Here is a 57,158-nt window from a genome sequence, read left to right as displayed (position 1 = left end):
CGCCGCCGGGTTGCCGGATAATTTTTTTCGGTGCGCCGAATTCTGTTTTCCGGCTGCGGTACGGTGCGGGTCATGTCTGCTGACCACGTCGTCGTGACCACCACCGTCGACTCCGAGGCCGCCGCGCGCACCCTCGCCGCGAGCGCCATCGAGGCCCGGCTCGCCGCGTGCGCCCAGATCGTGGGGCCGATCACCAGCGTCTTCCGGTGGGAAGGCGAGGTGCAGACGGCGGCCGAATGGCGGGTCGAGTGCAAGACGGCCGCGGACCGCTCCGGCGCGCTGGAGGAGTTCCTGAACGTGCGGCATCCGTACGACCTGCCCGAGGTCATCGTCACGCCGATCGTCGGCGGCAGCCCGCGCTATCTGTCGTGGCTGGTCGAGGAAACCCGCTGAACGCCACCTGATCGGGGGTAGCCGCGAGGTTCTCGCCGCGCGGGGGTTTCAGCAGGTCGGTGGGACGTTGGTCCCGGTGAGTTCAGGACGTGTTGAACTGGCTGGGGCGGGTGCGCGCGCGGAGGATCGGACACGTGGATGTCCTTGAGCTCGCGCGGTGGCAGTTCGGCATCACCACCGTCTACCACTTCCTGATGGTCCCGCTGACCATCGGACTTTCGGTGCTGGTCGCGGCCATGCAGACCGCCTGGGTGCGCACCGGCGAACTGCGGCACCTGAAGATGACGAAGTTCTGGGGCAAGCTGCTGCTCGTCAACTTCGCCATGGGCGTGGTGACCGGGATCGTGCAGGAGTTCCAGTTCGGGATGAGCTGGAGCGCCTACTCCCGGTTCGTCGGCGACGTGTTCGGTGCGCCGCTGGCGATGGAAGGCCTCCTCGCGTTCTTCGTCGAGTCGGTGTTCCTCGGCCTGTGGATCTTCGGCTGGGACCGGCTGCCTAAACGCGTGCACCTGGCCTGCGCCTGGGCGTTCTCGCTGGCCACGATGGCCTCGGCGTACTTCATTCTCGCCGCGAACTCGTGGATGCAGCACCCGGTCGGCGTCGAATTCGTGAACGGCAAGCCGACGATGAACTCGATCGGCGCGGTGCTCACGAACAACACGGCGCTCGCCGCGATCCCGCACACGCTCGCCGGCGCGTTCTCGGTGGCGGCGGCGTTCCTGGTCGGCGTGGCCGGCTGGCACCTGTGGCGGCGACGGTCGGCTTCGGACGAACACCGCGAGGTCTGGCGCTCGTCGTTGCGGCTTGGCGGCTGGGTCGGCGTGGTGGCGTTCGCGGTGCTGGCGATCACCGGCGACATGCAGGGCAAGCTGATGTTCGAGCAGCAGCCGATGAAGATGGCATCGGCGGAAGCGTTGTGCCATACGGAAAAGCCGGCGAGCTTCTCGATCATCGCGATCGGCGACGTGGCCAACGCGAACTGCGAGGACGTCAAGACTTTCAACGTGCCCGCGCTGCTGTCTTTCCTGGCGCACAACGACTTCTCGACCGAGGTCAAGGGCGTGGAGAACCTGGTTTCGGAATACCAGGCGAAATACGGCACGAACTACCCCGACGACCCGGCGCTCGGTTCGCTGGCCGGGAAGCCGATCGACTACGTGCCCAGCCTCCCGGTGACGTACTGGGGCTTCCGGATCATGATCGGCTTCGGCGCGATCTCCGCGGGCATCGGCCTGCTGGCCCTGTGGCTCACCCGGCGAGGCCGGATCCCCGGCGGACGCTGGTTCCCGCTGATGGTGCTCGGCGGCATCGCGACGCCGTTCATCGGCAACAGCGCGGGCTGGATCTTCACCGAGATGGGCCGGCAGCCGTTCGTGGTCGCGCCCAATCCGACCGGGGTCGAGGGCATGTGGATGTTCACCGCACAGGCGGTGTCGAAGCTGACGGTCGGCGAGGTCCTGACGTCGCTGATCTCGCTGACGGTGCTGTACGCGGTGCTGGGTGTGGTGGAGCTGTACCTGATGCGCAAGTACATCCGGGGCGGGGTGGACGCGGTGATGCCGCCTGCTGCCTCCTCCTCCGGGTCTGGCTCCGACTCCGATGATTCCGAGGATTCCGATGACCAGGCGCTTTCGTTCGCCTACTGACCCGGTGGAGCGGGCCGGGGTGCCGCCAGAAGACCCGGAGGGCCGGGTCTGGGCGCGGCCCGCTCCACTGGCCTGGACGGGGTTCGAACTGCGTGCCGGGATGGAGATGAGGGGGGTGGAGATGGACATGCTGTGGGGTGGGGTCTCGGGAGCGGTTGTGGTGGGTGGACCGGCTGTTGGTTCGGGTCGGTTCGGTGCCGGTTTGGGTCGCGCGTTGGCTGCCGCTCTTGGTCGGAGGTTCGCTGCCGGGCTGGGTCGGAGGTTCGCTGCCGGTTTGGGCCGAAGGTTCGCTGTCGAGCCGGACCGGCCGGTCGCTGCTCCGGGTCGATGCGGGACCGCTGCTGGCCGCTTCGTCGCTGCTCCGGGTCGTTCCGCCGCTTTGGGCCGGTCCGTCGCGCTTGTGGCCCGACCGGCGGTGGCTTCGGGTCGTTTTGCTGTCGCTTCGGGCCGCTGTGCCGCTGTTCCAGGCCGTTCCGCCGCGCTTGCGGCCCGACCGCCCGCCGCTCCGGCCCGATCCGCTATCGCCGCGCGCCGCTCCGCCGCTGCTCCGAGCCGCCCCATCGCCACCGCGGACCGACCCGCCGCCGCAGCGCACAGATCCGTCGCCCCGCTGGCCCGCTCCGCCGCCGCGCCGCACCCCTTCGCGCCCCCGGCCGCGGCACCGAACGCCCTCACCCCAGCTCACGGCACCCCGCAGCACCAACCGACGCGAACTTGTGCCCCAACCCCCTCCCGCGCGTACGCAGCCCCCACCCTCACCGGGGGGACGCCCCGTACCCAGCGTAATCGCGTCGTGGCTCTCGCGGGTTACCCACAGCAAATCTGTGGACAACTCGGCGGGTTGTGGATAACTCAGGGCCATCGTGGGGACAACCCGGTGGCCGACCGGATGATCCCGGCAAGCGCCGGACGAGGTGCGTGGACATGACACTCGAAACGCTGTGGTTCGCGATCGTCGCGTTGTTCTGGCTGGGGTATCTCTTCCTCGAAGGATTCGACTTCGGGGTCGGGATGCTGCTGCCGGTCCTCGGGAAGACGAACACCGAGCGGCGCGTCCTCGTCAACACGATCGGGCCGGTCTGGGACGGCAACGAGGTCTGGCTGATCGTCGCGGCCGGCGCGACTTTCGCCGCATTTCCCGGCTGGTACGCCTCGCTTTTCTCCGGCGCGTACCTCCCGCTGCTGCTCGTCCTCCTCGCGCTCATCGGCCGCGGCGTCGCGTTCGAGTACCGCGGCAAGGTCGACTCCGAACGGTGGCGGCGCGTCTGGGACCGTGTGCTCATCATCGGTTCGTGGATTCCGCCGCTGGGCGTCGGGCTCCTGCTCGCGACCACCGTGCTCGGCCTTCCGCTCGACGCGCAGGGCAACCGCATCGGCTCGCCGTTCGAGTCGGTCCGGTGGGACACGTTGCTGGGCGCGGTCGCCATCGTCGGGTTCTCGCTCGTGCACGGCGCGGCGTTCCTGGCCCTGAAAACCACTGGTGACCTGCGGGAACGTGCGCGCACCATCGCGCTGCGAGTCCTTCCGGTCGGACTGCTGCCGTTGGTTGCGTTCCTCGTGGTCGTCCAGGCCCGCGAAGGCAAACTGTGGACGCTCTTCTCGCTGGTGATCGTCATCCTCGCCGCGGTGGTGGCGTGGCTGCGGCTCTATGTCGACCGCGACGGGCAGGCATTCGCCGCGCTCGCGGTCGTCATCACGGCCGCCGCGGTGACCTTCTTCGGCGCGCTCTACCCGAACGTGCTTCCGTCCACATTGGACCCGGCGCACTCGCTGACCATCACGAACAGCGCGGTCAGCCACTACACGCTGACGGTGATGACCTGGGTCGGCGCGTTCGGCGCACCGGCGGTACTGATCTACCAAGGCTGGACCTACTGGGTTTTCCGCAAGCGCATCGGCGTCCAGCACATCCCGGCGGTGCACGCACCATGACGAAGCTTCCCGGCCGCGCACCCCTTTCCGCCACGAGGTCCACCCTGGACCCAGCGCGGCCGGGCAAGGGTCCGCTCGGCGCGCTCTCGGCCCTGGGGCCGGCCGCGCGCCGAGCGTTGATCCTGGTCGCGGTGCTGTCGTTCGGGAACGCGGTTTTCCTTGTCGGACAGGTATTTCTGCTAGCGGACCTCCTCGCGGACATCGTCTCCCGGGGGCTGGGGGAAGGGGGCCGCACCGTCCAGTTGACTGCTCTGTTCGCGCTCGTCGTGGGCCGCGCGGGCACCAGCTGGGCGGTGCGGGTTGTCTCCGCCCGCGCCGCCGCGACCGCGCAACGCGACCTGCGCGCCCGCGTCGTCGACCACGCGTTGCGCCTCGGCCCGGAATGGCTCGCCCGGCGCGGCTACGGCGAACTCACGACGCTCGTCACCCGCGGCCTCGACGCACTCGACTCCTACTTCCGCGAGTACCTGCCCGCTCTCGTCACCGCAGCCGTCGTCCCGCTCGCGGCAGGCGCGGCGATCCTGTGGACAGATTGGCCGTCGGCGGTGATCATCGCCGCGACGGTTCCGCTGCTGCCGATGTTCGCCGTCCTGGTCGGAAAATTCACCGCCGACCGCGTATCCGGCGCGACGGACGCGGTGCACCGGATGTCCGGCCTGCTGCTCGAACTGGTGCGGGCGTTGCCGGTGCTCACCGCGTTCCGCCGGGCTGACGCGCAGGCCGAAACCGTGCGGAAACTGTCGGAACGGCACCGACGCGCGACGCTCAAGACATTGCGGGTCGCGTTCTCTTCGGCATTTGTGCTCGAACTCGCGGCGACGCTGTCGGTCGCGTTGGTGGCTGTCGTGATCGGCGTGCGGCTGGTGTCGGGATCGCTCCCGCTGGCGATCGGACTCGGCGTGTTGATTCTCGCTCCCGAGTGCTACCAGCCGATCCGCGCGGTCGGCGCGGCGTTCCACGCAAGCGAGGACGGTGTGGAAGCGGTCCGCCGGGTGACCGCGGTGCTCGCGGAACCGGTCCCGGCCGAAGGGACGCGGACCGCCCCCTGTGGATCGTTGGTTGTGTCCGACCTAAAAGTCGCCCGGCGCGGCGGATTCGCTCCCGACGGCGAGAGTTTCTCCGTCCGGCGCGGCCAGCTCGTATGGCTGCGCGCCCCGAGCGGTGGCGGTAAATCGACAACGCTCGCGACACTGCTGGGTTTCGTACCGTCCTACGACGGGTCGGTAAAGGCCGGAGACGTACCGCTGGCGGAAGCCGACCTCGAACGGTGGCGCGCCGGGATCGCGTGGGTCCCGCAGTCGCCGGTTTTCAGCGGCGGCACAGTGCGGGAAGAACTCGCGATCGCGGGCTCGGACGTCGACGCCATGCTCGGCGAACTGGGCCTGCATGGTCTCGCCGACCGTCCCGTCGACCGGCTTTCGTTGGGACAACGCCAGCGCGTCGCCGTGGCTAGGGCGCTGCTGCGGGTTCAGTCGGGTGCCTGGTTGCTGCTCCTGGACGAGCCGACCGCGCACCTCGACGACGTCAACGCGCGGCGGGTGCTGGACGCCGTCGAGCGAGCCGTCGAAAACGGTGCGGCGGCGGTCATCGCTGCGCACGAGCGTTCTGCCGCAGTGGCCGTTTCGGACTCCTCTCCCATGGCAGCAGTAGAGTCCACTTCGGACAGTGCCGACGCGTCGCCGCTTCCCTGGCGGATGTTGCTCGACCGGCGGCTGTTCTCCGGTGCCTTGTTAGGTGCCTTGGCGCTCCTGGCCGGGATCGCCCTTACCGCGACTTCTGGGTGGTTGATCGCCAAAGCGTCGTTGCAGCCACCGATTTTGACCTTGACGGTCGCGGTCGTCGGGGTACGTGCCTTCGGGCTGGGCCGAGCCGGACTCCGGTACGTCGAACGGCTCGTGACGCACGACGCCGCCTTCCGGATCGCCGGACGGTTGCGCGTCCGGTTGTGGAACGCGTTGGTGCGCTTGGGTCCGGCGCGCAGCCTCGAAGCAGGGGAGAGCCAACGGCGATTGGTGACGGACGTCGACACGGTGCGGGATTTGCTGCCACGAGTCGTGTCGCCGCCGATCGTGGTCGGGTTGGTCGCAGCCGGGGCCATCGCGGTGCAGACGATGGTGCTGCCGTCGGCCGGTTTGGTGCTGGCCTTGACGGTTTTGGTGGGTTTGGCGGCTCCGGCGGTCGCGTTGCGCCTGGAACGACGAGCCACTTCGGCGCTCGCAGCCGGACGACGTGACGTCGCGGCGCGGGTGCTGGTGCTGTTCTCGTCGGCGGCAGAGCTGCTCGCTTACGGCCGGGCGGCTGCGCGTCGCCGCGAACTCGCTTCGACGGACACCCAACTGGCGGCCGACACCCGACGGCAGGCCTTCGGCGCGGGCGCGGCGGACGCACTGATCACGCTGGCGACCGGGGCGGCCGCGGTGATCAGCACGATGCTGGCCGCGGGAGCGGTCGGACGGGGCGAGTTGGCGGGGGTGATGGCCCCGCTGCTGGCGTTGGTGCCGTTGGCGCTGGCGGAGGTGCTGGCGCTGCTGCCCCAAGCGGCAGTGCACTGGGACACACTGCGGGCGGCTCGGGTCCGGCTGGATGCGGTGGTGGGCGCGTCGGCGCAGGGTGCGGCTGGTTCTGGCGGGCTCGAGGACGGGAGGCATCCGGAGGCTGCGGAAGACGGCGGGGCTCGGCTCGCGGCTGCTGCGGGTGGGATGGGCGAGACGGCACGGGGCGGTCGGCGCGGGTCGGACGCTGCGGCGGTCGGCGGCGGGCAGTTCGCGGCGGGGCTTGCCGGGGTAGAGGGCGTGCGCGGGGAGGCGGTTCGCGCGGTTGTGGGTGCGCGGGGCGGGTCTGCGGGTGAGCGGGGGCTGGGTCGTGCAGCTGTGGTCCGGCGGGGTGGGGACGAGGCCGCGTCCGGCGTCGGTCAGTCTGCTGGCGCGTTGGGCCTAGACGGCCAGGCCGGGGTCCGGTGCGGTGCTCGACCGGCGGGAGCGGGGGATGAGGCCGCGTCTGGCGTTGGGCAGGCTGCGGGTGAGCCGGGGCTGGACGGCCCAGCTGCGATCCGGTTGCGGGGTGCTGAGCTGGGGTGGCCCGGCGGGGAAGCGGTGTTGAAGGACGTCGACTTGAGCGTGCCGGCTGGGGCTTACGTGGCGGTCGTCGGGCCGAGTGGGGCTGGGAAGTCTACGTTGGTGGCGGCTTTGCTCGGGTTTCTTCAGCCTCGGCGGGGTGAGGTTGTCGTGCCCGCGAAGGTGGCTTGGGCGCCTCAGGAGCCGATGCTTGTTTCGACCACTGTGGCGGAGAATTTGCGGCTCGCGGATCCTCTCGCGGAGACCTCCGAGTTGCGGCGGGTGCTGGATCTCGCGCAGTTGCCGGAGTTGGATTTGGCGACGGTGCTCGACAGCGCCGGGGCCGGGTTGTCCGGTGGGCAGGCTCAGCGGGTCGCCTTGGCGCGGGCGTTGCTGGCGGCTTCGTCGGCGGAGTTGGTGTTGCTTGACGAGCCGACGTCGCATCTTGATGAGCCGACGGCTCGGGCGTTGCGGGCGACGTTGCGTACGGAGCTCGCTGGACGGACGGTCGTGCACGTAACGCACAATGCGGACGAAGAGCTGCAAGCGGACATCGTTTTCGAGGTGCGGGACGGGCGCGTCGTGCGGCGGGCGTTGCCTCGGGTGGCGGCGTGACGGAGGGTTGTTGGTGACGGTCACGATTTCGGGTCTGGGGCAGGGCGCCGCGCTAAGGTCGGAGTTGCTCATGGACCCGACACTTGCCGCGCGTGCCCTTTCCGCGGCCACGGAGATCACCAGCACCGCGCTGTCCGGGGACGACCCGGAGGGGGTGCTGGAAACTGTCGTGGCCAGGGCCGTCGAGCTGGCGGACGCCGATCTTGGCCTGGCGATGGTCAGTGCTGACGACGGGCGGGTCGTGGTCGAGGCGGCTTACGGGGTCGACGGCTTGCTCGCCGAGGGGCCGGCGGGCGACGCGGAAGGCGGGCCGGTCGGAGGGCTGCGCGGGCTGACGCTCGAGATGGAGTCCGCGGCGGGCCAGGTCGCGCGTGGCAGCGAGCCGATCGCGGCGGAGGACTTCATCGTCGATCCGCGCACGGCCCCGTATGTGCCGGACGAACTGCGCGGGTACGGGCCGTTCGCGGCCGCGCCGTTCGGGTCCGGCGGGCGGGTGCTTGGTGCGCTCACGGTGTATCGGCGGCAGGGGCGCGAGCCGTTTTCCGCGGGCACGGTCGAGATGCTCGCGGCGTTCGCGGCGCAGGCCGGAGTGGTGCTCGCGCTGGCCGAGGGCGCGAACGCGCGGCATCGCGTGACCCTCTACCAAGAGCGCGAACGCATCGCTCGCGAACTGCACGACGTGATCGTGCAACGGCTCTACGGCACCGGCATGCAGCTGGACCGCGTCCGCCGCAACATGCGGAAACGCTTCGCGCAGGCCGACGGGGCCCGGCTGTCCGACGCGATCGACCAGCTGGACCAGACCATCGAGGAAATCCGCGGCACCGTGCGCGCGCTGCGCTCCCCAGAACCGCGCCACGACCCCGGCAGCCCGACAGACCTCGCCGAATCCGCGCGCGGCGAAGTGCGCATCGCCGGCGAACTGCTCGGATATCCGCCGACCCTGGAGCTGTCCGGCGAGTTCGCCGACATCCCCGCCGAGCGAGCCGACCACATCCGCGCCGCATTGCGTGAGGCACTGTCCAATGTGGTCCGGCACTCCGGCGCGAGCGAAACCCGCGTGACGCTGACCCGCGACGCGGAGGGCGTGAAGCTTCGCGTGCGCGACAACGGATCCGGGGTACCGCAAGGGGTGGCGACCCGGGGGCTGCGGCATCTCGCCGAACGTGCGGACGCTGCTGGTGGCCGGTTTTTCCTCAATTCCTCGCCGAGCTTGGGTACGTTGGTCGCGTTTGATCTGCCGCTGGAGTGAGCGTTCCGGCGATCGCGTTGCTGCACAGGGGTTTCGCAGGTGAACCGCAGCGCAGCGATCGGTGGTAGTCGGCAGCGCAGCGATCGGCAGCGTCGATCAGTAACCGGCAGCGTCGACACGGCAGCGTCGACACCGCAGCGCTAAGGCTCTCGTCGCAGGCTGCGACGGTACGCCCGCCAGGACGCCGCACCAGCTCGCGGCTCGGTGCTCGCGGCTCGAGGCTTGCGGCTCGCGCGGCACAGACCGCGGTGGCCGTATTGTCTTGGCCTGCAAGGCAATACTCCGCGATTCGCCGAGTCCGAAGCGGCAGTTACCGCGCCGCGCGCGCACGTCGCGGTAACCACATCGCACCGAACTGCCGACTGCCTCGGACCCGTCACGCCAGCTGCACAGCTATGCCATTCGCGCAGCTCTGCACTGTGTCGTCGACCCCGCGTCGCGGCGACCTAGTGCAGTACCGAAATACCACCTCGGCCTAGCGCGGTTTCAGGCGTGCCACCTCGAAACTCGCTGCCTGAAACCCGCACTGAAATCAGCTGCCTCGCAACCGTCGTCTCGAATCCGCTGCCTCGGACCGCAGTGCACGCACTGCGTCTGCGTTTGTCCTGAATCGCTCGCAGCAAACACGCTGTCTCACCCTCGCGCCGCTGTGAACCCACCGCTGTGAACACACCGCGCACCAAGAGATTCAGCCTTCACGAGTCATCGAACACGCTCCTTCCTCGATTTCGTCCGCCTGCCACCGAGCCGTTCCCCATGGTAGCGAAGAATCGAACATCCATTCGGCACTCAATTGGGTGAACCGCTCTCCGGAAGTCGGCTACCCACAGCTCCGTCTCGAACGCCGAGAACCCCGTCCGCAGCAACGCGGGCGGGGTTCGGACGCGGATTCAGCAAAGGTCAGTCGCGGTTAGCGAAGAAAGCGCGAAGGTCGCCGGCGAGCAGGTCGGGGCGCTCCATCGCCGCGAAGTGCCCGCCTTCCTCGAAGCGGCTCCAGTGCACGATGTTCGTATTGTCGCGTTCGGCGAAGGCCTTGATGGTCTGGAAGTCGTCTTTGAACACCGCGACCCCGGTGCGCGCGTCGCTCACCCGCGGCTCGGCCTGTGCGCGGGCGTTCTCCAGGTAGCTGCGGCTCATCCCGGAGGCGGCGTTGGCGAACCAGTTCACGCTCACCTCCAGCAGGATGGTTTCCAGTGGTACGAGCGAGGTTCCGTTGCCGAAGGAGTTGAACAGCTCGCTGTAGGCGAGTAATCCGATCGGGGAGTCACTGAGGCCGACGGAAACCGTTTGCGGCCGTGAGGCGTTCATCGTGTTGTAGCCACCGACTGATTGAAACCATTGCATGTGCGCGAGACCGGCGTGCTCGGCCGGCTCGAGGCGTTCGAATTCGGCCGGATCGCCGGACGGGAACGAGAACAGCTGCAGGACGTGCAGGCCCAGGAAACCGTCCGGGTTCAGCAGGCCGAGTTCCCTGGCGACCATCGCGCCGTTGTCCGAGCCGTGGATTCCGTAGCTCTCGTACCCGAGGCCGCGCATCAGGCGGTCGTACGCGGCGGCGACGCGGGCGACTGTCCAGCCGGATTCGGCGACGGGCTGGGAGAAGCCGTAGCCGGGCGCGTCCGGGATGACGACGTCGAACGCGTCCTCGGCGCGGCCGCCGTGGGCGACCGGGTCGACGAGGCGGTCGATCAGGTCGAGGTAGTCGACCGACGAGCCGGGGTAGGTGTGCGCGAGCAGCAGCGGCGTCGCGCCGGGATGGGCGGAGCGGACGTGGATGAAGTGGAACGTCTGGCCGTCGATCTCGGTGGTGAAGTGCGGGACGGAGTTGATCCGCGCTTCGGCGGCGCGCCAGTCGAAGGCTCGCCACGCTTCGAGCGCCGTCCGCAGGTAGGCGTTCGGGGTGCCGGCGTCCCAGTCGTCGGTCGGCGACGGCTGCGGCAGGCGGGTGCGGGCGAGGCGGTCGTGCAGGTCGGCGAGTTCGGCGTCGGTGATCTCGACGGTGAAGGGGCGGAGGGCGAGGGCGGCGGTTGCGTTCGTCATGAGAAGGACACTAGGAGGCTATTAGGCTAAATTACTTCCTAATTGAATAAGGAGTTTCGATGGCTGATCCGACGGCGCGGTTGCTGGCGCTCCTCGCTCTCCTTCAGACCGCCGCCGGGCGGAGTGGCAGGGAGCTGTCCGAGCGACTGGGCGTCTCGGCCCGGACGATCCGGAACGACGTCGAACGGCTGCGTGACCTGGGCTATCCCGTCGAGGCGACGCGCGGGAACGTCGGCGGTTACCGGCTCGGCTCCGGTGGAAAGCTGCCGCCGCTTCTGCTGGACGACGAGGAGGCGGTGGCGGTCACCGTCGGGCTGCGGGCCGCGGCGGGCATCTCCGGGATCGAGGAGGCGGGCACGCGGGCGCTCGCGAAGCTCGAACAGGTCCTGCCGTCGAGGCTGCGGCCGACGGTCGACGCGCTGCGGTCGACGATCGACCGCGGGCCGGAGAACACCGGCACCGACGCGCCCGATCCGGAGGTCGACGGCAACGTGCTGCAGGAGGTCGCGCGGGCGATCCGGCACGTCGAATGGCTCCGGTTCGACTACGCGGACGAGGTGCGGCTGGTCGAGCCGTACCGGCTGCTCAGCTGGCAACGGCGGTGGTACCTGGTCGCCCGCGATCCGCAGGACGGCAGCTGGGCGACCTACCGCGTCGACCTGATGCGGCCGCGGATGCCGACGCGCCGCCGGTTCGAGCCGAATCCCTTGCTCGGCGGGGATTACACCGCCTTCGCGATGCGCACGATCGCGGCGAGCGGCTGGCTCGTGCACGCGCGCCTGCGCATCGACGCCCCGGCGGAGAAGGTGCTGGCAAGGATCAACCCGGCGGTCGGCGTCGTCGAACCCATTGACGACAACCACTGCGTGCTCGTCACCGGCGCGGACAGCCTGGACACCGTGGCTGTCTACAGTGGAATGCTGCGGATGGACTTCACCGTCGAATCGCCGCCGGAGCTGATCCCGCTGCTGCGGTTGCTGTCCGAACGCTACGGTCGCGCCGTCGCGGGAAGCTGATTCACTTGCCGCGCCGGGCAATCCACGCCGCGGCCTGGGTGCGGCGCTGCATGCCGAGCTTCGCGAGCACGGACGTCACGTAGTTCTTCACCGTTTTCTCGGCGAGGAAAAGACGTTCGGCGATCTCGCGGTTCGACAGCCCCTGCCCGATCAGCTCCAGTACGTCGCGTTCGCGATCGGTGAGGGCGGCCAGCTCGTCGGTCGGCGGATGGCGCAGCTTGTCGAGCACGCGAGCGGTGCTGACCGGGTCGAGCAGCGACCGGCCGGCGGCGACCTCGCGGACCGCGTTCACCACGTCCTGGCCGCGAACCTGCTTGAGCAGATAACCCGAGGCGCCCGCCATGATCGCGCCGACCATGGCCTCCTCGTCGTCGAACGCGGTGAGCATGAGGCAGGCCGGCGGATTCGGCTTGGACCGCAGCTCGCGGCAGAGCGTGATGCCGTCGCCGTCCCCGAGGCGAACATCCACGACCGCGACGTCCGGCTCGACGTGCATGGCCACCGCGAGCGCCTCCTCGACGCTCCCGGCCTCGGCGACCACCTCCAGGTCGGCCTCGTCGCTGAGCAGGTCGCGCAGGCCCCGCCGGACGAGTTCGTGGTCGTCTACAAGCAGCACCTGGATCGGCATATCTCCAGGTTACGGGGCGTGGGGTGGTTCGTCTTCCGGTCGTGCCGCAGGACACCAGGCGTTACCGCTCGCAGGCGACTCCGTCGCCGTCGCGGTCCAGGCCGGGACGGTAGCCGGGGTCGCCGCGGTGCAGAGGCGCGGCCCCAGCGGCTTTCGCGGCCGCGCAGTTTTTGTAGTATGCGCTGCTCGGCTGTTCGGGTTCCGGCGCGTCCTCGACCGGCGGCGGGGCGGCTTGTTCGGACGTACGCGGGGGAGGCGGCGGAGCGGGTGTTTCCTTCGGAGGGGCGGGCACCAGCACCGGCGTCGGCGCGGTGATCATTCCCTTACACGGCTCCGCCCACAATCCAGCCGCCGCTTGCTGGGCCGAATTCGCCGCGTTGCGCAGCGAATCCGAGACGACATTGCCAGCCAGCCGGGCGTATCCGGCGGAGAGCGCCGCAGTCGCGTAATCGCTACCGTCGCTCAAGGACAATGCGACACCGTCAGTGGTGTCCGTGGTGATCTTCACTGCCGCGCCAGCGAGCTTGTTGTTGGCCCAAACCACGGTTTCGCTCGCATAGCAGTTGTTTCCAGTCGCCACTTCGAGACCGAGGATGTGCACCGTGCGATGGCTGCCGTCGGAACCGGTCAGTTCGACGTTGGCGGCGTCGGTGATTTTGCCGACGGTGTAGGTCACCGGTGCCGGAGTGGCTGAGGTGGTTACCGGAGTCGTCGACGGCGGAGCGGCTGGTGCGGCAACCGGCTGCGGACTCGGTGCGGATTTGCCGAACACCGCGCCCAGAATGAAAAGAACCGCGAAGGTGCTGAGGACGACCGTCAGCCAGACCGGGAATTTCAGCTGGGGGCGCGCGGGCGTGGGGTCCATTCGGTATTCCTCTTCCTGAGGCGGCTGCCGAATGGTGTTCGCAAAAGCGGCGTTCAGTGTTACGCGTCAAGGGAACCCGGATTGCCGGGAGCGAAGAAGAAGTCACGGATGCGTCACAAAGGCAGCATTTCCCGTCCCGCCTGTGACGATTCGCCAGCTTCTCGCGATGGTCAAGGGAACCGTCCAGGAGAAAGCGCATCCACGATGGCCGACCTGATCGAACGACTGTCCCTGTCCTCGAGCGGACGGGTGTCCGCGCAAGGTACGGAGTTCACCGCGCTCGACGTGAAGACGACCGGACTGCACCGCGGGCGCGTCCTGGAGGTCGCCGCGATCCGGTTTCGCGGAGACGGGACTTTTCTCGGCGAGTTCGCGACAGTCGTCGCAGCGGATGCGAACCGGCGCAATCCGCACCGCATCACCGCGGCGGAGCTGGCTGACGCGCCGGCCCTGGGAGACATCCTCAGCCCGTTGTTCGAGCTGTGCCGGGGCGCGATCGTCGTGGCGCACGACCTGTCCTCGGTGGAAGGGCTCCTCGCTGAGATCAGCCAGTTGGGCGTCCGGCTGCCCCCGCTGCCGGCGATCTCGCTCAAGGACACCGCGCAGGCCGCATTGCCGCTGCCCAACTACCGGCTCGCCACCATCGCCCGCGCCTTCGGTCTCGAAGACTTCCCCGGTTATCTCGCCGAACCGGCCGCCCGGGCGTGCGCGCACGCGATGCTCGCTCTCGTCCGTACGCACGGGCTGCGCCAACCGCAGCCAGTGCGTTTTCCGGACTTGCCGCGGTATGCGAGCGGGGCGGCACCCGTGCGCCGGGCGGTGACCGGTGCGGAGAAGGGCTGGATGGCCGAGGCCGTGGACCGGGTTTCCGCGGGCGACGGCGGACCGGTCGCGCAGGCGTACCTCGATCTGCTTGCCGAAGCCGTTGGCGACCACTTCTTGACCGACGAGGAGGTCTGGGCGCTCGCCGACCTCGCGGCCGAGGCCGGGATGACCGAGTCGGAGGTACAGCGGGTGCACGCTGGCCTCGTCGCTGAGCTGCGCCGCGTCGCGGAGGCCGACGGGGTGGTGACCTCCGCCGAGTACCGCGAACTGCGGCAGGTCGCGGATGCGCTCGGGGCGATGGACGCTGTGGTGGATCTCAAGGTCACCACTAACGGAAACAAGCCGACGAGGGTCCTGGTGCTCGGGACGACGGCGGACGCGGACCAGTTGCGCGCCCGCGTGCTCTCGGAAGGCTTCCAACTCGCGAAGAACCTGACCGGTTCGGTCACGCACCTGGTGTACGACTCGGGGGTGCGCGAGTCCGAACCGCGGCTCGCCCGGGCGCTCGAACTCGGCGCGCAGGTCGCGCGGCTGGACGAGGCCGCGGTGCTGCTGGGATTCGCCCCGGCCCCGCGGCCGAGGCACCAGAAAGCACCGTCGAGCCGGGACCGGCTGCTCGGGCAGGTGCTGATGGGGATCGGAGTGATCCTGATGGTCATCACGGTGACCGCGATGTTCGACGGCGCCGGGCTGGGGCTGGGAATCGTGCTGGCCGGTTTCGCCGTCGGTGCGCTGGTCGGCGGCTGGTACCTCGACGAGACGAAGCGGGCGACGGCCGGGTCAGCGGGCTAGCGGAGGGAACCGCTTCTCGTTGCGGTCCACCTTTGCGTTCGCTGCTTCCAGCAGGTCGATTCCCAGTACATCCGCCAGCCGGACCAGGTACAGCATCACGTCGGCGATTTCGTCCTGGACGTTGAACTCCCGGTCCGGGTCCGAGCGCCAGTTCGCGGCTTCCTCCGGGGTCAGCCACTGGAACAGGGCGATCAGCTCGCCTACTTCGCCGGACAGGGCCATCGTCAGGTTTTTCGGGGTGTGGAACGGTTCCCAGTCCCGGGCGGCGGCGAAGTCGCGGAGGCGCTGGGTGAGGTCGTCTAGGGTCACTGGACCTGACTATCACGCGCAGTGCTCACCTGGGGTGTCCGGGTTGGGCCGAAAAGAGTACGCCGTTGGCCCACACGCCGGTTGCGAGCCATACGGCAGACTGTTCGCGTGAGCGTCCCCGACCCGGTCGAGTACACCGCCAAAATCGGTGCGGTTCTCGATACTGTGCGGCGGTTGCTCGACTCCGGCAGCCGGGCCGATCTCGCGCCGCTCGCCCGGCGGGCGGTGGACGACATCGTGGGCATGCTCGAGCAGCACGGTGATCTCGCCGGGGACCTTCAAGTGCGGCTTGACCAGGCGGTCGCGTTGTACGCGCGGGCCTGTGCGGCTCGGCCGCCGGATCCCGAGCAGCTCGCGGACTGGGTGCTGGAGGCGGCGTTCAGCGGGCGGGCGGTCGCGGTGGCCGATTTCGCGGGGGCGCTCGGGGACGCCGGGCTCGCGCGGATGAAGTCCATTGTGGACGAAATATTGCGCGGGAAGTCCGCCGAGAAGCGCGAGATCGCGGAACGGCTGCAGGAGGAGATCGCGGAGGCTAGCGGGGACGTCGACGGGCTGGTCGCCATTCTCGCGGCCAAACCGCCTCGGGTGGACGTCAGTCTCAAGATCGTGCGGGTGTTGCGGGCGGCTGGGCGGCACAGTGAGGCGATCGCGTACGCGGCTCGGGTGCTGACTCCGCAGCGGGCACGGCCGCGGCGGGCAGAGCAATCGCAGGCGAAGCAACTGCGGGCGGATCAATCGCGAGCGGAGAAACTGCAGGCAGAGAAACTGCAGGCGGAGCAACCGCAGGCAGAGAAACCGGAGTCGCCGAAAGAAGAACCCTCCATTCCGGAATACCGCGAACGGATCGAGCAGCTGATCGCGCAGAAAGAAGCCGCCGCGTACCGGGAAGCGGCGCAGTGCCTCAAAAAACTGCGCACCCTCCACAGACAAGCGGGCACGGCGGCGGAGTTCACCGGCTATGTCGCCGAGCTGGTGAACGTCCACCGCCGCAAAACCCGGTTGCTCGCGGAGATCCGGTCGGCCCGGATCGCGCTTCCGAAGGGCTAGATCTCGGCCAGTGCGGCGCGGTAGGCGTCCAGGTCGTAGTCCAGCTGGTCTTCTTCCTCGGTTTCGGTCAGCTGTCCTTCGAGGACGGACACCAACCGGTCGAGGACCTCGGTGCGGGAAAGGTCCTGCCGCAGCAGGTTCTGCGCGGCGGTCCACACTTCGGCGGGCTCGTCGTCCCACAGCTGGTCCACAATGGACGTCTCAAGGGCGAGCCGGAGACCGTCCGCGCCGTCGAATTCTTCCGCGGCGAGCGATTCGTGGTACTCCGGGTGTGCGCCGATCACCAGCAGGCGGCGCTGTTCCGGGTCGCCCGGGTCGAGGTCGGTCAGTTCCTCGTCACCGATCACTGTGGACAGTTCGGGCACCGCGAAACGACGGCGGGCCACCACTTCCAGTGCTTCGTCGGCGGATTCGGTGCCGTCGAGGTAGTCGCTGAAGTCCTCTTCCTCGTCGTCGTCCGAGAGGTATTCGCCGAGGTATTCGGTGACCTCTTCCAGCAAAGCGGCAGTGGCTGCTTCGGACAGTCCGGCACGAGCCGCGGCCCATCCGGCCCACGCCAGCACGACCGGTGCGACCGCGTCCTCGTCTTCCAGCTCGGATTCGCCGTCCAGCAAGGATTCGAGGAACCGCGCCAGCTTCTCCGGACCGACGCGCAGCGGGTTCGCCGGTTCTGCCCGGCAGCCGTGGTCCACCAGGAGGTTGGCGATTTCGCGGGCGGCGTCGGCGTCCGGCAAATTCGTGTCGGCGAGGAACTGGGCGACCGCTTCCTCGCGCTGCGCGGCAGTCCACTCGGCCACCGCCGGACCCTCGGAAGGCTCCGGCAGCGAACGCGCCCAGGTCAGCGCGATGGCGTGGAACCGCGCGTAGTCCTCGCCGATGTCCGGCTCGTCCAGTGCGTCCGTGGCCGCGATTCCGGATACCAGCAGCCGGTGCGCGTCGGCGGGCTCGACCTTTTCCAGCACGACCAGCTCGCCGTCTTCCTCGACCTGCGAGCGCATTTCGGCGAGCACCTCGTGCGGCTCCTCGATGACCACCAGGTCGCGCACCCGGCCGCCCTCGGTGAAGTCCAGCAGCGCGAGCAGGCCGAGCGAGTGGTCGCCGCGCGAAAAGACGCACAGCAACGACGACTCGTCGCCGTAGACATCCCCGGTGCGCCAGCATTCGCCGACGCTGACCTTCCCGACCTCGGCGGCCCACTCCGGCTCCGGAATGCCCCGGCCGAGCACGACGCCGAGCGCCTCGGCCGCCGCCGCACGCTCCTCTTCGGACTCGGCCAGCACCTTCAGCGCGGCCAGCAGCGCCGCCGCGCCGGGCGTGATCTTGCGCTGGGCGAACGCGATCAGCTCAAGGCCGAGCTGGTTTTCCGGTTCGTCCTCCACCACGACGTCCCGCCACTGCCCGACGACCTCGGAACCCAGCAGCTCGATGTCGAACGGGCCGGGCTCGGCCGCGACCGCGGAGAAGTCCCGCAGCACGTCCTTGAACAGACCGTTGACGCTGGGGGCGGTGGGTAGGGAACTCTTCTTGCGCGCGCGGCTCACCGGACTCATGCCGCACATCTTGCCTGGACCCGAAGGCGCGGCCTCAGCTGGTCGGCCCCGTCGTGCTCCGTGCCTTCACGCGCCGTTCGCGCAGCGCGTCGTCGAAGTCGACGACGAACGCCCCCGCGGCCATCGCGACCAGCAGCGTCAATCCCAATACCGCGCCGACCCAGGTCAGGACGATAGTCAACATCGTGGCCTCCTTCGCAGGTCAAGTGCGACATCCTGCTGTGTTTCAGGGTCGCTTGCGGACCGGCCCGCTGGTATCGGCCAAGTGGTTACGAAGACTCTGGCCGATCGGTCAGCAACTCCGGGGCCAGGTGCGGAACGAGACTGCTGAGGTGCGTGTGGGTGAATTCAGAGTTTCCGCAGCCGAACGCGGTTGATCGCGTGGTCGGCGTCCTTGCGGAGCACGAGAGTCGCGCGTGGACGGGTCGGCTTGATGTTCTCCATCAGGTTCGGCTCGTTGATGGTGTGCCAGAGATGCCGGGCCTCTTCGCGGGCCTCGTCGTCGGGCAGGCCGGCGAAGTGGTGGAAGTGCGAGGCCGGGTCGGCGAAGGCGGTGTGCCGCAGCTTCAGGAATCGTTCGACGTACCAGTGTTCGATGTCGTCGATGTGCGCGTCGACGTAAATCGAGAAGTCGAACAGATCCGAGACGGTCAGGCTCGGGCCGGGCTGCAGGACGTTCAATCCCTCGATGATGAGGATGTCCGGCCGTTCCACGACCTGTTCCTGGTCCGGGAGGATGTCGTAGGCCAGGTGCGAGTACACCGGCGCGGCCACCCGCTCGGCCCCGGACTTCACCTCGGTGACGAACCGCAGCAGCGCGCGCCGGTCGTAGCTTTCCGGAAAACCCTTGCGGTGCATGATTCCGCGCCGCGTCAGCTCCGCGCGGGAGTAGAGGAACCCGTCGGTCGTCACGAGGTCGACCCGCGGGTGGTCGGGCCAGCGGGCCAGCAGAGTGCGCAGGATTCGGGCGGTGGTCGATTTTCCGACCGCGACACTGCCCGCGATGCCGATCACGAACGGAGCCTTGGTGTTGCGACAGTCCTCGCCGAGAAATGTCGTGGTGGCCTCGTACAGTTGCTGCCGGGCCTTCACCTGGAGATTGATCAACCGCGAAAGCGGCAGGTACACGTCGGCGACCTCGGCGAGATCGATTTGCTCCCCGAGCCCGCGGAGCCGGACCAGCTCGTCCGCGGTCAGCGGCAGCGGAGTGGAGCTGCGCAGCTCCCGCCACTGTTCCCGATGCAGCTCTACATAAGGGCTGAGTTCACGGACCCGTGTGGGCATCGCACACTCCTCGGCCGTCGCCTGCGCTGGCTCCGTCTGCGCTACTTCCGTAACGCCGTATCAACGGTAGGGCTTACCGCGCGTGAACGCGCTGTGATGTGATGCACGCACCCCTGACCGGGGCAGGTATTCGATCACCGAAGGTGACCGTTGGCTCCGAAAACTTCCTGCCACGCGGCGGCGACCTGCCGCGCGCACGTGGCCGGTGCCACGCCGCCGACGCCGGTGCCGAGACCGGGCATCGCGATCGTCCGCACGGCCGAGGCGACCGAGCCGGAATCCAGCTGTCCGCGCTGCCATTGCAGGAACACCGCGCGCGCCGCGAGATACGGGTGGACGGTGTCGGCGGGCAGCCGCTCGCCGGGTTCGCGCATGGTCGGCGCGCTGATCAGCCACGCCGGTTCGGATTCGCCGGTCGGGACGATCACCGACTCGCCGATCGGCAGCTCACCGCCGTACGAAGCCAGTACCGCGCTGCGCACGCTCTGCTCGATGCCGGGAAACGCCCGCGCGTAAACCGCGTCGATCCCGCCGCGCATCCAGCCGTAGGAGTTGGTCGGGCTGACCACCGCCTGCGCGGCGATGTCGAGCACCGAACCGCGGTGCACCCGGACGGAGCCGCCGAAGTCCGCCACGGCGGAGGTCCACGCCGCGGCGAGCGGTTCATCGACGGCGCACAGCACCAATTCCGGCGTTCGGGGAGAACCCGGCGTACCGGCTTCCCCGTGCCCGGCGTGTGTGCCTGAGTCGGCGGTCACCGGTCCAGCATGGCAAAAAACGCCACCCGGCGTAACCGGTTTAGCCACCGGCTGTCCGAGTGAAAAGCGCCACGCACGCGGTCGCTAGCCTGAGGCTCGTGTTGCGGATCGCGTATTTCGGCCCTCAGGGCACGTTCACCGAGCAGGCCGCCCGCGCGCTCGCGCCGGGCGAGGACCTGACCCCCTACGAGACCGTCCGGCTGGCGCTGCAAGCCGTCCGCGACGGAGCCGCGGACGCCGCGTGCGTGCCCATCGAAAACTCCGTCGAGGGCGTCGTGCCCGCGACGCTCGACGGGCTCAGCGACGGGGATCCGCTCGTCGCCACGGCCGAGACGATCCTGCCGATCCACTTCAGCGTGCTCAACCGGCCCGGCAGCGGCGAAATCCGCACCGTCGCGAGCCATCCGCACGCGCTCGCCCAGGTGCGCGAGTGGCTGGAGGCGAACCTGCCGGACGCCACCCCGGTCGCCTCGTCGTCCACCGCGGCGGCGGCGGTCGGCGTGGTCGAGGGTGATTTCGACGCCGCGGTCTGCGCGCCGGTCGCGATCGAGCACTACCCGCTGGAAGAGCTGGCGACCGGCGTCGCCGACGTCCGCGACGCGCAGACCCGGTTCCTGATGGTGCGCCGTCCCGGCGAACTGCCCGCGCCCACCGGAGCCGACCGCACGTCCATCGTCGCGGCCGCGGTCAACCGCACCGGAACGCTGTCCGACCTGCTGGTGGAGCTGGCCGGCCGCGGGATCAACCTGACCCGGATCGACGCCCGGCCGACCCGCAACAACTTCGGCGAGTACCGGTTCTTCATCGACTTCGAGGGGCACATCGCCGAACCCCGGATCATCGACGCGATGACCGCCCTGCGCCGCCGCTCGCACCTGCGTTTCCTCGGTTCGCATCCGCGGGCGGACGAGGTCGCGGCCACCATCGAGGAGGGCGCGGGGAACCAGGATTTCCTCGACGCGCAGGCGTGGGTCGACGCCGTTTTGAAGGGAGAAGGCGCGTGAGGCTGCTGCTGGTCCGGCACGGGCAAACCGAAGGCAACGTCCGCCGCGCGCTGGACACCGCGCTGCCCGGCCCGCCGCTCACCGAACTCGGCCGCGAGCAGGCCGCGGCGCTCGCCGAGGAGCTGAAGGCCGAGCCGATCGTGGCGGTCTACGCGTCGGAAGCGGTGCGTGCGCAGCAGACCGCGGCTCCGCTGGCCGAGGCGTTCGGGTTCGACGTGCAGGTGATCGAGGGCGTCAAGGAGGTCGACGCAGGCGATCTCGAGGGCAACACCGACCTGGACTCGATCGGCACCTACCTGCGCGTGGTGAAGGCGTGGACGGAAGGAGACCTGGACGTCCCGATCCCCGGCGGCGAGACCGGCAGGCAGGTGCGCGACCGGATGCTCGGCGCGGCCGCCGAGCTGCGGGCCAAGCACGAGGAGACCTCGCCGGACGGGGCGGTCGTGCTGGTCAGCCACGGCGGCGCGATCCGGCTCGCCGGGGAATGGCTGGCCTCGAACGTGCCCGCCGAACTGGCGAACGAGGCGTTGATCCCGAACACGAAGTTCGTCGAGCTGGAAGCGACGGAGAGCGGCTGGGAGTGCCTGCGCTGGGTCGACACGCGCCTTTCGTGAGCGGTTGATCACTCGTGCGGGGAAACGCCGCGTGAACCCGGGTCCGGTGGGGAACTCACCGGATGCGGAGCAACCCCGTCCGGACCTGGCACGTCCTCCGGATGAAGGTTTCACCCAGTTAGGCGTTCACCAGCACAGCGAGGCGAGTGAGATGGCAAACACGAAGAAACCGTGGATTTCCCTGGTCTTCCTGTCCGCAGTGGGCGCGTCGGGGGCGCTGCTGCTTTCCGCCTGCGGTCAGGGCGCACCCGCCGCGAGCGGCCCGGCGAGTTCGGACACCCCGTCGAGCAGCCCGATGTCGTCGGCGTCGTCCGCGGCATCGTCCGCTCCTTCTTCCGCGTCGTCCGCGCCGAGCGGCGGCGCGGCGCCGGCCGAGAAACCGCCCGCCGACAACGGTCTCTGCAAGGCCGGCGACGTGTCCCTGTCGCTGGGCGGCGGCGACGCCGGCGCGGGTTCGCAGTACCGGTCGCTGCTGATCAAGAACACGAGCGGCAAACCGTGCACCATCCAGGGCTTCCCCGGCGTGTCGTACGTCGGCGGCGAGAACGGGGCGCAGATCGGCCCGGCCGCCGAGCGCGACGGTGCCAAGGGCGCTCCGGTGAAGCTGGCTCCCGGCCAGACCGCCGCCGCCGACCTGCAGTTCGCGCAGGTGCGCAACTTCGACCCGAGCGTCTGCAAGCCGACGCCAGTCAAGGGCCTGCGCGTGTACCTGCCGCAGGAGACCGCGTCGAAGTTCGTGCCGCTCGACGGCACCGGCTGCGCGGGCACGAACATCCCGGGCAAGCAGCTCGGCGTGAAGACCGTGCACAAGGCCTGACCGGACGCTCCGCGCGTGGGGTCAGCCCCGCGCGCAGAGCTGCTCCGCCTGTACGACGGCGGCCTGCCCGTCGCGGTTGTCGAAGCGGCTGCTGAGCACCATCTTGTTCACCGCGTCGAGGGCTTTGGCCAGCGGCTGGTAGTTGCCGTCGAAGGTCGCCGCCGCCTTGGCCAGCTCCATCGCGCCGGTGACGCGGTGCACCGCGTCGTCGGACATGCGGGTGAACTGGGCCGCGTCGGTGCCGCCGGTGGTGTCCGGGATGCGCCCGGCGCGGGCGAACGCGGTGCAGGCGGCCGCGGCGTCGACATTCGCTCCGGCTCGCTGGCCGGACAGGCCCCAGAGCAGCCCGAGCACGCAGCCGCCGAGCACGAACCCGGCGACGGCGGCCAGGACGAGCGGACGGCGAGCGGCGGGCGGAGGTGACTCAAGCTCGGTGTCGCGGTCGTCGTCGGGCAGCGGCGGAGTGTGGAGCGCGGTCATCACGTACCTCCGGGCGGCCGGGGTGAGGTGCCATTCCAGCACCAAAACCGCGCCGGATCACTGCTGCGAGCGGACTCCGTCCCCGGTCGAGGCCGTTTTGTCATCGAGCGGGTGCCCGCGCAGCGCGAACAGTGCATAGCCGGTCACGAACAGCAGCAGCAGGCCGGACGCGGCGAAGGTGTCGCCCGCCGAACCGAGCAGCTTCGTGAGCCATCCGCCGAGCAGCGCGCCGAGCGGGATCGCACCCCAGACGACAGTGCGCCAGACCCCGAGCACGCGGCCGAGCAGTTCGCCCGGCACGAGCGTGTGGCGCGCGGTCGCGAGCACGACGTTCACCGCCACCACCGCCGCCGCGAACACGCCGAACAGCACCGCGGACACCACCGGCTGGCGGATCAGGCCCATGCCGCCGAACCCGAGCGCGCAGAACAACACCCCGCCGACCAGGACCGCCCGGCGTCCGATGCGCCGGACCAGCCGCGGCGTCAACCCGGCCCCGAGCAGGCCGCCAGCCCCGCCGACAAACGCGAACGCGCCGAAGGTGGCATCGGACAAACGCAGGTCTTCCAGCGCGTACAGCACCAGCTGCGCCTGGGCCAGCTCGCTGATCAGGCTGAGCAGACCGGCGATCGCGAGCAGCCGCAGCAGCAGCGAATGCTTCCGCAGCCAGCGGAAGCCGTCCGCGAAATCCGCCCGGACGTGCGAGGTGGTTTCCTGCCGCGGCCGATAGCTGCCCGCCATGCCCAGCAGCACCGCGGCGCCGACCGCGAATCCGACCGACGAGAGCAGGAACGGGAAAACCGCGAACATCGCGAAGGTGGCGCTGCCGACCGGGCCGCCCAGGAACGTCTGGCCGACGATCTCGCACGCCTGCAGCTTGCTGTTGGCGTTCTCCAGCCGGTCCGCCTCGACCAGCGCGGGCGGCAGCACGTTCGCCGCGCTCTCCGCGACCGTTTCCGCGATCCCCACCAGCAGCGACGCGACGTAGATCGTCCAGATCTGCACCGAACCGAACGCGAGCAGCGCGGTGACCGCGGCGACCACCAGCGCGCGCATCGCGTTCGCAGCGACCATCGCCTTCTTGCGGTCGATCCGGTCGACCAGCGTGCCGGCCGGGATGGCGAACAGCAGCCACGGCAGGAACTGCACCGCCGACAGCGCGGCGATCTCCACCGGATCGCGCGTCAGCGTGGCGGCCAGCAGCGGGAAAGCGACCTTCGCGATGCCGTCGGCGAGATTCGACGTGCCGCTCGACGCGAGCAGCCAGCGCAGCCGGCTGTCCGTCTGACGATGCGCCACGAACCACCTCACGAGAAAAAGGAAACGCCCTGGTGAGGCCAGTCTAGGGAGAGTGGCGGCGGTCCGTGACGCTTTGGTGACCTTCGGTGGTTTCCGCGGTCGCGGGACGGTGGTGATCAAGGAAGAGCACCGGTCCGCCGCGATTCCGCCGAAATCAGCCCCAGCCGAGTTCGTGCAGCCGCTCGTCGTCGATGCCGAAGTGGTGGCCGAGTTCGTGCATGACGGTGATGAGCACTTCCTCGACGACGTCGTCCTCGGTGTCGCAGATGTCGAGGATCGGCTCGCGGTAGATCGAGATCCGGTCCGGCAGCGCCCCGCTGTAGTGGCTGGTGCGCTCGGTGAGCGCGATGCCGTGGTAGAGCCCGAGGATGTCCGGCGCTTCCTCGTTGAAGTCCTCGACCAGCACCACGACGTTGTCCATCGCCGCGGCGAACTCCGCGGGCACCTGGTCGAGCGCGTCGGAGACGAGTTCCTCGAACCGCGCCTGGCTCATCTCGACGGGCACTGTTCAGTTGCCCCCGCTGGAGCTGGAACTGGAGCTGGACTTGGGCGGCGGGCTCTGCTGCTGGCTCGACGCCCCGGCCGATCCGCTCTTCACGCTGCCGGTGACCGCCTGGAATCCGCTGCCGTCCTGCAGCGTGGCCGCGACCTTGCAGTTGACCTTGGTGGACCCGGCGTCCCAGCTCTCCTGCTCGCGCGAGTCCCAGCCCAGGGTGAGCTTCTTCGCCGAGAGATCGGCGCCGCCGGTGTAGTCCTTGGCGGCCTTGTTGCACTCGGTGTCGAGCCAGGACTTCTGGTCGTCCAGCTTCGGGTAGCCGTCCTTGAAGTGCGAGGCGAGGTCGAGCGTCGCGATGATCTCGTACGAATGCGGCTTGCCGCAGTCGATCGGGTCGCCGACCCCCTTGCCGACCAGCGCGAGGCAGGTGCCCGGGGCCCACACCATCGACTGGTCCTGGGTCTTCGCCGCGCCGGTGGTGGACTGCAGGGTGCCGCCCGGACCGGCGAACTGCAGTCCGCAGCGCAGCTGGCGGTCACCCTGCGCCCACTGCGCCGAGGTCGGCCGCAGCAGGTTGGTGGTGAGCTTGCCGTACGGGTCGAGCGGGTGGCCGAGGTACGGCCGCACGTCGGCGTTGCACTGCTGCTGCGCGATGTCCTGCCACTGGTCGAGGCTCGGGAACGGAGCCTGCTGCGGGTACTTCGCGCCGATGTCGACCACGGTGGTCACCTCGAACAGGTGCGGCTGCTCGCACGGCACCTGGTGCGCGTCCGAGGCGTCCTTGGCGTTCCAGGTCAGGCAGGTGCCCGGCGGCGAGTGAAACGCCTGCTGGGCGGCCTCGCTGAGCTTGCCCTCGCCGCCGCCCGCGCCTCCGGCGAGCGTGTCGGTCCAGGAGAAGGCGACGCTCAAGGCCAGCGCGATGACCGCACCGAGGAACACCCCGGCCATCACCACGCGGGTGGTCAGGGTCTGCATACGCGAAGGGAACCGCTCCGAGCGTTGAGACATCGATACCCATGATGCCCGCGCCGCATGAACCGCGCGTGTGCCGGGTCGATTAGGGTGGAACGCGGGGTTTGCAGTGCTGGGGGATTACGGAGCGCACATGACGCAAGACGACAACAGCGGCGTGCAGCCGCCCGAGGAGCCGAAGAAGCCGGGCTCGATGCGTTTCCAGGACGCGAACACGCAGCCGCGGCAGCCCTCGGTGGCCGAACAGCGGGCCCGCAAGCAGGCTCTCGCCGACCAGGAACGTGAACGGCAAGCGGCCGTCGCGGCACGGGAGGCGGCGGACGCGAAGGCGGCCACCAAACGCAAGATCCTGATCGGCAGCGGCGTCACCGTCGGTCTGGTCGGGCTGATCGCGACGTTCTACACGATCGCCAAGCCCAAGGAAGTCACTGCGGTCTGTACTGACGCCAACGGCGTCATCCAAGACGACAAGTACTGCGACGAGAGCTACGCCGTCGCCAACCACGGCCACTACAGCGGCGGCTTCTGGTTCATCCCGATTCCGGGCGGCGGATACACCCAGTACCGCTACAACTACGGCGGCACCGGCGGCATCGGCCAGCACGTCTCCGGCGGCAGCTTCACCGCGCCGTCGGGCAACACCAACGTTTCGACCAAGTCGGGAACCAGCATTCAGCGCGGCGGCTTCGGCATCAGCGGCAAGAGCGGGACCTCCGGCGGGACCGGCAAGAGCGGAGGCTCGTAGATGTATCGGGACCGGCGGGAACCACGCCGCGACTGGCAGCGGATCGTCGAGGAACAGGGCCTGGTCTACGGCACCCCGGCGCGCGACGGCACCGGCAAACCCCGGCCGTACTGGGACGAATCGGTGCACTACGTCTTCGACATGGACGAGGTGCTCTCGCTCGAGGCGGACGTCGAACTGCTGCATTCGATGTGCCTGGAGGCCGTCGACAACGTCGTGACCACCGAGCAGTACCACCGCTTCGGCATCCCGGAGTGGGTGTGGCCGCACATCGCGGAGTCGTGGAAACGCCAGGACCCGCACGTCTACGGCCGCTTCGACCTGCGCTACGACGGCAAATCCCCGGCCAAGCTGCTGGAGTACAACGCGGACACGCCGACCACGCTGCTGGAGGCGTCGCTGCTGCAGTGGCACTGGAAGACCGACGTCTTCCCGGAAGACGACCAGTGGAACTCCATCCACGAGAAGCTGGTCGAGCGCTGGGAGGAGATCGGCGGCAAGCTGCCGTCGAACGAACTGCACTTCACCTGGTCCGCGGCCGATCCGAGCGGCGAGGACCACGTGACCACGGCGTACCTGCAGGAGACCGCGGCCGAGGCCGGGCTCGACACGGTCGGCCTCGCGATCGAGGAGATCGGCTGGGACCCGGTGCTCAAGCGGTTCGTCGACCTCGCCGAGGCGCAGATGTCCACGGTGGTGAAGCTGTACCCGTGGGAATGGGTGGTCGACGAGGAGTTCGGCAAGTTCGCGGTGGAGACCATGCCGCGCACGCTGTGGGTCGAACCGCTGTGGAAGATGCTGCTGTCGAACAAGACGCTGCTCGCCGTGCTCTGGGAGAACTACCCCGGGCACCCGAACCTGCTGCCCGCGTTCGCCGACGACCCCGGTCTGCTCACCGAGTACGTGCGCAAGCCGAAGCTCGGCCGCGAGGGCGCGAACGTGCAGATCGTGGCCACCGGGTACGAGACGCAGACCGACGGCGTCTACGGCGCGGAAGGCTACGTCTACCAGGCGTTCGATCCGCTGCCGGAGTTCGACGGGTACCGTCCGGCGCTCGGTGCGTGGATCGTCGGGGACTCCTCGGCGGGGCTGGGGATCCGCGAGACCAGCGGACTTGTCACCGACGACGGCGCGGCGTTTGTGCCGCACCGGATCCCGGAGTCGTGATACAACCCTGGATGTCCGATTCCACCGGTGCGAATTGGCCATCCAGGGAGACTCCGTGACCACGACGCTCGCACTGCCCGCAACGTTCGGTTCCGACCTCGTGCGCGGCATCGGCGCGATCCTGCTGTACGGCATCGTCGGCCTGCTGCTGATGTTCGCCGGGTTCTACGCGATCGACTTCACCACGCCGGGCAAGCTGTCGAAGCTGGTCACCCGCGGCCTGCCGAACGCGGTGATCGTGACCGCGTCCGGACTGCTGTCGATGGCGTTCATCGTGGTCGTGGCGATCTACAGCTCCGCGAGCGACCTGACCGCCGGCCTGATCACGTCGCTGGTCTACGGCCTGCTCGGGGTCATCGTGCAGGTGCTGGCGGTGCGGCTGCTGGAGTGGGCGACCCGGATCGACGTCGGGTCCACGATCCAGAGCGAGAAGTTCGCGCCGGCGAGCATCGTCGTCGCGGCGGCGCACCTCGGGCTCGGGCTGGTCGTCGCGGTGGCGATTTCGTAGCTTTCGCGCACTGCCGCGCGGTCCCGTTCCCACTAACGTGGGAACCGTGCGACTCCTCAGGACGCCGGAAGACCGGTTCGCGGACCTGCCCGATTTCGCCTTCGAACCTTCCTACACCGACCTGTCCGACCCGGACGGCGGGCTGATCAGAGTCGGCTACGTCGAGGCCGGGCCGGCGGACGGGCCGCCCGTTCTGCTGCTCCACGGCGAGCCGAGCTGGTCGTTCCTCTACCGGAAGATGCTTCCGGTGCTCGCCGACGCCGGGCTGCGGGCGATCGCGCCGGACCTGGTCGGGTTCGGCCGGTCGGACAAGCCGGCGGAAATCGTCGACCACAGTTACGCGCGGCATGTCGAGTGGATGCGCCGGTTCTCGTTCGACGTCCTCGGCCTCGAAGAGGTCACCCTGGTCGGGCAGGACTGGGGCGGGCTGATCGGGCTGCGGCTGGTGGCGGAGAACCCGGGGCGGTTCGCCGGGGTGGTCGCGGCCAATACCGGGCTGCCGACGGGCGATGTCGATATGCCGCCGGTGTGGCACAAGTTCCGCGAAGCCGTGGAGGGCGCGCAGATTCTGGATGTCGGGCGGTGTGTGCAGTCCGGGTGCAAGACCGCGCTGCCGGAGGATGTCCGGGCGGCTTATGACGCGCCGTTTCCCAATGAGATGTACAAGGCTGGGCCGCGGGCTATGCCGGGGCTGGTGCCGACGCGGCCGGATGATCCCGCGTCCGAGGCTAATCGCGCGGCTTGGGCGGCGTTGACGGAAATGGATGTGCCGTTCTTGTGCGCGTTTTCGGACGGGGATCCGATTACCGGGGCCATGGGGCCGATTCTGCAGCGGTCGATGCGCGGGGCTTCTGGACTGGACCATCCGACTGTGGGTGGGGCCGGGCACTTTTTGCAGGAGGACGCGGGCGAGGTGCTTGCGGAGCACGTGGCGCGGTTTGTGCGGCGGTGAAGTCGTGAGTGCCTATCCCGGTTAGAACCGGCATAGGCACTCACGAGCCGGTCAGGACAAAGCCGCCAACGAGTCGAGCAGAATCTCCAGCCCCTCGCTCGCCTCGGCTTCCGTGAGCGTCATCGGCGGCCCGATCCGCAGGACGTTTTTGTGCAGGCCGCCCTTTCCGATCAGCAGGCCGCGCTTTTTCGTTTCTTCCAGCATTTGTTTCGCGGCTGCGGTATTCGGCGTCGTGGTGCCGGGTTCGACCAGTTCTACGCCGATCATCAGGCCCTTGCCGCGCACTTCTCCGACGAAGGGGTTGTTGGCCGCGCGCAGGCCTCGCATGAGCTGGTCGCCGCGGGCTTTGCAGTTTGCTTGCAGGTCGTGGTCGTCGATGTAGTCCAGGACGGCCAGTGCGCCTTGCATGGATACCGGATTGCCGCCGAACGTGGAGAACGACTCTGCCCGGAAGCAGTCCATCACGTCGCCTCGCGCGACCACGCCGCCTACTGCCAGGCCGTTCCCCAGGCCCTTGGCGAAGGTCATCAGGTCCGGCACCACGTCGTGGGCCTGGATGCCCCAGTAATGGTCGCCGGTGCGGCCCCAGCCGGTCTGGACCTCGTCGGAGACGAACAGGATGCCGTGGTCGTCCAGGACTTCCTTCATCGCCTTGAACAGGCCGTCCGGCGGGGAGCTGAAGCCGCCGACGCCCTGGATCGGCTCGGCGATCAGGCAGGCCACGTCGCCCGCGGTGGCGGTTTCCAGCAGTTCGACCAGGTCGGCGACGCAGGCGTCGATGTAAGCCGCGTCGGGCAGGTCGCGGAAGGGGCTGCGGTAGCGGTAGCCGCCGTGGACGTAGTTGACCTTGAGCGGGCTCAGCGACGACGCGGACCAGCCGCGGTTGCCGGTGATCGCGACCGTGCCGAACGAGCGGCCGTGGTAGGAGTTCCGCATCGCCAGCACCTGGTTGCTGCGGCGGTACTGGGTGGCGAGCATCAGCGCGGTGTCGTTGGCCTCGCTGCCGGAGTTCGTGAAGAACACCTTCGCGTCCGGGATCCCGGAGCGTTCCGCGATCCGTTCGGCCAGCTCGACCTGCGAGCGGATCAGGTACAGCGTCGAGGTGTGCAGCACGCCGGTGTCCAGCTGCTTGCGGACCGCGTCGCTGATCGCGGGGACGTCGTAACCCATGGCGTTGGTGAGCACGCCGGCGAAGAAGTCGAGGTAGGTGCGGCCGTTGGCGTCGGTGAGGCGGCGATCCTGCGCGTGCACGATTTCGATCGGCTCGTCGTACAGCAGGGACATCCAGGACGGGAGCACCGCGCGGTGGCGCGCGAGCAGGTCGTCGGTCATGTGAGTTCCCTCCGCTCCGGGTTCTAGCGAGTATGGGGAGCGCGGGAAACGGGCGACAACGATCAGACTGTCGGGTTGTCTTCGGGGCGCCGCACAGTGTGTACGGGAAACCGCGTCGAAGTCGTGGCTGGCCTGCGACTACCCTTCTGTCCGTGATTGACCCCAGGACTCTGCGCGAAGACCCGGAAGCCGTGCGCGCGTCGCAGCGTGCCCGTGGCGAGGACGAGGGAGTGGTCGACAAGCTGCTCGACCTCGACCAGCGCCGCCGCTCTGCGATCGCGACCGCCGACAAGCTGCGGGCCGAGCAGAAGTCCGTGTCCAAGCAGGTGCCGAAGGCCTCCGCGGAGGAGAAGCCCGCCCTGCTCGCCCGCGCCAAGGAGCTGTCGGCGCAGGTCAAGGCCGCCGAGGTCGAGCAGAACGAGGCGTCGGAGGAGTTCGACCAGCTGTTCCGGATCCTGCCGAACCTGGTGCACCCGGACGCGCCGATCGGCGGCGAGGACGACTTCGCGGTGCTGAAGACCGTCGGCGAGGTGCCGTCGTTCGACTTCACCCCGCGCGACCACCTCGACCTGATGGAGGGCCTCGGCGCGCTCGACATGGAGCGCGGCGCGAAGGTGTCGGGCTCGCGGTTCTACTTCCTCTCCGGCGTCGGCGCGCAGCTGCAGCTCGCGCTGCTGAACATGGCCGTGGCGCGCGCGACGGCCAACGGCTTCACGCCGATGATCACGCCGTCGCTGGTGCGTCCGGAGATCATGGCCGGCACCGGGTTCCTCGGCGCGCACTCGTCGGAGGTGTACCGGCTGCGCGACGACGACCTGTACCTCGTCGGCACGTCGGAGGTCCCGCTCGCGGGCTTCCACTCGGACGAGATCCTCGACCTCTCCGCCGGTCCGCGCCGCTACGCCGGCTGGTCGTCGTGCTACCGCCGCGAGGCCGGGTCGTACGGCAAGGACACCCGCGGCATCATCCGGGTGCACCAGTTCGACAAGGTCGAGATGTTCGTCTTCGCCAAGCCGGAGGACGCGGAGGCCGAGCACGAGCGGCTGCTGGGCTGGGAAGAGGACATGCTCGCCGCGATCGAGGTCCCGTACCGGGTCATCGACACCGCGACCGGCGACCTCGGCACGTCCGCCTACCGCAAGTACGACTGCGAGGCGTGGGTCCCGACGCAGGAGACCTACCGCGAGCTGACCTCGACGTCCAACTGCACCACGTTCCAGGCCCGCCGCTTGTCGGTGCGCTACCGCGACGACAACGGCAAACCGCAGACGGCCGCCACGCTGAACGGCACCCTCGCGACCACGCGCTGGATCGTCGCGATCGTGGAGAACCACCAGCAGCCCGACGGTTCGGTCCGGGTGCCGGTGGCGCTGCGCCCGTTCCTCGGCGGGCTCGAGGTGCTGGAACCGGTCAAGCGCTGAACTTCGCGAAGGCGAGACAACCTCAGATGGAATCCGACAGAGCCCTGATCCCCGCTCTGCGCAAGGCCGGTGCGCTGGCCACAGTGGACTATGCGCTGGCTTTCGCCGTGCTCGCGGTCGCGGGCTGGCTGCTTTTCACCGCGGAAAAGGGGACGCACGCGTCGTTCCGGTTCGGGCTGATCTCGATCGGCGGCGCGGCGTTCTGCCTCGTCGTCAACGGGGTCATGCTGGTCAGGGGGCGGGATCGGCGGCCGATGTTCCGGTCCGCGGACAAGCAGTTTCTCGCGACGCTCCGCCAAGGAGCCCTGCGGATCTGGCTGTTCGGACTGCTGCTCGCGGTGCTCGGCTCCGGCGTCATTCTGCTGGTGCCGAACTCGCATCCGTTCCGGCCGCGGGTGAGCGGAACCACGATGGCCATCGCGATCGCCGCCGCCGCGGCGGCCGTGGTGGCAGCCGGGGTTTCCGCGCTCGTCCTGCGCCGCGCGGTGCCGAAACCGTAACTGCCGGGTCGATCCTTCCTGTTCCGCGAGTGCGGAACCGCACTGGTCAGTAGGGTGCGGAGCGGAGGAGGCAGCTGATGAGGTTCAAACAAGCGGCGGTCGCCCTGGCGGCGGCCGCGACGCTGCTCGCCGGGTGCACGCAGCAGGTGAGCGGCGTGGCTTCGCCGGTGCCGGGACAGGGGCCGGTCACGCCGGTCGTCGACCCGTGCGCGTTGCTTGACGCGAAGCAGCTCGCCGGGCTCGGCTACAAACCGCAGGGCAGGTCGGTGAAGGCCAGCAAGGCGCAGCGCGCGCCGGCGATGTGCCTGTGGACCGCGACGGACACCGAGCACACGGTGGTCATGTCCGTTGGCTGGTCGGTGGACCTGAGCCTCGACGACTACCTCCAGGGTGCGCTCAAGAAGGCCGACCCGGTGCAGCTCGGCGGGTTTCCGTGGACGCGGTACGCCGGGTTCCTGGGCGGCAGCTGCGACCTGTACACGACGCTCGGACCCAAGTCGTTCGCCTTCGTGAGCGTGTCCTATCCGGACGACGCGCAGGCGTGCGAGCGGACGAAGAAGGTCATCCCGCAGGTCGCCGCGCATCTGCCGGGCGGGCAGCCCGCGCCGCCGATCACGCCGAGCACCCCGCCGGAGGGCACCGCGCCGAGCGGGCCGCTCGCGTCGGTCAACCCGTGTCAGCTGCTGAAGCCGGAGCAGGCGCAGCAGCTGAAAATGGTGCCGAACGGCGAACTGGACAGCTCCAAGGTCATCTCGCCGAACGTGACCTACTGCCTGTGGAAGGACACCGACGGCGACGGCGGGCAGAAGCCGTTCGAGGTCTGGGTCGGACCGGACGTGCCGCTGAAACGCTGGCCCGGCATGGAGGTCGCGCCGACCGAGCAGATCGACGTGAACGGCCGGAAATGGTCGCTGTTCCCGAACTTCAACGATTCCGGCGGCGTGATCTGCGCGGCCGGGCTCCCGGTTTCGGACACCGCCTCGATCCAGATCGTCAGCGGGCAGCTGGCCGACAAGAACAAGGCGTGCGACGCGATCAAGGCCGGAATTCCGATGGTGTCGGGGAATCTTCCGTCCTGAACTGTCTGCAGTGGACGATCAGTCGGTGACCCGGTCGGCGATGTACTTGGCGATCTCGAGCGCGCTCGTCGCCGCCGGGCTCGGCGCGTTGAGCACGTGCACCTGGTCCTTCGCGGACTCGATGAGGAAGTCGTCCACCAAAGAACCGTCCGGGCGCAACGCCTGCGCCCGCACGCCGGAACCGTGGCGCACGATGTCGTCCTCGGTGACCGCGGGCACGAGCTGCGCGAGGCTGGCGGCGAACCGCTTCTTCGAGAACGACCGCAGCACCTCTTCGAGGCCGGTCGGGTACGCGTACTTGCGCGCCAGCTTCCAGGCGCCGGGGAAGCGGGCGACGTCGGCGAGGTCCTTCACCGACACGTCCGCCCAGCGGTAGCCCTCGCGGCGCAGCGCGAGCACGGCGTTCGGGCCCGCGTGGACGCTGCCGTCCAGCATCCGGGTCAGGTGCACGCCGAGGAAGGGCAGCGTCGGGTCCGGCACCGGGTAGATCAGGCCGCGCACGAGGTGCCGGCGCTCCGGCTTCAGTTCGTAGTACTCGCCGCGGAACGGCACGATGCGCGCGCTCGGCTTGAGCCCGGCCAGTTCGGCGACGCGGTCCGCGTGCAGCCCGGCGCAGTTGACCAGCGCGTCCGCGTGCAGCACCTCGGAGCCGGTGGCCACCTCGACGCCGCCGCCGCGAGCCGGGCGGATGCCGAGCGCGGGCGTGTTCAGCCGCAGGTCCGCGTCCGCCTCGTCGAGCAGCCGCACGAGCGCCGCGCACACCGCGGGGAAGTCGATGATCCCGGTCGACTCGACGCGCAGCGCGGCGACGCAGGATACTTCCGGCTCGTACTCGCGGGCCTCCGCGGGGGTGATCCGCTTGGCCGGAACGCCGTTGGCCTCGGCCCGCTCGGCGAGCGTGTTCAGCGCGGGGATCTCCTCCTCGCGGGTGGCCACGACCAGCTTGCCGCAGACCTCGACCGGCACCCCGTACTGCCGGGCGAAATCCACAATGGACCGGTTGCCGCCGACCGACATCCGCGCCTTGAACGAGCCCGGCTTGTAATAGAGCCCGGCGTGCACGACGTTGGAGTTGTGCCCGGTCTGGTGCGCCGCCCAGCGAGCTTCCTTTTCGAGCACCGTCACGTCCTGGCCGCGCTGGGACAACTCCCAAGCGACCGACAGCCCGACGATTCCCCCACCGATCACAACTACGTTCCGCACGGCAGGGAAGGCTACGCGCTCTCCCGCGGCGCTGCGTACCCCCCGACGGCGTGGTACCCGTTCACTGGACCGGGGACAATCCGGCCAACTCGAGGCGCTGCCGCGGTTCTAGCTGCTTACCGGCGGTGTAAGCGGCGGCGAATCCGTCCGGTCCGAGTGCCTTTTCCGCGGCCGCGGTGACCTGCGCGACATCGTGCTGGCCGGGCACGGCGGTTCCGCGCACCGCGGCCGCCGCACCGAGCAGGGCGGCGGCGTCGGCGAACCGGCCTTCCTCGGCGAAGACCCCGGCGACGCCCTCGAACGCGGTGGCCAGTGACCCGTGGTCATGCCAGCGGTACGCGGTTTCGACCCCGAGCCGCATCCGGCGCCGGGCGTCGTCGGACCGGTGCTCGGCCACGTCGATCCAGCCGAGCGCGATCGACGCGGCCGCCCGCACGATGGCGGCCGAGAACGAGTCCGCCGCGCATTCGGCGAGCGCCTGTTCGGCGAGCGTCCGCGCGGTGGCCAGGTCGCCGGAGCGGCGGGCGAGACCGGACAAGCCGACGTGACCGCTGGCCCGCGTCTCCGGCATCCCGGTGCGGTGGGCCAATTCGACGGTCCGCTCGTAGTCCGCCTTCGCGCCGTCGAGATCGCCGCGCAACGCTCGGCTGTCGCCTCGGCGGCACAGCAGGTCCGCGTAGTCGTCGGTCGCGCCGAGCGTCTGCATGAGGGCCAGGGATTCGGTCATCGCGGCGAGTGCTTCCTCGTGGCGGCCGCGCAAAACCAGTAGTTGCGACAGGTGGTCGAGCGCCATCGAGAGACCCCAGCGTTCGCCGAGGGCTCGGTAGCGGGCTTCTCCTTCGCGCAGGCCACGTTCGGCTTCGTCGAGTTCCCCGGCGAGCATCGAGCGCAGCCCGTCGCCCATCGGCACGAGCGCGGTGAGCCACGGGTCGGGGTGGTTTTCGAGTCCGGACAGCCGGAGCCGCGCGGTGTCGTCTTCCGGCGGTCCGAGCACGACACCGGACAACATGAGCAGCATCGGATGCCGCGGCGTCCAGGAACTGTCCACTAAGTACTGCTCTACATAGGACCGATAGTTCGCCGTCTCGGCCGCTTCGGGAGCACCGGCGATCGCGGTCAGCAGGCACATCAGGAATTGCTCGCGGTGCTCTTCCGGCGGCTCCGCTTGGCAGTTGCGCACGATTTCCATCGACAGCGCCGCGCCTTCATAACGTCGTCCGCGCAGCCACCAATACATCGACAGCGCGGTGGCGATCCGCAAGGCAGTAGCCGGATCCGCCGCGGCCGACCACCGGAGCGCGGCCACGATGTTGTCGTACTCAGCGTCGATTTTCCGCAACCAGTCCAGCTGTTCCGCCGTGCGCAGCTTCGGGTCGGCTTCCTCGGCGAGTTGCCGGAAGGCTTGCGCATGGGCATGCCGGAAGCGCTCAGTCTCGCCGGCGGCGGCGAGCTTTTCGGCGCAGAACGCGCGAATCGTCTCCAGCATTCGGTAACGCCCGCCCGACGGTTCCACGAGCGATTTGTCGGCGAGTTCGGGCAGCAAGTCGACCGGGGCGGCGCACACCTGCTCGGCGTACCCGAGGGTCGCGCCGCCGGTGAAGACGGTCAGCCGACGGGCGAGACGGCGTTCGTCGGCATCGAGGAGATCCCAGCTCCACTCCACGACGCCGCGGAGCGACCGGTGCCGTTCGTCCGCCGTGCGGCTGCCGCGAGCGAGCAGGTGGAAGCGGTCGCCGAGCCGCGCGGCGATGTCGGCGACCGGCAGCGTGCGCACGCGGGCCGCGGCCAGTTCCAGGGCGAGCGGCAGGCCGTCGAGGGCGGTGCAGATCCGCACGACGTCGGCCGCCGTTTCGTCGGTCAGCCGGAACGCCGGGTCGCTCGCCCGGGCGCGGTCGAGGAACAGGCGGACCGCGGGGTAGCTCTCGACGGCCTCCGCGTCCGGCGGCGGAACGGCCAGGCGGGGGACCGGCGCGAGGTGTTCGCCGGTGATGCCAAGCGGTTCCCGGCTCGTCGCCAGCACGCGTAACCCGGGACAGGCGGGCAGCAGCTGTGCGACCAACCGGGCGGCCGCGGCGATGACGTGTTCGCAGTTGTCCAGCACCAGCAACGTCGCCTGGTCCCGCAACGCCGAGACCAGCCGGTCGACCGGGTCCTGGCGTCCGCGGGCCCCCTCGCGCAGGCCGAGCGCGGTGAGGACGGCCTGCGGAACGTCGTCGGCGACGTGCGGGGCCAGTTCCACGAAGACGCACGGCCCCGCATCGGCCGCGGCTTCGATGGCCAGCCGGGTTTTTCCCGTCCCGCCCGGTCCGAGCAGCGTGACGAGCCGGGCCTGCCGCAGGAGGTCCGCGACCTGCCGCAGTTCGCTGTCGCGGCCGACGAAGCTGGTGAGCTGCGCGGGCAACGGCGCCGCGGCGTTCGCCGACTCGCCGCGCAAAGCGGCCAGGTGCGCCTCCGTCAGGTCTGGACCAGGGTCCGCGCCGAGTTCCTCGGCGAGCGTGCGGCGCGCGTCCTCGAACGCGGCCAGCGCCTCGGCGGTGCGGCCAGCCGCGTGCAGCGCCCGCACCAGCTGGGCCCGCGACCGCTCGCGCAGCGGGTGCTCGGCGACGGCGGTGCGCAGCTCGTCGAGGACGTCGGCGGCGCGGCCCAGCGAGATCTCCGCGTCGACCCGGTCGGCGGCCGCCTCGGCCCGCAGTTCAGCCAGTCGGGTGGCCTGGACCTCCACCGCCGGTACCGCGGGGATATCGGCGAACGCGGGTCCGCGCCACAGCGCCAGCGCCTCGCCGAGCAGGTCGCTGGCCCGCGTCGGATCTCCCTCGGCCAGTTCGCGGCGGCCCGCGCCGGCCAGCCGCTCGAAGCGATGCGCGTCCACTTCGTCCGGTTCGATCCGGAGGCGGTACCCCGCCGAGGTGAGTTCGATGGGCAGTTTCAGCGCCCCGCGCAGCCGCGAGACCTGCGATTGGAGTGCGTTGGCCGCGCCTTCCGGCGGGTCCTCGCCGTAGAGCCCGTCGATGAGCCGTTCGGCGGACACGAACCGTCCGGCGTCCGCCGCGAGCAACGCCAGCAGCGTCCGGCCTCGCGTCCCGCCCACGGCGACCGTCCCGCCCGCGCCGTCCCACGCGACGACGGCCCCCAGCACCCCGATCCGCATGCGGTGAGCCTATGCCCCGAACGGGTGCTTACCCGTGGGTTCTGTCCCCGAAACAGCCGGCAAGCGCGACTTCTATACACTTCGGCGCGACCCCGCGCAATGCGGGACACCCCGATGCACAGGAGATCTACAGTGGGCGAACCCGTCCTGCTCGGGAAGCCGACCGTCGGCGACGAGGAGCTCGCAGCCGTCGCCGAAGTGTTCCGTTCTGGCTGGCTGGCCGGCGCGGGCCCGGCGTGCCGTCGCTTCGAGGAGCGGTTCGCACAGGCCACCGGCACCGCGCACGCTCTGACCACCAGCAACTGCGGCTCCGCCCTGTTCCTTGGCCTGAAGGTGCTCGGCGTCCAGCCCGGCGACGAGGTGATCGTCGGCGACTACACCTTCCCGGCGACAGGCCACTCCGTGCTGCAGGCCGGCGCGAAGCCGGTCTTCGCCGACATCCGCCCGGACATCTTCAGCGCCGACCCGGCGTCGATCGAAGCGCTCATCACGCCGCGCACGGTCGGCATCCTGGCCGTCGACGTCGCGGGCCAGCCCGGCGACTTCGACGAGTACCGCGCGATCGCCGACAAGCACGGCCTGTGGCTGTTCGAGGACGCCGCCTGCTCCGCGGGCGCGACCTACCGCAACCGCCCGGCGGGCAGCCTCGCCGACCTGGCCGCGTTCTCCTTCCACGGCCGCAAGGGCATCACCGCGGGCGAGGGCGGCGCGCTGGTCTCGAACCGCGAGGACCTGATCGCGCACGCGCGCAAGATCCACACCTACGGCATCGAGCCCGCGTTCACCCGCGAGGGCGCGCAGGAACTGCCGATCCCGACGTTCCACGAGCTCGGCTGGAACTTCCGGCTGTCGGACATCCAGGCCGCGATCATGGGCGTGCAGCTCGACCGGCTGCCCGACCTGCTCGCCGCCCGCCGCTCGGTGGCCAAGCGCTACCACGAGGCGTTCGAGGACGTCGAGGCGCTGACCGTTCCGGTCGAGGCCCCGGACCGCGAGCACCCGTGGCAGGCATACTTGATGACGGTGGCCCCGGAGATCAGCCGCGACGCGCTGGCTCTGCGGATCCGCGAGCAGGGCGTGCAGTGCAACTTCGGCACCTACGCCTCCCACCTGCAGCCGGTGTACGGGCAGCAGCAGCCGCTGCCCGTCTCCGCCGACGCGTTCCGCCGCCAGCTGGCGATCCCGATGCACGCGGAACTCACCGACAGCGAAGTCGAGCGCGTGGTCACCACCGTGCGCGAAGCCGTGTCCGCTCTTTCCTGACCCCGCCGACCCTCCTGAGGAGAACCCATGTCCGACAAGAAAGTTTTCTTCACCGGCGCCGGCGGTTTCATCGCCTCGCACGTGATCCCGCTCCTGCTGGAGAAGGACTACACGGTCCGCATCTTCGACAACATGACCCGCGGCAACCGCGACCGCGTCAACGAGTTCGTCGCCACCGGCAAGGTCGAGCTGGTCGAGAAGGACGTGCGCTACGGCGTCGGCGTCCGCGAGGCCATCCGCGGCTGCACGCACGCGATCCACTTCGCCACCGTGTCGATCAACAAGTCGGTCGCGGACCCGGGCGAGTCGATCGACATCAACATGGTCGGCAACAACAACGTCTTCGCGGCCGCGGCCGACGAGGGCGTCGAGCGCCTGGTGTTCGCCTCCAGCGCCTCGGTGTACGGCGAGCCGGAGCGGCTGCCGATGCACGAGGACGACAAGCTGAACCCGCTGACCCCGTACTGCATCTCCAAGCGCGCGGGCGAGGACCTGCTGGGCTTCTACGAGCGCACCAAGGGCCTGTCCTGGAACGCGCTGCGGTTCTTCAACGTGTACGGCCCCGGCCAGAAGATCGAGGCGTACTACACCTCGGTCATCAACCACTTCATCCAGCGCCTGCGCGCCGGCCAGCCGCCGATCATCGACGGCGCGGGCGACCAGTCGATGGACTTCGTGCACGTGACCGACCTCGCCAAGGCCGTCGTCGCGGCGCTGGAGTCGGAGCAGTCGAACCTGCCGATCAACATCGGCACCGGCATCGACACCTCGATCGCCACCCTGGCGAAGATCCTGATCGAGGCGGTCGGCGTCGACGTCGAGCCGGTGTTCAACAAGCGCGACGTCCTCGTGTCGCGCCGCGCCGCGGACATCACCCGCGCCCGCGAGGTGCTCGGCTGGGAGCCGACCATCACCGTCGAAGAGGGCATGCGCGCCTTGGTGCGGGACTCCGAGTGAGCCTCTCCGTCGGCGCGTCTTCCGAGGGGAATGCGTAATGAGCACTGCGGGCCCGGCCGAAGGAAAGCCCATGCGGATCGTGGTGGTGAACAACTTCTTTCCGCCGCGAGTGGGCGGAAGCGCGCACATGTCGGCCTCGCTGGCCGCCGAGTACGCGGCCGCCGGGAACGAAGTGCTGGCGATCACCGCTGCCTACGGTGACGCGCCGGCGGAGGAGGAGCGCGACGGATACCGCGTCGTGCGCCTGCCCGCGGTGAAAATGCCGCAGCTCGGCCTGTCGATCGACTTCGACATGACGTTCGCGTCGATGCGGCCGGGCAACTGGCGGCGGCTGTGGAAGCTGCTGAACGAGTTCAAACCGGACGCGGTGCACCTGCACGGGCAGTTCTTCGACCTGTCCTGGATGGTCGGCATCTACGCGCGCCGGCACAAGCTGCCCGTTCTTCTGACCATCCACACGCTGCTGATCAGCGAGAACAAGATGTACGGCCGGGTGTTCCGCGCGCTCGACGCGCTGCTGGTCAACCCGGTCCTGAAGTACCTGCGCCCGCGCTTCATCATTCTCGACAAGCAGGGCGTGGACTACTGCGTCGACCGCTACGGCACGAGCGACGACAACTCCGAGTACTTCCCGATCGCGGTGGACACCGGGCATTTCGCGAAGCCGGTGACCAAGGACGTGCGCGCGGAACTGGAAATCGGGGACGCGCCGCTGATCGTGTCGCTCGGCCACGTGATCCCGCTGCGCGACCGGCTGCCGCTGATCGAGGCGCTGCCCGCGATCCTGGAGAAGCACCCCGGGCTGCGCGTGATCGTCGTGGGGCGCGTGTACCACGACGCGTTCCAGCAGCGGGCCAAGGAACTGGGCGTCTCCGACGCGCTGATCGTCACCGGCGCGGTGCCGAAGGCGGACGTGCCGGCGTACTTCGCGGCCGCGGATATCGTGACGCACGACCTCAACGGCGGCTGCGGCACCGCGTCGCTGGAGGCGATGCTGTCCGGCACCGCCACCATCGCGTCGGTCACCGAGGACAACTACCCCGGCATCGAACTGCGCAACGGCGAGAACATCCTGCTGGTGCGGCCGAACGATTCGGAGGCGGTCGCGGCCACCGTGCTGTCCCTTTTGGACAATCCGAAGGAACGCGCGCGAATCGCCGAACGGGAAGCCGCGATGGTCCGGGACAACTTCGGACTGGACGTAGTGGCCGAGGAACACCTGCGGGTGCTCACGAAACTGGTGGCGGACAACTGATGTTCTTCGACGACGAGCGCAGCAACCGGCTGCGCCCGATGATCCTGAACGACCTCGTTACGCAGTACATGAACGACGCCGAGCGGGCTGCCTTCCACGGCCTGCCGGAATCGTGCCGGATGCGGGAACGGGCCAAGATCGTCAGCCCGGACAACCTCACGATGGGCGAACACTGCTGGATCGGCGAGGGCGCGGTCCTCGACGCCAGCGGCGGCCTGGAAATCGGCGAGCACACCAGCATCGGACTGAACACGCTGGTGTTCACGCATTCGAGCTGGCTCGCGAACATGGCGCTGGAAAACTATTCCGGCAGCGACCTGATCGAACGCAAGCCGGTGAAAATCGGCAAGGGCTGCTTCATCGGCGGCCTCGTGGTGATCATGCCGGGCGTCACGATCGGCGACTTCGCGACGGTGCAGCCGAACTCGGTGGTCGCGAAGGACGTCCCGGAACGCTCGCTGGTGGCGGGCAACCCGGCGCGGGTGTTCCAGCGCTACGACGAGGAGTACATCGAGGCGGAGGTGAAGCGGGTCCGCGAGGAAAACGCCCGCCGCCGCGCGTTGTCGGACGACCCTTCCGGATGGGGCTCCCCGTCGGGAGACTTCAGCGGGAAGTGATCCGGACACGGTGCGTCACGCGCTGGCGGATGCTCCGGGTAACATGGGACACTGCTCTCAGTCACTGTCGGTGAAGGAGAAGTCATGAGTGTCCTGGAATGGCCTCACCACCTCCTGACCCTTGACGACTGGGCGGACCTTCCGGAGGACCCGAAGGTCCGGATCGAGGTTGTCGAAGGTGTTCCGTCCGTGTCGCCGCGTCCGATGTGGTTCCACTTGCGGTCCGTGACGCGGTTGGCTTTCCTGCTCGACGAGCAGCTCAGCCCGGAGATGAGCGCCGGCGCCGAAGCGGAGCTGCTCCTGTGCGAGAACCCGCTGACCATCCGCGTCCCGGACGTGCTCGTCACCTCGGCTGAGGTCGCGGAGGCCAACCCGGCGCGGATCGCGGCGGCTGATGCCGAGCTGGTGATCGAGGTGCTGTCCCCGGGCACGAAGCACGTCGACGAGGGCGCGAAGCTGTTCGAGTACGCCGATGCCGGGATCGAGCAGTACTGGATCGTGGATTTGGCTCCGCCGGTCAGCCTGATCGCGTACCGGCTCATCGACGGCGATTACGAGAATTTCGGCGAATACTCCGGCTCCGTCGAGCTGGAGGTCGCGGGCGCGCCGGTGAAGCTCGACCTGAACGCGCTTGTCGATCCGCGCGCGCAGCGCTGACCCGAGCACTTCCCGCACCCCATGCGTCGCCATTGAGAGCAGACTGACCAGCTATTACATCGACGCACGCCTCCCCTCCCCGTAACCTGGACAGCAAGACAACCGGGAAACAGAGGTGGGGCAGTGCGCGGGGACGACGAGTTCGCCGACTTCGTGCGGTCCTGTTCGGCTCGGCTCACGCACGCCGCCTATCTGCTCACCGGCGATCGGCATCAGGCCGAGGACGCCGCGCAGACCGCCTTCACCCGTACCTACGCCGCCTGGCCCCGGGTGCGCCGCAAGAATCCCTACGCCTACGCCCGGCGCGTGCTCGCCAATCACGTCATCGACCTCTGGCGCCGTCCGATTCGCGAATACGCCACCGAGGAAATGCCGGAACCGGAGAAAGTCCCGGACATCTCGCACGTGGTCACCGATCGGGAATGGCTTTCCGACGCGTTGGCCCGGCTCACCGCTCGGGAACGCGCCGTGGTGGTGCTCCGGCATTTCTTCGATTTGCCGGAACACCAAGTCGCCGAGGAACTGGGCGTGTCCGTCGGCACGGTCAAGAGCACCAATTCGCGCGCGCTCGCGAAGCTGCGCGTGGACGGCGACGCGCTGGTCGGGGAGGTGAGCGCATGACCGACGAACTCGACCGGTTGCGCGCCGCGCTTCAGGAAGCGCCCGCCGAACCCTTCAAAGAACCCGATCTCGACCGGATTTTCCGGGAAGGCGGGCGGATCCGGCGCCGGCGGCGGTTTTTGACCTCCTCGGGTGCGGCGGTGGCCGTGGTCGCCGTGGTGTTCGGTGCGGTGTGGTTGCGTTCGCCGGGCGGTGCGCCGGAACAGGTGCACGCGGCCGCGTCCCCGCCGCCGGTGGTGACGCGCGTGTCCTCGACGATTCCGGCCCCGGCTCCGACCACGGCTCAAGCGAAGCCGAAGCCGCTCGGCGAGGTGATTTCCACCGGCACTTACGCCGACGGCGCGGAACTTGTCTTCTACGCGACGGAAATCGACGACCCGGACACGCCGCCGAATGCCCAATTCGGAGTGATGGCCAGCCTGTACGAGCCGGACGGCAACCTGCGTCCGCTCTACCTCGCCAACGATTCCGACGGCATGGACCGCTCTTTCGGCTTCCACGCCACCTCGGGCGGGACGATCGTGTCCGACATCTGGGTGCCGGTGTACGGCTATTTCAGCGGACCGGCCGCGCGCATCGAGACCACAGTGGACGGTCGCACGGTGCCGGCGCACACGGCGCGCTGGAGCGAGGATCCGGACGTGGTCGTGTTCTGGTTCGACCAGGACGACGTGCCGTCCGCCGAGAGGGCGACCCCGCTGGTCGCCTACTCCGCGGACGGCAAGCGTCTCACCGAATAACTCAGGCGGCCTCGGCCAGCACCTGCGCCACGACCTCGTGCGACGGCAGGATCAGCGCCCGCTCGACGTCCGCGTCGACCTTGCCCTCCAGCAGGTCGACGAACCGGTCCAGCTGGGTCGCCAGCGGCTCGCGCGCGGTGACCAGTTCCGGGATCTCGATGACGGTCTGCTGCCGGTAGCCGAGCCCGTCCGGCGTGACCGAATCGTGCGAGACGTGCCGGTAGATCGTCACGTCGCGGCGCAGCAGATCGATCTCGACCATCCGGTCCAGTTCGGACACCATCAGCGACCGGACCTTGCGCTGCGCCAGCCGCGAGGCCGACACCGTGGCCAGCCCGGTGGGGAACGACAGCACCGTTTCGATGGTGTCCTCGGCTCCGGTGACCGACTGCGGGTGGAAGTAGCCCGCGCTGGAGGTGACCCGGCCCGGCGTGGCCCCGCCGAAGAACTGGATCGCCAGGTCGACGTCGTGCACCAGCAGGTCCCAGGCGACCCCGGTCTTGATCCGCGGCGCGTACGGGCCGTGCCGGCGCGCCATCAGGTGCACCGGTTCGTTCACCAGCGCCCGCGCGGTCATCACGGCCGGGTTGTAGCGCTCCAGGAGCCCGCACATCAGCGGAACGTCCTTTTTCGCCGACAGGGCAACGATTTCCTGCGAGAACTCGAGGCTGTTGCACACCGGCTTCTCGACCAGCATCGGCTTGCCCTGGCCGAGAATCTCTTGCGCCAGCTCGTAATGCACCTCGGTGGCCGAGGCGAGCACCACGGCGTCCACATCGGACAGTGAGCCGATTTCCGGAGTCCACTGGGTTTCGTAGCGTTCGGCGACCGCGCGGCCGGCTTCCTCGCGCGGGTCGATCACGCGGGCCAGGTCCACCCGGTCGTTCTGCGACAGGACCCGCGCGTGCAGCGAGCCCATGTTGCCGGTGCCGACGAGTGCGATGCGGTGCGTCATGCGCCGAGCACCTCGCGAACGACCTCGATGATCCGGTCCAGTTCGGACTCGGTCAGATGCGGGTGCACCGGAAGCGAAAGCGCTTGCGCGGCAACGGCGGAGGCCACCGGGAAGTCCTCGACCCGGGCGTCCGGGATCAGCGGGTGCCCGCGGTAGCAGTCGTAGTCGAACACGATCTTCGGGTAGTAGATCCCGTTGCCGATGCCCTTTTCGGTCAGCGCGGCGGCGAATTCCTCGCGCGAGAGCATCGCGTGCGGGCCGACCAGCACGGTGTACTGGTGCCACACGTGCTCGCGGCCGGGCAGCACCTGCGGCACCTCGAGGCCCGGCGTGCCGGCGAGCCCCTCCGACAGCCGCTTCGCGTTGGCCTGGCGGGCCGCGGTGAGCTGGTCGAGCTTCTCCAGCTGCGGAATGCCGACCGCGGCGTGCAGGTCGGTCATCCGGTAGTTGTGGCCGGCCATCTCGTACTGGTACCGGGCCTTCATTCCCTGGTTGCGCATCACGCGCAGCTTGTCCGCGAGCGCGTCGTCGTCCGTGGTGATCACGCCGCCCTCGGCGGTGGTCACGTTCTTCGTCGCGTACAGCGAGAAGCAGCCGATGCCATACGATCCGGCCTTGCGGCCCTCGAACGAGGCGCCGACGGCCTGCGCGGAATCCTCGACCACGTGCAGTCCGTGCTCGGCGGCCAGCGGCGCGAGCTTGCCCATGTCGGCGGTCTGGCCGTACAGGTGCACCGGCATCAGCACCTTGGTGCGCGGGCCGATCGCGGCCGCGACGGCGTCCGGGTCGATGGCGAAGTCGTCGCGCCGGATGTCGGCGAACCGGACCGTCGCGCCCGCCTCCAGGATCGCGTTCAGCGTGGCGACGAAGGTGAACGGCGAGGTCACCACTTCGTCGCCCGGCCGCAGGTCGAGTGCCTGCAGGGACGCGACCAGCGCGGTCGTCCCGTTGTTCACGGCGATGGCGTGTTTCGTTCCGGAGACGTGCGCGAACGCGTCCTCGAAACGCTTTACCATCGGGCCCTGGGCGATAGCGCCGGATCGCAGCACTTCGACGACCAGGTCCTCCGCAGCACGGACGTCGACCACGGTAATGGGGATCATCTGCAGTCTCTCGCTCTCGGCGGGCACTTTCGGCGCGTCCGGTACAGTCTTGCCTCGGCATGGCACGAGCCCCGAGTTCGGTGCAGTCAGCACAGACGCGGGCGTCACGATACTCGCCGACCACAAGTGGGCTTCCGGCTACCGTCCCGGCTCCGGCGGGAACTGAACAGGTAAGGCTGAGAACACGCGAATGAGCAGCGCACGCATCCTCATCACCGGCGCCGGCGGATCGGCCGCCTACAACTTCCGGGACGCGCTCGCCGTCGCCGGAAACGAGTACCAGGTCGTCGGCACCGACGTGAAGCCCTTCCACCTCGAGCTTCTCGACGTCGAGGCGAAATACCTGGTCCCGCCGGTGAGCGACCCCGGGTACGCCGACGCGATCAACCGCGTCATCGAAGCCGAGCGCATCGATTTCGTGCACCCGCAGCCCGACGTCGAGGTCGGCTATCTCGCCGAAAACCGCGACAAGCTGAACGCGCCGACGTTCCTGCCGGACGCGCGCGCCATCGCGTTGTGCCACGACAAGATGGCGTTCAACGCGCACATGAAGGCGAACGGCGTCTCGGTGCCCGAAGCCATCAAGATCGACTCGCCGGACGACCTCAAGGGCGGGCTCGAGGAGCTGCTGAAGATCAACCCGCGAGTCTGGCTGCGCGCCATCCGCGGCGCCGGCTCCCGGGGCAGCCTCCCGATCAACTCCTTCTACCAGGGCGACGCCTGGATCGACTACTGGCGCGGCTTCCGCGGCCTCGACTACGGCGACTTCATGGCCAGCGAATACCTGCCGGGCGAGGAGTTCGCGTGGCAGAGCCTGTGGCACGAGGGCGAGCTGATCACGTCGCAGGCGCGCTCCCGCATCGAATACATCTTCGGCAACCTGACCCCGAGCGGGCAGAGCTCGTCGCCGTCGGTGGCCAAGACGGTCAACCGCGACGACGTGAACAAGATCGGCGAGTCCGCGGTGCGCGCGGTGTCGGAGAAGCCGCACGGCGTGTTCTGCGTGGACATGAAGGAGAACGCCGCCGGGGTGCCGATGGTCACCGAGATCAACGTCGGCCGCTTCTTCACCACCAGCAACTTCTTCGCGCACGCCGGGCTCAACATGCCCGACATGTACGTCCAGCTGGGTCTCGGCAACGAGCTGCCCGAGCGTCCCGAGGTCTACAACCCGCTGCCCGACGACCTGTACTGGGTCCGGATGATCGACATGGGCTACCGCTTGGTCAAGGAAGGCGAATGGGCGTCGAAGCGGATCTGACCGGGCGGAAGGTGCTGGCCTTCGATTTCGACGGCACGCTGTTCCGGCTGCCGGTCGACTTCGGGGGCCTGCGCGCCGAGCTGGGACTGTCGCCCGAGGACAAGCTCGGCGAGCTGTTCCAGCGCTGGCTCGACGAAGGCGACACCGCCCGGCTCGACGTCGTGACGCGGTTCGAACGCGCTTGCGTGCCGGACGGCGAGTTCACCGACGGCGCCCGCGAACTGCTCGCGGAGCTGGCCTCGGACTACCGGCTCGCGATCGTCACGAGGAACTCGCGCGAGTGCGTCGAGGACGCGCTGGGCAACCTCGCCGAGGGGCTGCACGTCATAGGACGGGAGGACGTCCGCCGGCTCAAGCCGGATCCCGAGGGCGTGACCGCGGTGCTCCGGCATTTCGGCGCGGCCCCGGAGGAGGCGGTGCTCGTCGGCGACACCTTCCACGACGTGGAGGCCGCGCACGCCGCCGGCGTCCTCAGCGTGGTCGTGCGCAACGACGCGCTGAAGTTCCGTCCCGAGGGCGCGGACCGCTACCTCGGCACGCTCCGTGAACTGCTGCCCGCACGCGCGGGCTGAAACCCCATGGTTGGTACCGTCGAGAGTGGTCACCAGCCCCATTCGAGAAGGAAGTGCCGGGTAGACATGGCTGTGCAGGACAAGCTGAAGGAAGTCTTCATCGACGCTCTCCAGCTCGACGACGGGGTCGACGTCGAGAACCTGAAGTACCGCGACATCGAGGCGTGGGACTCGGTCGGCCACATGGCGCTGGTCGCGGCGATCGAGGACGAGTTCGAGGTCGAATTCGACACCGACCAGGTGATCGACATGAGCAGCTTCAAGGTGGCCGTGGACATGGTCAAGGAGCTGCAGGAGAAGGCGTGAGCACGTTCGCGGGGAAGGTCGCACTGGTCACCGGCGGTACCAGGGGCATCGGCCTGGCCACCGTCCGCGCGCTCGCCGAGGCCGGGGCCACCGTGGTGCTCACCGGCCGCGACGAGACCGCGGCCAAGGAGACCGCCGCTTCGGTCGGGCCCTCGGTCAGCGGCCGCGCGCTCGACGTCACCGACGCGAAGGCCGTCGCCGCCCTGGTCAAGGACGTGACGAAGGAGCACGGCCGGCTGGACGTCGCGGTCGCCAACGCCGGGATCATGGAGGGCGGGCTGCTCGGCATGATCCGCCCGGACGACGTCGACCGGACGCTGTCCACGAACGTCGCCGGCACGCTGCACACCGTGCAAGCGGCCGCGCGGGCCATGATGCGCAAGAAGACCGGCGCGATCGTGGTGCTGGCCTCGGTGGTCGGCGAGTACGGCAGCGCGGGCCAGACGGTCTACGCGGCCTCGAAGGCGGCGGTCGCGAACATCGCGCGGTCGGCGGCGAAGGAACTCGGCCGCTCCGGCATCCGGGTCAACGCGGTCGCGCCGGGCGTGATCGAAACCGCCCTCACCGAAAGCCTGAGCGAGGACGCCCGCGCCTCGAACATCGCCAAGACCCCGCTCGGCCGCCTCGGCCAGGCCGAGGAGGTCGCGGCGGTGATCCGGTTCCTGGCGAGCGACGAGGCGTCGTTCGTGACCGGGCAGGTACTGGGGATCGACGGAGGCTTGGTGCTGTGACGCTGGTGGGTGCGGGTTCCCGGCTGGTCGACGTGGCCGGGGGCCGCACGCTGGACGACGCGGAACTGACCGCCGAGCTGGGCCGCAAGAGCGCCGAGCTGGCCAAGCTGCCGACGGGCGTCGTCTTCGCCCGGATGTCCGTCGACCTCGACAGCGTGCTGACCTACCTGGGCGCGTTCGAGGGCGGCCGGGCGATCGCGCTGATCGACCCGGCGCTCGACGCCGACGTGCTGACCGGGCTGGTCGAGCGGTTCCGCCCGGCGGCCGTGCTCGCGGCGTCCGGCCCCGCTCCCGCCGGGTACACCACCCGCGGTTCCGACTGGGTGCGCGACTCCGCCGACGGCGTCGAGCCGCACCCTGACCTGGCCGTTCTGCTGCCGACCAGCGGATCCACCGGCAATCCGAAGCTGGTGCGGCTGTCCCGGCAGGGGCTGCTGGCCAACGCCGACGCCATCGCGCAGGTGCTGGAGATCGACGCGGACGAGGTCGCGCCGACCTGTTTGCCGCTGCACTACAGCTACGGGCTTTCAGTGCTGAATTCGCACCTTATTCGCGGCGCGACTGTGGTTATCGAGTCTTCCGGGGTTTTGGGCCGCGGATTCTGGGACGCGGTGAAGGAACACGGCGTGACTTCGCTGTCCGGCGTGCCCTATCACTACGAAATGCTGCGCCGGCTGAAGTTCGATCCGGCGAAGTATCCGACCCTGCGCACTCTCACCCAGGCGGGCGGGAAACTGCGGGACGAACTGGTCGCCGAATTCAACGACAAGATGCTCGCGGTCGGCGGCCGGATGTTCGTGATGTACGGCCAGACCGAGGCGTCCCCGCGGATGACGACGGTGCCCGCGGAGCGGCTCGCGGACAAGATCGGCTCGGCCGGACCGGCGCTGCCCGGCGGCTCGTTCGCCATCCGCCGCGACGACGGCGAGGAAACCACGCATCCCAAAATTGTCGGTGAGGTCCTTTACCGTGGACCCAACGTGATGATGGGTTATGCCGAGGACGAGGCGGGACTGAGCGCGGGCGACGAATACGGCGGCACGCTGGCCACCGGTGATCTCGGGTATCTCGACGACGAGGGGTACCTGTACATCACCGGCAGGCTCAAGCGGATCGGCAAGGTGTTCGGCAACCGGGTGAGCCTGGACGACCTGGAGCAGGCCGTGCGCACGGCGGCGGTGGGCATCGACGTGGTGGCCGCGGTGGCGGCGGGCGACAAGGTCGTGCTGTTCGCCGAACTGCCCGAGGGCGACGGCGCGAAGGCGATCTGCAAGGACGCGTCGCGGGCGCTGGCGGAGCGGCTGCACCTGCACGCCAGCGGGTTCGACGTGCGTCCGATCGACACCGTGCCGCTGCTGGCCAGCGGCAAGATCGACTACCGGTCGCTGGAAGGACGGGTATGAGTGTGTTCACGCGCTCGCAGGCGGAGCGGGAGGCGGCGCTGCTTCCCGAGCTCGCGGAGCTGACCGCGCACCACCGGGCGAACTCCGCCGGGTACGAGCGCATCCTGTCCTCGCTCGGGTTCGCGCCGGACGCGTCGTTCGCCGCGATCGCCGACCTGCCGTGGCTGCCGGTGCGGATGTTCAAAACGCACGACCTGAAGTCCATTCCGGACGCCGAGGTCTTCAAGACCCTCACGTCCTCGGGCACCACCGGGGCCGGCGCGTCGCGGATCTACCTGGACAAGGAAGCGGCGGCCGCGCAGACGAAGCAGCTCGGCGCGACCCTGCAGGAGGTGCTGGGCGGCGAGCGGCTGCCGATGCTGATGGTCGACACCGTCGGCATCATCAAGAACCGCCGGTCGTTCTCCGCGCGCGGCGCGGGCGTGCTCGGCATGGCGAACTTCGGCCGCAAGCACACCTACGTGCTGGACGAGAACGACAAGCCGGACGTCGAGGCGGTGCGGAAGTTCCTCGCCGAGTACGGCGACCGCCCGTTCCTGATCTTCGGCTTCACCTTCATGGTGTGGCAGTACCTGTACGAGGTCGCTCGCGAGCACAAGCTCGACCTGTCCAACGGCATCCTCATCCACTCCGGCGGCTGGAAAAAGCTGATCGACCGCGCGGTCGACAACAGCGAGTTCCGCCGCCGGTTCAAAGAGGACACCGGTCTCACCCGGATCCACAACTACTACGGGATGATCGAGCAGATCGGCACCGTGTTCCTCGAGGGTCCGTCCGGGAACTCCTTGTACTGCCCCGATTTCGCCGACGTCGTGATCCGCGACCCGGAGACCTGGGAAGAGCAGCCGGTCGGCAAGCCGGGCGTCATCGAGGTGGTGAGCACGCTGCCGCGGTCGTACCCGGGACACGTGCTGCTCACCGAGGATCTCGGGGTGTACAACGGAATCGACGACGGCGACTGGCCGGGCAAGCACTTCTCGGTGCTGGGCAGGCTGCCGAAGGCCGAGGCTCGCGGCTGCTCGGACACGTTCCAAGGAGCGGCCGCGTGAGCGCTCTGGATCAGCGTTTTCCGCTGGGCGGCCCGGTTTCGGCCGGCGCGCTGCTGGACGAGCTGCGCGAGGAACCGCCCGGCGGCAGGCTGACGGTCGGCGACCCGCGGGTGGTCGAATTCGTCACCAAATTCGCGCGCAAGCTGCTCGCGCCCGCGCTGGCACGGCGTTTCCCGGAGCTGGCCTCGCTGGGTTTCTTCCTGCGCAAGGGAGAACTCGCGAAGGCACTGTCCGCTTTGGAAACCGCGGGCGATGCGCTGCGGTTCCCGCGCGGGCTCGTTTTCCACGTGCCGCCGGCCAACGTGGACACCATTTTCGTGTACTCGTGGGCGCTGTCGGCGTTGGCGGGCAACAGCAACGTCGTGCGCGTGTCCTCGCGTTCGGCCGGTGCTGCGGAGGCCGTGCTGGAAGCGTTGAACGCGGCGCTCGAAGACGTGTCGCCGGAAACCGCGGCCACCATCCGGGCCACCCAGCGCATGGTCACCTACGACCGCAGCGACGAGGTCAGCGGCGCGTTGTCGCTGGCCGCGGACCTGCGGGTGATCTGGGGCGGCGACGCTTCGGTGGCCGCGCTGCGGAAGTACCCGCTGGCCCCGCACGCCCGCGACCTCACGTTCCCGGACCGGTCGTCGTTCGCGATCGCGTCGGTGCGCGGCTGGCAGGAAGCCGCGCCGGAGCAGCGCAAGGCCGCCGCCGAGGGCTTCTACAACGACTCGTACTGGTTCGACCAGGCCGCCTGCTCGTCGCCGCGCGCGGTGTTCTGGGTCGGCGACGAGGCGGGCGCACAGGCCGCCGGGCAGGAGTTCCGCGAGCTGCTCGCCGAGGTGCTGGCAGCGAAACAGCACGTCACCGAGCCCGCGATGGCGGTGCAGAAGCGGGTGTCGGCGTACGGCGCGGCGGTCGACGGGCTGGTGTCGTCGATCCGCTTCGACGGCAACGCGCTGGCGACGCTCGAGCTGGCCGACGCCACGGTGATGCCGCGCGAATGGCTGGGCGCGGGCACGTTCGCGAACGCCTCGGTGGCGTCGCTGGACGAACTGGTGCCGATCGTGCGGCGCAAAGACCAGACGGTGAGCCAGTTCGGGTTCACCCGCGAGGAACTGACCGGATTCGTGACGGCTCTCGCCGGGCGGGGGGTGGACCGGGTCGTGCCCTTCGGGTCGGCCCTCACGTTCGCCGGGGTCTGGGACGGCTACGATCTGCTGTCCGAGTTCAGCCGCCTCGTCACGGTACAGGCCTGAGGAGCTGAGAGGCAGTGACGACCGTTCGTACGCAGACGCCGGGGGACGACGCCCCGTCCACTGAGGACGGCGAAACCGCCGGAAAAACCCGCAAGTCCACCAAGGCGCGGGTGCTCGACGTCGTGCGCTGGGTCGCCATCCTCCTGGTGATCGGCTTCGCCGCGAAGAGCCTGGCGTCCAACTGGGACGAGTTCTGGCACACGCTGGCGGACGTCGCCTGGCAGTCGTCGGTGCTGAGCCTCGTGGCGCTGATGGTGTCGATCCTCGTGTCCGTCTGGGGCTGGCAGGTCCTGGTCGACCACCTGGGCGGCAAACCGGTCGGCTACGCCCGCGGCGCGCAGATCTGCCTGGTCGGCTCGCTCGGCAAGTACGTCCCCGGCTCGGTCTGGGCGTATCTGCTGCAGATGGAACTGGGCCGCAAGGCAGGCCTGGCCAGGGCCCGCATCTTCACCGGCTCGCTGATCCAGCTCGGCCTCGGCGTGGTGTCCGCGCTGGTCGTGTCGCTGCTCGCGGCCCCGGCGCTGTTCAGCAACAGCCCGCGCGCGATGTGGCTGTTCGTGCTGATCCCGGTGGGCCTCGCGCTGCTGCACCCGCGCATCCTGAGCTGGGGCACGTCGCTGGTCCTGAAAATCCTGCGCCGCCCGCCACTGGCCGAACCGCTCGGCTGGGGCGTGGTCCTGAAGGCGTTCGGCGCGTCCATGGGAGCCTGGGTGTTCCAGGGCGTGCACCTGTGGCTGCTGGCGAACTCGGTCGGCGCGCCGGGCTTCAACGGCCTGATCCTGTGCATCGGCGCGATGGCCGTCGCGATGACGGTGGGCACGTTCGCGTTCATCCTGCCCAGCGGCGTCGGCGTCCGCGAGGTCGCCCAGGTAGCGGTCCTGACGGCAAGCGGTTTGACGGTCGGCCAGGCAACGGCGTTCGCGGTGGCCTCCCGGGTGATGTTCACGGTCGCAGACCTGCTGACGGCTGGCTTCGCGGCGTTGGCGGCGAAGCTGGCGGCCCGCCGGGAAGCGCCGGTGGACGCGGTCTGATTTTTTTGTCATGACGAGGCCGCCCGGTTCAAGAGCCGGGCGGCCTTTCTTGTCTCAGCACTGGCCGCTCGCGCTTTCATCTCTTCAGCGAGCCGTTGCGGCACGATTTGGTCGGCTCGCTCCAGCTCGGGGTGCCGTTCGTCGGATGGTCGTGCATGCGGTGGTACAGCTCGTCGCAGATGACGGCAGAAAAAGAACAGCGGCAGGATTCCGAAAAACCCTGCCGCTGAACTAAACCTCAGCGATTCACCCGGTAAATCACCGCGTCGTCGTTGCGGTACACCTCTTTCAGGAACGGCAATCCGTCCAGTCCGATCAGCCCTTCATTCGCGTACGCGGGCTTCGGCGGTGCGGCCGGACGACCGAGGATCACCCAGTGGACATTGAGTCGCTCGACCGCGGCCCGGACCGCCGGGTTTGTTTCGTAGTCGCGGAAATGTGCGGCCAGCAGCACTGCGTCCGAGGGCGGGTTGGAGCCGTCGTCGTGGGCGGCGACTGTTCGGACGCCGCTGAGTGCGTAGGTCCACGGCGTGCCGTCGTAGCGGTCGTTCATTGCCCATTCTCCGGGCTTCGCCAGCTTGCCCAGTTCCACCATCGCGCGTTCCTCGCCCGGCGTGATGTTCTGGTTGCGCGGATCGGGGCTGTGGTAGCCGCCCGCGATGATTTCGCTGTTGGTGCGCGTGTACAGGCCCTTCGTGACGCCCACGAAAGCCAGCAGCACCACCGCGGCGAGCACGGCAGGCGGCACCTTCGACGGCAGCCGTTCCTTCAGCCACTCGTGCAGTGCCGCGACGCCGTGGCCCGCGATGAACGACAGCGGCACGATCGCCATCGTGATGAACCGGTACGGGTCGTCCCACCACGGCCGCGACAGCGCCATGACCAGCGGCGAGTCCGAGGACGCCACCGCCAGGTAGAACAGGCCGGTGATCAGCGCGGTCAGCCCGATCCAGCGCAGCGCGCCGAGCCTGCGGAAGAAAATGAACCCGACGAACAGCGCCGCGGACAGCCAGATCTGCGGGTGCGGCTCGAAATGCTGGAATCCGAGCAGCGCGCCGAGTGCGGTCGTCGCCCGCCATTCGCTCGGCCAGCCGAGATAGCCCCAGCTGCTCGCCTGTCCCAGCGCGCCGAACAGCTGCAGCGACGCCACGAGAACCGACACCACCGCGATCGGCAGCAGCGCCAGCAGATCCTTCCCGATCGACCGCCATCGTTCGATCCAGCGCTGCACTAGCAGCGGTCCGGCGAACAGGATCGCGCCGAACAACGCGGACGAGTGCACGCACAGCAATCCGATCGCGCCGAGCATCAGCAGGAAGCCGGTGTCCAGCGCCACGCGGTCGAGGTAGCGGAGCAGCACCACGGCGGCCAGCGGGGTGAGGGCGATGCCCAGCAGGAAGGGGAACAGCGGCCCGCGGTTCATCGACTCGTACAGGCCCATCACCGGCGCGGCCGACGCGAGCGCGACAGCTCCGGCCAGCACCGCGCGGCCGCGGAACGCCCGCACCATCACCACGAGAGAGAGTGCCAGCAGTCCGGGCAGCAGCGCGGTGTTTACGTCGAGCGTCAGCGGGATCGAACCGCCGCCGAGCGTGTACTGCACGGACGCGAGCAGGTGGTAGGCGTTGGGGTAGAAGGGCGGAGAACCGTCGCCGTACCAGTTCAGCCGGCTCATGCCGAAGAGGCTGCCGTCGCCGCTTTCGGCGATGTAGCGCACGCCGTTGGCCGCGTACGGCGCGTCGCCGCCCTGTGCGATCGCGCCGAGGTGGCCCATGCCGTGCACGGCCGTGTAGAACCCGATCGCGGTCGCGAGGACGAGGCACGCGCCGACCGCCCAGTTCGCTCGCGGCTCCCAGACCCGCGGTTCCGGCTCGTGCGGCCACCGGCGCGCGGTGAGCCGCCGGAGTCCGAACGCGACAGCGGCGAAGAGCACCGTGGTGAGCGCGAAGGTCCAGACGTTGAAGGGCAGCCCGATCGCCGCCGTCCACGGACCGGCCAAGCCCCCGATGGCATAGCTCAGCAGCGGCGTCAGCCCGGCCAGCAGCCAGCCGCGCAGACCGGCGGCGACTCCGGTGATGAGCCCGGGAATTCCGAGCACGAGCAGGCAACAGGCGATACTGGCTGCCACGGACAGCAGGGTGGGTTCGCTCGGCACAGTCTTCCTCAGGTCACGGGGCATCCGCCGGCCCCCGCCGTGGCGGATGGAAATCGAGGCCCAGACTAGCGGGCACCCACATACACTCGAACGGCTGATGTCGGCAGTGAGCGGCCGCGCGCTTGACTGGAACTCGTGAGGAGCGGTCCGCCAGGGGTCGGCCGGACGGGTGAGGGGCGCGGGAGGCTGGGGGCGCGTGGTTTACGCGGTCGCGGGGGGATGGCTGGCGCTGGCCGCGCTGGTTGTCGCCGCTTGGCGGCGGATGGGGCGGGACCGGCGGTGGCGGGTCGCGGTTCTTCTGCTCGTTCTCGGGTTTTCGCTGCTGCATCAGCTGTTGTTCGCCACCGCGACCGAGGACGCGTACGTCAGTTTCCGGTACGCGCAGAACATCGCCGACGGCAATGGCCCGGTATTCAACACTGGCGACCGCAGTGAGACGTACGCGAATTTCCTCTGGCTCGTGGTGATCGCGTTGCCACGCGGGGCTTTCGGCGCGGATGTGCCGGCCGCGGCCGTCGGGTTGAGCTGTGCGGCCGCTTTGGCGTGCGTGTTGACGGCGTATTTCCTCGCCAATCGCATTACCGCGCTCGGCTTGCCTGAAGGGGCTGAGCCTCGGCGTGCGGTCGGGGTCGCGGCGGCGTTGCTGACCGCCGGGGCGAATGGCCTCGCGGTGTACGGACTTTCGGGCACTGAGCTGCCGATGTTCGCGTTGCTCGTGCTCTGCGTCGCGTACGCGTTGGTGGCGGGCCGGCCGTTGGTCGCCGGGGTGCTCGTGGCCGGCGCGGTGATGACCCGGCCGGAAGGGCTCGTGCTCGCGGTGGTCGGCGCGGGGTGGCTGGTTTTCGCTGCCGCACGGGGACGGCACACCTGGTGGGCGCCAGTCGGGTTTGTGCTGGGCGCGCTGGTTTTCCTGGCTCCCTGGACGGCTTGGCGCGTCACCTACTACGACCGGTTCGGGCCGGACCCGAGCCTGCCGCCCGGGCCGGACTGGCCGTATCTGGGCGGGTTCGCCTTGGCGCACTTGGGTTTTCTCGTCCCGGCCGCGGTCGTGGCGGGGCTGGTGGCGGCGCGAGGACGCGCGGTGGAGGCCCGGTCGGCGTTGTGGCTGCTGCTGGCGCTCGCCGTCGGCCACACCGCGCTCGTGCTGCTTTTCGAGGAGGACCTGGGACTTTCGTGGCGGCTGCTGGTGCCGGTGCCGCCGTTGCTGGCGGTCGCCGCGGTGGCCGGGTGCGGCGTCCTCGCCCCGGTACCGAGTCCGCGGGCGATTTCCCGGGCGGTTCCCGCCGTCACCGCGGTGCTTACCGGGGTGGCGGTGGCGGTCTCGGTGTTCAGCCCTGAGGTGCTGGAGCGCGTGCGGGCCTGGAGCACTCAGGGCGCGCAGCTGGCCGAGGTCGGCGACTGGCTCGCCCGCTACCTGCCGCCGGGTTCCGTCGTGAGCGCCGGGTCGCCGGGGCTGCTCGCGAGCCGCGCGGGTTCGCAGGTGCTCGTGGTCGGGCTGG

Annotated in this window: 52 protein-coding genes (1 of these 52 cut by a window edge); 34 read left to right on the top strand and 18 right to left on the bottom strand. The window is 69.3% G+C overall.

Annotation, left to right across the window (positions count from 1 at the left end; genetic code table 11):
- Positions 1-72: 72 nt before the first annotated feature.
- The 5 genes from cutA to F9C11_RS06025 all read left to right on the top strand — a co-directional run bounded on the left by cutA (position 73) and on the right by F9C11_RS06025 (position 8,891).
- Complete coding sequence (gene cutA, locus F9C11_RS06045) at positions 73-393, top strand: divalent-cation tolerance protein CutA (RefSeq protein WP_409183918.1); 321 nt, start codon at positions 73-75, stop codon at positions 391-393.
- A gap of 134 nt (positions 394-527) precedes the next feature.
- Positions 528-2,039: a cytochrome ubiquinol oxidase subunit I gene (locus tag F9C11_RS06040; RefSeq protein WP_409183917.1), complete on the top strand. Its 1,512-nt coding sequence runs from the start codon at positions 528-530 to the stop codon at positions 2,037-2,039.
- Positions 2,040-2,963: 924 nt separating this feature from the next.
- Positions 2,964-3,971, top strand: a complete 1,008-nt coding sequence (cydB, locus tag F9C11_RS06035) for a cytochrome d ubiquinol oxidase subunit II (RefSeq protein WP_409183916.1) — start codon at positions 2,964-2,966, stop codon at positions 3,969-3,971.
- A complete protein-coding gene (gene cydD, locus F9C11_RS06030) occupies positions 3,968-7,639 on the top strand; it encodes a thiol reductant ABC exporter subunit CydD (protein ID WP_409183915.1) in 3,672 nt (1,223 codons plus the stop codon). The genes cydB and cydD overlap by 4 nt, the downstream gene beginning before the upstream one ends.
- A 70-nt stretch (positions 7,640-7,709) precedes the next feature.
- Positions 7,710-8,891, top strand: a complete 1,182-nt coding sequence (locus tag F9C11_RS06025; protein ID WP_409183914.1) for a histidine kinase — start codon at positions 7,710-7,712, stop codon at positions 8,889-8,891.
- Between the two features lie 900 nt (positions 8,892-9,791).
- On the opposite strand, the gene F9C11_RS06020 is transcribed toward F9C11_RS06025, so the two are convergent.
- Positions 9,792-10,931: an epoxide hydrolase family protein gene (locus F9C11_RS06020; RefSeq protein ID WP_409183913.1), complete on the bottom strand. Its 1,140-nt coding sequence runs from the start codon at positions 10,929-10,931 to the stop codon at positions 9,792-9,794.
- Between the two features lie 59 nt (positions 10,932-10,990).
- Between F9C11_RS06020 and F9C11_RS06015 the strand changes: the two genes are divergently transcribed.
- Positions 10,991-11,947 (top strand): helix-turn-helix transcriptional regulator, encoded by a 957-nt coding sequence (locus F9C11_RS06015; RefSeq protein ID WP_409183912.1) that lies wholly within the window; start codon positions 10,991-10,993, stop codon positions 11,945-11,947.
- A gap of 1 nt (position 11,948) precedes the next feature.
- Here the strand turns inward: F9C11_RS06015 and F9C11_RS06010 are convergent, their stop codons facing one another.
- Complete coding sequence (locus tag F9C11_RS06010; protein ID WP_009085782.1) at positions 11,949-12,575, bottom strand: response regulator transcription factor; 627 nt, start codon at positions 12,573-12,575, stop codon at positions 11,949-11,951.
- A gap of 61 nt (positions 12,576-12,636) precedes the next feature.
- A complete protein-coding gene (locus F9C11_RS06005) occupies positions 12,637-13,440 on the bottom strand; it encodes an excalibur calcium-binding domain-containing protein (protein WP_409183911.1) in 804 nt (267 codons plus the stop codon).
- Between the two features lie 204 nt (positions 13,441-13,644).
- Here F9C11_RS06005 and F9C11_RS06000 point away from each other — a divergent pair, with 204 nt between their 5' ends.
- Positions 13,645-15,057 carry a 3'-5' exonuclease gene (locus tag F9C11_RS06000; RefSeq protein ID WP_409183910.1) on the top strand — a complete coding sequence of 471 codons (1,413 nt, stop codon included), beginning with the start codon at positions 13,645-13,647 and terminating at the stop codon, positions 15,055-15,057.
- Here F9C11_RS06000 and F9C11_RS05995 read toward each other — a convergent pair.
- Complete coding sequence (locus F9C11_RS05995) at positions 15,046-15,366, bottom strand: nucleotide pyrophosphohydrolase (RefSeq protein WP_409183909.1); 321 nt, start codon at positions 15,364-15,366, stop codon at positions 15,046-15,048. The two genes, F9C11_RS06000 and F9C11_RS05995, sit on opposite strands and share 12 nt — an antisense overlap.
- A 108-nt stretch (positions 15,367-15,474) precedes the next feature.
- Between F9C11_RS05995 and F9C11_RS05990 the strand changes: the two genes are divergently transcribed.
- On the top strand, positions 15,475-16,413 hold the full coding sequence (locus tag F9C11_RS05990) for a hypothetical protein (protein ID WP_409183908.1): 939 nt from the start codon (positions 15,475-15,477) through the stop codon (positions 16,411-16,413).
- Here F9C11_RS05990 and F9C11_RS05985 read toward each other — a convergent pair.
- The 4 genes from F9C11_RS05985 to F9C11_RS05970 form a co-directional block, all read right to left on the bottom strand.
- Positions 16,410-17,963: a hypothetical protein gene (locus F9C11_RS05985; protein WP_409183907.1), complete on the bottom strand. Its 1,554-nt coding sequence runs from the start codon at positions 17,961-17,963 to the stop codon at positions 16,410-16,412. The genes F9C11_RS05990 and F9C11_RS05985 overlap by 4 nt on opposite strands.
- Before the next feature lie 34 nt (positions 17,964-17,997).
- Positions 17,998-18,147, bottom strand: a complete 150-nt coding sequence (locus F9C11_RS05980) for a hypothetical protein (protein ID WP_409183906.1) — start codon at positions 18,145-18,147, stop codon at positions 17,998-18,000.
- Between the two features lie 164 nt (positions 18,148-18,311).
- Positions 18,312-19,247, bottom strand: a complete 936-nt coding sequence (gene coaA / locus F9C11_RS05975) for a type I pantothenate kinase (RefSeq protein ID WP_409183905.1) — start codon at positions 19,245-19,247, stop codon at positions 18,312-18,314.
- A 134-nt stretch (positions 19,248-19,381) separates the two neighbouring features.
- The gene (locus tag F9C11_RS05970) at positions 19,382-20,005 is read right to left on the bottom strand and encodes a macro domain-containing protein (protein ID WP_409183904.1); all 624 of its coding nucleotides are present in this window, start codon (positions 20,003-20,005) and stop codon (positions 19,382-19,384) included.
- Positions 20,006-20,103: 98 nt separating this feature from the next.
- On the opposite strand from F9C11_RS05970, the gene pheA reads away from it, so the two are divergent.
- The 3 genes from pheA (at position 20,104) to F9C11_RS05955 (ending at position 22,440) form a co-directional block, all read left to right on the top strand.
- Positions 20,104-21,009, top strand: a complete 906-nt coding sequence (gene pheA / locus F9C11_RS05965) for a prephenate dehydratase (protein ID WP_409183903.1) — start codon at positions 20,104-20,106, stop codon at positions 21,007-21,009.
- A complete protein-coding gene (locus F9C11_RS05960) occupies positions 21,006-21,623 on the top strand; it encodes a histidine phosphatase family protein (RefSeq protein WP_409183902.1) in 618 nt (205 codons plus the stop codon). The genes pheA and F9C11_RS05960 overlap by 4 nt, the downstream gene beginning before the upstream one ends.
- A 151-nt stretch (positions 21,624-21,774) precedes the next feature.
- Complete coding sequence (locus F9C11_RS05955; protein ID WP_409183901.1) at positions 21,775-22,440, top strand: DUF4232 domain-containing protein; 666 nt, start codon at positions 21,775-21,777, stop codon at positions 22,438-22,440.
- A 21-nt stretch (positions 22,441-22,461) separates the two neighbouring features.
- On the opposite strand, the gene F9C11_RS05950 is transcribed toward F9C11_RS05955, so the two are convergent.
- The 4 genes from F9C11_RS05950 to F9C11_RS05935 form a co-directional block, all read right to left on the bottom strand.
- On the bottom strand, positions 22,462-22,920 hold the full coding sequence (locus tag F9C11_RS05950) for a hypothetical protein (RefSeq protein WP_409183900.1): 459 nt from the start codon (positions 22,918-22,920) through the stop codon (positions 22,462-22,464).
- Between the two features lie 57 nt (positions 22,921-22,977).
- Positions 22,978-24,219 carry an MFS transporter gene (locus F9C11_RS05945; RefSeq protein ID WP_409183899.1) on the bottom strand — a complete coding sequence of 414 codons (1,242 nt, stop codon included), beginning with the start codon at positions 24,217-24,219 and terminating at the stop codon, positions 22,978-22,980.
- A gap of 154 nt (positions 24,220-24,373) precedes the next feature.
- Positions 24,374-24,724: a metallopeptidase family protein gene (locus F9C11_RS05940; RefSeq protein WP_161269782.1), complete on the bottom strand. Its 351-nt coding sequence runs from the start codon at positions 24,722-24,724 to the stop codon at positions 24,374-24,376.
- A 3-nt stretch (positions 24,725-24,727) separates the two neighbouring features.
- Entirely contained in the window at positions 24,728-25,723 is a 996-nt protein-coding gene (locus tag F9C11_RS05935) for a septum formation family protein (RefSeq protein ID WP_409183898.1), read from the bottom strand.
- A gap of 97 nt (positions 25,724-25,820) precedes the next feature.
- Here F9C11_RS05935 and F9C11_RS05930 point away from each other — a divergent pair, with 97 nt between their 5' ends.
- Genes F9C11_RS05930 through F9C11_RS05915 form a run of 4 tightly spaced genes read left to right on the top strand, consistent with a single transcriptional unit; the run spans position 25,821 to position 29,059 of the window.
- Positions 25,821-26,432, top strand: a complete 612-nt coding sequence (locus tag F9C11_RS05930; protein ID WP_409183897.1) for a hypothetical protein — start codon at positions 25,821-25,823, stop codon at positions 26,430-26,432.
- Positions 26,433-27,599 (top strand): glutathionylspermidine synthase family protein, encoded by a 1,167-nt coding sequence (locus tag F9C11_RS05925; RefSeq protein WP_009085817.1) that lies wholly within the window; start codon positions 26,433-26,435, stop codon positions 27,597-27,599.
- A gap of 55 nt (positions 27,600-27,654) precedes the next feature.
- Entirely contained in the window at positions 27,655-28,107 is a 453-nt protein-coding gene (locus F9C11_RS05920) for a DUF350 domain-containing protein (RefSeq protein ID WP_409183896.1), read from the top strand.
- Positions 28,108-28,144: 37 nt separating this feature from the next.
- The gene (locus tag F9C11_RS05915) at positions 28,145-29,059 is read left to right on the top strand and encodes a haloalkane dehalogenase (RefSeq protein WP_409183895.1); all 915 of its coding nucleotides are present in this window, start codon (positions 28,145-28,147) and stop codon (positions 29,057-29,059) included.
- Between the two features lie 51 nt (positions 29,060-29,110).
- Here F9C11_RS05915 and F9C11_RS05910 read toward each other — a convergent pair whose 3' ends face one another.
- Positions 29,111-30,391, bottom strand: coding sequence for an aspartate aminotransferase family protein (locus tag F9C11_RS05910; protein ID WP_409183894.1), 1,281 nt, complete (start codon positions 30,389-30,391; stop codon positions 29,111-29,113).
- Positions 30,392-30,543: 152 nt separating this feature from the next.
- Between F9C11_RS05910 and serS the strand changes: the two genes are divergently transcribed.
- From serS to F9C11_RS05895, 3 genes are all read left to right on the top strand, one after another.
- Positions 30,544-31,812, top strand: coding sequence for a serine--tRNA ligase (serS, locus tag F9C11_RS05905; RefSeq protein ID WP_409183893.1), 1,269 nt, complete (start codon positions 30,544-30,546; stop codon positions 31,810-31,812).
- A 26-nt stretch (positions 31,813-31,838) separates the two neighbouring features.
- Positions 31,839-32,312, top strand: coding sequence for a hypothetical protein (locus F9C11_RS05900; protein ID WP_409183892.1), 474 nt, complete (start codon positions 31,839-31,841; stop codon positions 32,310-32,312).
- 77 nt (positions 32,313-32,389) lie between these two features.
- Positions 32,390-33,391: a DUF3558 family protein gene (locus F9C11_RS05895; RefSeq protein ID WP_409183891.1), complete on the top strand. Its 1,002-nt coding sequence runs from the start codon at positions 32,390-32,392 to the stop codon at positions 33,389-33,391.
- A gap of 18 nt (positions 33,392-33,409) precedes the next feature.
- On the opposite strand, the gene lhgO is transcribed toward F9C11_RS05895, so the two are convergent.
- Positions 33,410-34,594 (bottom strand): L-2-hydroxyglutarate oxidase, encoded by a 1,185-nt coding sequence (gene lhgO / locus F9C11_RS05890; protein WP_409183890.1) that lies wholly within the window; start codon positions 34,592-34,594, stop codon positions 33,410-33,412.
- A gap of 61 nt (positions 34,595-34,655) precedes the next feature.
- Positions 34,656-37,742: a BTAD domain-containing putative transcriptional regulator gene (locus tag F9C11_RS05885; RefSeq protein WP_409183889.1), complete on the bottom strand. Its 3,087-nt coding sequence runs from the start codon at positions 37,740-37,742 to the stop codon at positions 34,656-34,658.
- Between the two features lie 114 nt (positions 37,743-37,856).
- Here F9C11_RS05885 and F9C11_RS05880 point away from each other — a divergent pair, with 114 nt between their 5' ends.
- From F9C11_RS05880 to F9C11_RS05850, 7 genes are all read left to right on the top strand, one after another.
- Positions 37,857-39,005 carry a DegT/DnrJ/EryC1/StrS family aminotransferase gene (locus tag F9C11_RS05880; RefSeq protein ID WP_409183888.1) on the top strand — a complete coding sequence of 383 codons (1,149 nt, stop codon included), beginning with the start codon at positions 37,857-37,859 and terminating at the stop codon, positions 39,003-39,005.
- A gap of 27 nt (positions 39,006-39,032) precedes the next feature.
- Positions 39,033-39,962 carry an NAD-dependent epimerase/dehydratase family protein gene (locus F9C11_RS05875; protein ID WP_409183887.1) on the top strand — a complete coding sequence of 310 codons (930 nt, stop codon included), beginning with the start codon at positions 39,033-39,035 and terminating at the stop codon, positions 39,960-39,962.
- 70 nt (positions 39,963-40,032) lie between these two features.
- Complete coding sequence (locus tag F9C11_RS05870) at positions 40,033-41,217, top strand: glycosyltransferase family 4 protein (RefSeq protein ID WP_409183886.1); 1,185 nt, start codon at positions 40,033-40,035, stop codon at positions 41,215-41,217.
- Positions 41,217-41,834 (top strand): acyltransferase, encoded by a 618-nt coding sequence (locus tag F9C11_RS05865; protein ID WP_409183885.1) that lies wholly within the window; start codon positions 41,217-41,219, stop codon positions 41,832-41,834. The genes F9C11_RS05870 and F9C11_RS05865 overlap by 1 nt, the downstream gene beginning before the upstream one ends.
- Positions 41,835-41,918: 84 nt before the next feature.
- Positions 41,919-42,491, top strand: coding sequence for a Uma2 family endonuclease (locus F9C11_RS05860; protein WP_409183884.1), 573 nt, complete (start codon positions 41,919-41,921; stop codon positions 42,489-42,491).
- 123 nt (positions 42,492-42,614) lie between these two features.
- Positions 42,615-43,112, top strand: coding sequence for a SigE family RNA polymerase sigma factor (locus F9C11_RS05855; RefSeq protein WP_409183883.1), 498 nt, complete (start codon positions 42,615-42,617; stop codon positions 43,110-43,112).
- On the top strand, positions 43,109-43,852 hold the full coding sequence (locus F9C11_RS05850) for a hypothetical protein (protein WP_409183882.1): 744 nt from the start codon (positions 43,109-43,111) through the stop codon (positions 43,850-43,852). Before F9C11_RS05855 ends, F9C11_RS05850 begins: the two co-directional genes overlap by 4 nt.
- Before the next feature lies 1 nt (position 43,853).
- On the opposite strand, the gene F9C11_RS05845 is transcribed toward F9C11_RS05850, so the two are convergent.
- Both F9C11_RS05845 and F9C11_RS05840 read right to left on the bottom strand, forming a co-directional pair.
- Positions 43,854-44,807: a Gfo/Idh/MocA family protein gene (locus tag F9C11_RS05845; protein WP_409183881.1), complete on the bottom strand. Its 954-nt coding sequence runs from the start codon at positions 44,805-44,807 to the stop codon at positions 43,854-43,856.
- Positions 44,804-45,910: a DegT/DnrJ/EryC1/StrS family aminotransferase gene (locus F9C11_RS05840; RefSeq protein ID WP_409183880.1), complete on the bottom strand. Its 1,107-nt coding sequence runs from the start codon at positions 45,908-45,910 to the stop codon at positions 44,804-44,806. The genes F9C11_RS05845 and F9C11_RS05840 overlap by 4 nt, the downstream gene beginning before the upstream one ends.
- A 190-nt stretch (positions 45,911-46,100) precedes the next feature.
- On the opposite strand from F9C11_RS05840, the gene F9C11_RS05835 reads away from it, so the two are divergent.
- The 8 genes from F9C11_RS05835 to F9C11_RS05800 all read left to right on the top strand — a co-directional run bounded on the left by F9C11_RS05835 (position 46,101) and on the right by F9C11_RS05800 (position 53,504).
- The gene (locus F9C11_RS05835) at positions 46,101-47,171 is read left to right on the top strand and encodes a hypothetical protein (RefSeq protein WP_409183879.1); all 1,071 of its coding nucleotides are present in this window, start codon (positions 46,101-46,103) and stop codon (positions 47,169-47,171) included.
- Positions 47,150-47,743: an HAD family hydrolase gene (locus tag F9C11_RS05830; protein ID WP_409183878.1), complete on the top strand. Its 594-nt coding sequence runs from the start codon at positions 47,150-47,152 to the stop codon at positions 47,741-47,743. The genes F9C11_RS05835 and F9C11_RS05830 overlap by 22 nt, the downstream gene beginning before the upstream one ends.
- Before the next feature lie 66 nt (positions 47,744-47,809).
- Positions 47,810-48,049 (top strand): acyl carrier protein, encoded by a 240-nt coding sequence (locus F9C11_RS05825; protein WP_409183877.1) that lies wholly within the window; start codon positions 47,810-47,812, stop codon positions 48,047-48,049.
- Complete coding sequence (locus F9C11_RS05820; RefSeq protein WP_409183876.1) at positions 48,046-48,780, top strand: SDR family NAD(P)-dependent oxidoreductase; 735 nt, start codon at positions 48,046-48,048, stop codon at positions 48,778-48,780. Before F9C11_RS05825 ends, F9C11_RS05820 begins: the two co-directional genes overlap by 4 nt.
- On the top strand, positions 48,777-50,183 hold the full coding sequence (locus tag F9C11_RS05815; protein ID WP_409183875.1) for an AMP-binding protein: 1,407 nt from the start codon (positions 48,777-48,779) through the stop codon (positions 50,181-50,183). The genes F9C11_RS05820 and F9C11_RS05815 overlap by 4 nt, the downstream gene beginning before the upstream one ends.
- Positions 50,180-51,232, top strand: a complete 1,053-nt coding sequence (locus tag F9C11_RS05810) for an acyl-protein synthetase (protein WP_409183874.1) — start codon at positions 50,180-50,182, stop codon at positions 51,230-51,232. Before F9C11_RS05815 ends, F9C11_RS05810 begins: the two co-directional genes overlap by 4 nt.
- A complete protein-coding gene (locus F9C11_RS05805) occupies positions 51,229-52,473 on the top strand; it encodes an acyl-CoA reductase (RefSeq protein WP_409183873.1) in 1,245 nt (414 codons plus the stop codon). The genes F9C11_RS05810 and F9C11_RS05805 overlap by 4 nt, the downstream gene beginning before the upstream one ends.
- Before the next feature lie 14 nt (positions 52,474-52,487).
- On the top strand, positions 52,488-53,504 hold the full coding sequence (locus F9C11_RS05800) for a YbhN family protein (RefSeq protein ID WP_409183872.1): 1,017 nt from the start codon (positions 52,488-52,490) through the stop codon (positions 53,502-53,504).
- A 238-nt stretch (positions 53,505-53,742) separates the two neighbouring features.
- Here the strand turns inward: F9C11_RS05800 and F9C11_RS05795 are convergent, their stop codons facing one another.
- The gene (locus F9C11_RS05795; RefSeq protein ID WP_409183871.1) at positions 53,743-55,632 is read right to left on the bottom strand and encodes a DUF6541 family protein; all 1,890 of its coding nucleotides are present in this window, start codon (positions 55,630-55,632) and stop codon (positions 53,743-53,745) included.
- Between the two features lie 223 nt (positions 55,633-55,855).
- On the opposite strand from F9C11_RS05795, the gene F9C11_RS05790 reads away from it, so the two are divergent.
- Positions 55,856-57,158: the 5' portion of a hypothetical protein gene (locus tag F9C11_RS05790; protein ID WP_409183870.1), read on the top strand. Its footprint extends 215 nt past the window's final position; the window shows 1,303 of its 1,518 coding nt (coding positions 1-1,303); the start codon lies at positions 55,856-55,858; its stop codon lies beyond the right edge, outside the window.

Origin of the sequence: Amycolatopsis sp. VS8301801F10, assembly GCF_046195355.1 — a bacterium.
In the GTDB taxonomy this organism is placed as follows: domain Bacteria; phylum Actinomycetota; class Actinomycetes; order Mycobacteriales; family Pseudonocardiaceae; genus Amycolatopsis.
The sequence above is the reverse complement of the archived record's forward strand: the minus strand, read 5'-3'. Positions and strand labels throughout refer to the sequence as shown.

Bases quoted from the DNA above. Each gene is read 5' to 3' on its own strand.
- F9C11_RS05900 (WP_409183892.1), top strand. From the start codon at position 31,839: ATGGAATCCGACAGAGCCCTGATCCCCGCTCTGCGCAAGGCCGGTGCG.
- F9C11_RS05865 (WP_409183885.1), top strand. From the start codon at position 41,217: ATGTTCTTCGACGACGAGCGCAGCAACCGGCTGCGCCCGATGATCCTG.
- F9C11_RS05950 (WP_409183900.1), bottom strand. From the start codon at position 22,920: ATGACCGCGCTCCACACTCCGCCGCTGCCCGACGACGACCGCGACACC.
- cydB (WP_409183916.1), top strand. From the start codon at position 2,964: ATGACACTCGAAACGCTGTGGTTCGCGATCGTCGCGTTGTTCTGGCTG.
- F9C11_RS05895 (WP_409183891.1), top strand. From the start codon at position 32,390: ATGAGGTTCAAACAAGCGGCGGTCGCCCTGGCGGCGGCCGCGACGCTG.
- F9C11_RS05810 (WP_409183874.1), top strand. From the start codon at position 50,180: ATGAGTGTGTTCACGCGCTCGCAGGCGGAGCGGGAGGCGGCGCTGCTT.
- F9C11_RS05845 (WP_409183881.1), bottom strand. From the start codon at position 44,807: ATGACGCACCGCATCGCACTCGTCGGCACCGGCAACATGGGCTCGCTG.
- F9C11_RS05850 (WP_409183882.1), top strand. From the start codon at position 43,109: ATGACCGACGAACTCGACCGGTTGCGCGCCGCGCTTCAGGAAGCGCCC.
- F9C11_RS05955 (WP_409183901.1), top strand. From the start codon at position 21,775: ATGGCAAACACGAAGAAACCGTGGATTTCCCTGGTCTTCCTGTCCGCA.
- F9C11_RS05910 (WP_409183894.1), bottom strand. From the start codon at position 30,391: ATGACCGACGACCTGCTCGCGCGCCACCGCGCGGTGCTCCCGTCCTGG.
- F9C11_RS06005 (WP_409183911.1), bottom strand. From the start codon at position 13,440: ATGGACCCCACGCCCGCGCGCCCCCAGCTGAAATTCCCGGTCTGGCTG.
- F9C11_RS05840 (WP_409183880.1), bottom strand. From the start codon at position 45,910: ATGATCCCCATTACCGTGGTCGACGTCCGTGCTGCGGAGGACCTGGTC.
- F9C11_RS05830 (WP_409183878.1), top strand. From the start codon at position 47,150: ATGGGCGTCGAAGCGGATCTGACCGGGCGGAAGGTGCTGGCCTTCGAT.
- cydD (WP_409183915.1), top strand. From the start codon at position 3,968: ATGACGAAGCTTCCCGGCCGCGCACCCCTTTCCGCCACGAGGTCCACC.
- F9C11_RS05930 (WP_409183897.1), top strand. From the start codon at position 25,821: ATGACGCAAGACGACAACAGCGGCGTGCAGCCGCCCGAGGAGCCGAAG.
- F9C11_RS06010 (WP_009085782.1), bottom strand. From the start codon at position 12,575: ATGCCGATCCAGGTGCTGCTTGTAGACGACCACGAACTCGTCCGGCGG.
- F9C11_RS06025 (WP_409183914.1), top strand. From the start codon at position 7,710: ATGGACCCGACACTTGCCGCGCGTGCCCTTTCCGCGGCCACGGAGATC.
- F9C11_RS05825 (WP_409183877.1), top strand. From the start codon at position 47,810: ATGGCTGTGCAGGACAAGCTGAAGGAAGTCTTCATCGACGCTCTCCAG.
- F9C11_RS05860 (WP_409183884.1), top strand. From the start codon at position 41,919: ATGAGTGTCCTGGAATGGCCTCACCACCTCCTGACCCTTGACGACTGG.
- cutA (WP_409183918.1), top strand. From the start codon at position 73: ATGTCTGCTGACCACGTCGTCGTGACCACCACCGTCGACTCCGAGGCC.
- F9C11_RS05870 (WP_409183886.1), top strand. From the start codon at position 40,033: ATGCGGATCGTGGTGGTGAACAACTTCTTTCCGCCGCGAGTGGGCGGA.
- F9C11_RS05835 (WP_409183879.1), top strand. From the start codon at position 46,101: ATGAGCAGCGCACGCATCCTCATCACCGGCGCCGGCGGATCGGCCGCC.
- F9C11_RS06000 (WP_409183910.1), top strand. From the start codon at position 13,645: ATGGCCGACCTGATCGAACGACTGTCCCTGTCCTCGAGCGGACGGGTG.
- F9C11_RS05885 (WP_409183889.1), bottom strand. From the start codon at position 37,742: ATGCGGATCGGGGTGCTGGGGGCCGTCGTCGCGTGGGACGGCGCGGGC.
- F9C11_RS05875 (WP_409183887.1), top strand. From the start codon at position 39,033: ATGTCCGACAAGAAAGTTTTCTTCACCGGCGCCGGCGGTTTCATCGCC.
- F9C11_RS05925 (WP_009085817.1), top strand. From the start codon at position 26,433: ATGTATCGGGACCGGCGGGAACCACGCCGCGACTGGCAGCGGATCGTC.
- F9C11_RS05935 (WP_409183898.1), bottom strand. From the start codon at position 25,723: ATGTCTCAACGCTCGGAGCGGTTCCCTTCGCGTATGCAGACCCTGACC.
- F9C11_RS06015 (WP_409183912.1), top strand. From the start codon at position 10,991: ATGGCTGATCCGACGGCGCGGTTGCTGGCGCTCCTCGCTCTCCTTCAG.
- F9C11_RS05980 (WP_409183906.1), bottom strand. From the start codon at position 18,147: ATGTTGACTATCGTCCTGACCTGGGTCGGCGCGGTATTGGGATTGACG.
- F9C11_RS05985 (WP_409183907.1), bottom strand. From the start codon at position 17,963: ATGAGTCCGGTGAGCCGCGCGCGCAAGAAGAGTTCCCTACCCACCGCC.
- F9C11_RS06020 (WP_409183913.1), bottom strand. From the start codon at position 10,931: ATGACGAACGCAACCGCCGCCCTCGCCCTCCGCCCCTTCACCGTCGAG.
- F9C11_RS05880 (WP_409183888.1), top strand. From the start codon at position 37,857: ATGCACAGGAGATCTACAGTGGGCGAACCCGTCCTGCTCGGGAAGCCG.
- coaA (WP_409183905.1), bottom strand. From the start codon at position 19,247: ATGCCCACACGGGTCCGTGAACTCAGCCCTTATGTAGAGCTGCATCGG.